The following is a 56,032-nucleotide window of genomic DNA, read 5'->3' as shown; positions in this document are numbered from 1 at the left end:
CCACCATGTCGTCCTCCACCGAGATGGGCTCCTGCTCCTCAGCCTCGCGGGCGCCGCGGGCGCGGTGTTCGATCAGGAAATAGAGGATCAGGCCAATGCCCAGGCCCCAGGCCGCACCGTGGGTGGCCAGCACCACCCCCATGATGCCCGCCACGCCCATGGCGGTGGCGTTCTTGATCTGCTCCACGGCCACGGCGATACACAGATAGCCGGTGATCAGCAACGTAATGGAGAGCGCGATCGGCAGCACCGGACGGAAGAAAGTCACCAGCGGCAGCAGGAACAGGGCGAAGAAGCCGACGATCCAGAACACGCCGGTACCGGAGTAGATGGTATCCATGGTCTTGCGCCCGTAGCGGTAGCGCTCGGTTACCGTTGCCATGCCACCGGTGAAGAGCGGCCCGGCCAGACCGGGATAGGGGGCCAGCAGCGAGTGCATCAGGTTGCGCAGGCCGGTGATCAGGTGTACCCGGTCGATATTCACCTCGATCTTCTCGTCCGGGCGCAGATGGTCGACCCGCTTGAGCAGCGTCTGGCCCACCACGATATCGCCGAAGGCGATAATGTAGGCAATGATCGCCGTGGGAATTGCCGCCACCATCAGCTCGATGGGCGGCGCACCGATGGAGAACGGCAGATAGGCCCAGATACCGGCGAAATCGGGCGCAGCAATACCCCACTCCACCGTGGGCATCGAGTACTCACCGACACCCCAGCCGATCGCCATGGTAATCAGCATGCCCGGCACCATGCCGAAGGCGACGATGTTGCGGGCCCAGCGATACTTCTCGGCCAGATCGCGGAAGGAGAGCGAGAACAGCACGTAGAGCGTGATCAGTCCGCCGATGCCCAGCGAAATCGGCGTGTTGTAGAGCCGGCCGCCTTCGACGATCTCCCCACTGATGGCCGCAATGCCCGCGCCGAGCAGGATACCGGCCTTGATCGAAGCCGGCACGTTGTTGACCAGCTTGCTGCCCAGCCGGGTAACGGCCATGAACAGGAAGATCGCCGTCACCATCAGCTGCAGCGCCACCATGGCACGAATCGCCTCGGGTCCTGGCTCAAACTGGCCGATGAACAGCAGCACGACGGGTATTGCCGGGGTAATCCAGCCGGCGATGAACGGTACCCCCAACAGCGGCGGAAGAATGAAGCCGATGCCGCAAACCACCACGAATGCCAGGCCGACCTCATAGGGCACGCCCAGGTACTGCTCCAGCAGCGGGATCATCCCCAGGGAGATGACGAACATCACCATGGCCTGGATGGTTTCGGGTATGGCCCACTTGAAGTGGATGAAGGGCAGGCGGACCTTGAAGGGTCCCAGTGGCCAATAGGGATGTTCCTGGCCGTATTCGCGTTTGAGCAGCACGTCGACACCTCAGCGGTTCTGTTTGTTGAGCGGTCCTCTTGGTCGGTTGTTGTTATTCTTGGCTGATCTCGGTTGTACGCATGTCTGACGCGGCGCAACATTCGACCATCTGACATATGGACAAGTGAAAAACTGATGAAACTTGTCGACAACATTACAGAATATAACGTGGTGATCTGGCACCAACGCCGCAGCTGCGGGCACTTACCGAGAAATATGAGGGGAGTTGTCGACAAGATTACAGCAAAATTAGGGAAGTTAACGTTAACGTCAAGCCACGACTCCGACGACTGAATCCGCCGAGAAGCTATGGTAACGCGACAGCAACAAAGCCGGCTGGAATGAGTGTAGAACTAAAGAATGAGAGGGCGACGTGGATTCAGCCCCCAAGCAGGCGCTCGATGGCCGCCATGTCCAACTGCGCTTCCAGGCAGTCGGCCAGCCGGTCAAGTTCACTTTCCCGATGGGCCTGGTGATCCACCGCCGCACCCTGGGCATCCAGCCCGCAGCGAGCCAGCAACGCCTCACACGCTGCCGGACAGTCGAACAGGCCGTGGAGATAAGTGCCCATGATCTGGCCGTCGTCGCTGACCGCGCCGTCGGGTCGGCCGTCCAGCTCACATAGCGGGCGCGCCAGGGCAGGTCCCTCGCTCATGCCATTGTGGATCTCGTAGCCGCTGATCGGCATGCCTTCGGGTAGCAAGCGCCCACTCACGTTGCGCAGCTGCTTGCCTGCCACCATGCGCGTCTCGACATCGAGCAGGCCGAGCCCGGGCGACGAGCCAGCTGGCCCTTCCAACCCGTCGGGGTCGTGAACCATCCGGCCCAGCATCTGGAAGCCGCCACAGATGCCCAGCACCTTGCCGCCATAGCGCAGATGGCGCTGAATCGCCGCCTCCCAGCCCTGGGCGCGCAGCCAGGCGAGGTCGGCTTGGGTGCTCTTGCTGCCGGGCAGGATGATCAGGTCTGCAGGGGGAAGGGACCGGCCCGTTCCGACCTGATTCGGCCCGATAAAGCTGAGTTCGACCTGTGGATGCAGGCGCAGCGGGTCGAAGTCGTTGTGATTGCTGATGCGCGGCAACGCCGGCACTAACACCTTGAGGATATACCCCTGCCCCACCCGGCCGCTGCGACCGATGCTGTCCTCGGCGTCGAGCAACAATCCCTGCAGATAGGGCAGCGTGCCATATACCGGCTTGCCGGTCCGCTCGGTGAGCCAGTCGAGGCCCGGCTCGAGCAGGGCGATATCGCCGCGGAAGCGGTTGACGATGAAGCCGCGGGTACGTGAGCGCTCGCTCTCGCTGAGGAGCTCCAGGGTGCCGACCAGCTGGGCGAAAACGCCGCCGCGGTCGATATCGCCCACCAGCACGACCGGGCAATCGACCATCTCGGCGAAGCCCATGTTGGCGATATCGTTGGCGCGCAGGTTGATCTCCGCCGGGCTGCCCGCACCCTCGGCGATGATAACGTCATATCGAGAAGAGAGCGCCTGCCAGGCCGCCAGCACGCTCTCCCGCGCCGTGCGCTTGTAGGCGTGGTAGTCCAGCGCATCCATGTGGCCGAGGACCCGGCCCCGCAGGATCACCTGGGCGCCGCGGTCGCTCTCGGGCTTGAGCAGCACCGGGTTCATGTCGCTGTGGGGCTCGACGCCTGCCGCCAGCGCCTGAAGCGCCGTGGAGCGGCCGATCTCGCCGCCGTCCACCGTTACCGCGCTGTTCAGCGCCATGTTCTGGGGCTTGAATGGCGCCACCGACACGCCCCGCCGCGCCAATACCCGGCACAGCCCCGCCACCACCGTGCTCTTGCCGGCATCCGAGGTGGTGCCCTGGATCATCAATGTCGCCATGGGATTAAAGCTCGATTCCCTTCTGGGCCTTGATTCCCTGCTCCTTGAAGGCGTGCTTGACCACCTTCATCTCGGTCACGGTATCGGCCAGCTCAATCAGCTCCTGGGGGGCATAGCGACCGGTAACCACGGCGTGCTGCATTTCCGGCCGTGCCTGCAGATCATCGAGAACTCGGTCAAGATCGAGGTACTCGTAGCGCAAGGCGATATTGAGCTCATCGAGGAGCACCAGGTCGAAGCTGGCATCAGACAGCATGCCGCGGGCCACCTCCCAAGCGGCCTCGGCGGCGCGGGTGTCTCGCTCACGGTCCTGGGTATCCCAGGTGAAACCCTCGCCCATCACGTGGTATTCGACGCCAGGCTGGCGGCGGAAGAAAGCCTCCTCGCCGGTCTCCCGCGTCCCCTTGATGAACTGCACCACGCCCACCTTCATGCCGTGGCCGAGCGCCCGGGCCAACATGCCAAAGCCTGAACTGCTCTTGCCCTTGCCGGAGCCGGTGAGCACCAGCAGCAGCCCCTGCTCCTTCTGGGCGCTGGCAATGCGCTCGTGCATGATCTTCTGCTTGGCAGCCATGCGCTGGGCGTGACGCTGGGGGTCCTTGGCATTCTCTCGCATGGGTCACTCCTTGGTGAAACGCAGCGGTTCGCCGCAAAAGATGGCAGCGGTCAATGCCGGCGCCGAAGGGAAATAGCCATGGAAATAGCTTGCTACCAGCCTGCCTTCGACATAGACCGGCTCGGCAGGGCTGCCGGCCAGGCGCCGGGCGTGGGCCGCCGGCTCGAGAGGTGTTTCCAGCAGCGAGTGGTGGTAGGTGTGGCCACGCAGCTCCCCGCTCTCGGTGGCCAGGCTTTGCAGACCCAGGGCCGTCAGCTTGCCGGCCATGCGTGCGGTGCCGGGCAACAGCCCCAGCATGGGATGCTTGCGCCCCTCACCATCCACCAGGGACTCCATACACGCCATCAGGCCACCGCACTCGGCGAGGATCGGCTTTCCTGCCTCTCGATGGGCGCGAATCGCGCCAAGCATCGGCGCATTGGCAGCAAGCTTTGCCGCGTGCAGCTCAGGGTAGCCACCAGGCAGCCAGAGGGCGTCGCATGCGGGTAGCTCGGACTCGACCAGCGGCGAGAAGAAATGCAGCTCGGCGCCCATCTGCGTCAGCAGATCGAGGTTGGCGCGATAGAGGAAGGCGAAGGTGTCGTCTCGAGCCACGGCGATCTGTACGCCATCGAGCAGGCGCGGCGGCGGCTCGGGGGCCTCGGCCTCGAGCGTCACCCGTGCCGGCAAGCGGTCGAGGCCCGCGTCCTTGAGTACTTCGGCGGCAGCGTCAAGTTGCGCATCCAAGCCAGCGAGTTCGCCGGCCTGCACCAGTCCCAGGTGGCGGTCGGGAATGGCCATCGCCTCATGTCGCGGAATGGCACCGAGCAGAGTGAGCCCTTCCGGCATGCTCTCCGCCAGCAACCTGCCGTGGCCCGGGCTGCCGACCCGGTTGGCGATCACCTCGTGAATGGCCAGGCCGGGATGATAGTTGGCCAACCCCTGGGCCACGGCACCGAAGGTCTGGGCCATGCCCCAGGCATCGATCACCGGCAGCGCCGGCAGCCCGGCGAGTATCGCCAGATCGGCGCTGGACGGGTCGCCGTCAAACAGCCCCATGGAGCCCTCGACCAAGATCAGGTCGGCTTCCCGGGCGGCCTCGGCCAGCCGCCAGCGACACTCGGCCTCGCCGGTCATCCAGGGATGCAGCTGATAGACCGGCTGGCCCGAGGCCACTTCCTGCACCATAGGGTCAAGATAATCCGGGCCATGCTTGAAGACACGCACCTTGCGGCCCGCATTGCGGTGCAGTCTCGCCAGCGCCGCGGTGACCATGGACTTGCCCTGGCCGGAGCCTGGGGCGGTGATCAAGGCGGCGTGGCACTCGCCGCGAATGGTTGTGGTTGTCATATCACCTCGCAGGAACGAAAACGGGGGAACCGTCGATCTCGGCGGTGGCCAGGGGCTGGTCATAGAGCCGCTCCAGGGCACTCGGCACCAGCATGGTCTCGCGAGGGCCCCAGCAGGCCTCGCCGCCGGGATAGAGCAGCAACAGATGGTCGCACCAGCGTGCCGCCAGGTTGAGGTCGTGGAGACACATCATTACCGCATGCCCTGAAGCGGCCTGCTCGGCGAGCAATGCCATGACAGCGGTCTGGTGGTGCAGGTCCAGATGGTTGGTGGGTTCGTCGGCAAGCCATATCTTCGGCCCCTGGGTCAGCACCGTGGCAATGGCCAAACGCTGACGCTCACCGCCGGAGAGGGTGTTCACCAGCCGGTCGGCCAGGTGTGCCACGTCCAGGCGGGCCAGGGCCGCCTCGGCCAGGCGCAGGTCTTCTCCTCTCTCCATCTGCCATGGTGACAGGAAAGGGTGACGGCCAATCAGAGCGGTCTCACGCACCGTGGCAGGGAAGCCATCCTGGCTATCCTGGAACACCAGGCCCAGCGACTGTGCTATCTCGCGGCGGCCCAGCCTGGAGAGCGGACGATCATCGAGGGACACCTGGCCGTCACGCGCCGCACGCAGACCGGCCAGTGTGTGTAGCAAGGTCGTCTTGCCGGCGCCATTGGGACCCAGCACCCCCCAGACCTGTCCTGGCTCGAGAGAGAGATCCAGCGGCTGCCCGTCGGCACGGCCCGGCACGTCGATGACCAGCTTTCTCGCCTCGAGACGGCTCATCAGCGGCTCCGGTAGAGCAGGTAGAGGAAGGTCGGAACGCCGAGCAACGCCGTGATGACGCCCACCGGCAGTTGCTCCGGGGCAATCATGGTGCGTGCCAGGGTATCCGCCAGCACCAGCAGGGTACCGCCAGCCAAAGCGCAGGCCGGCAGGATGAGGCGTTGATCGTTGCCTAGCACCAGGCGCAGCATATGCGGCACCACCAGGCCGACGAAGCCGATGCTACCGGCGGTGGTTACCGCCATGGCGGTGAGCAGGCTTGCCGCAATATAGATCAACCACTCCAGCGGGCGAACCGATACCCCCAGCGCCGCAGCTTGCAGCGGCCCACGCGCCAGTACGTTGAGGCTTCGCCCCAGCGGTATCACCAGCAGACAGACTGCCATGAGCAGCGTCATTGGCGGCCAGGGTGTGCGCGCGTAGGAGAGATCGCCCATCAGCCAGTAGAGCATTCCCGGGAGCCGTTCGGCGGGGCTGATCGCCAGCATGAGGGTGATGACCGCACCCCAGCCGGCGGCCACCACGACCCCGGTCAACAGCAGCCGCGAGGGGGTCCAGCTGCCGGTGCCATGGGCCAGGCCGAATACCAGCAGGGTGGATAGCAGGGCGCCGCCAAACGCCGAACCGGAGATCACCATGCCTCCCATGCCCCCCAACATCGCCGCCAGGGCGCCCACCGACGCGCCGCCGGATAGCCCCAGCACATACGGATCGGCCAATGGGTTGCGCAACAGCACCTGCATCAGCGCACCCGCCACCGCCAGCAGCCCGCCCACGGCGAAAGCCGACAGCGAGCGCGGCACCCGCAATTCGAGGACCAGCGTGCGCGACAGGGCCTCTCCCCCGCCACGCAGCACCGCCCATAGTTCGCCGGCCGCCACGTTGACGCTGCCGACGCTGACCGACAACGCCAGCGCCGCCAGCGATGCCGCCAGCAATATCCCCAGGGGCAAGCTCAACTGTCGCATCAGACTGGTCTACCGTCTGCCACGTGCCACCTCCAGCTTCTCACACAGGATCCGGCTGCCTTCCAGCAGACGCGGCGTCGGGCGCTGGATCAGCGATGGCGGCACGAAGAAGAGATTGTCCCGGGCCACCGCCGTCAGAGTCGGATACTGCTCCCAGTGTGTCAGCCAGTGGCGGTTCTCCTCACCCATGCCGCCAGCGACGATCGCCTCGGGATCAGCGGCCAGTACCGACTCGTCATCGATACGCGGCACCAGTCGCGACAGTGCGCCGAAGACGTTGATACCGCCGCACAGGGACACCACCTGGCCAATCAGGTGTTCATCATTGATGCTCATCAGCGGCTCATCCCACACCTGATAGAACACCCCCACCGGCTCCACATCGGCATATCGCTCGGCGAGCGCCGCCATGCCGTCGCGAAATACCGCGGCTGCCTGGTCGCCCGCCTCCCGGGTATCGGCCAAGATCGCCAGTCGCTCGATGGCGCTGGAAACGCCCTCGACATCACGAGGCTCGATGTAGAAAACCGGCATGCCGAGCGCCTCGATGGTCTCGAGCTGTTCGGGCGGGTTTCCGGTCATCCAGCCGATCACCAGGTCCGGGCGCAGGGTCACCAAGGCTTCCAGGTCCATCCGGGTGTGGCTACCCACCGACTGGACCTCTTGCGCTTCGGGCGGGTAGTCGCTGTAGGCCACCACCGCGACCACCTTCTTCCCCGCACCGGCGGCGTAGACCAGCTCGGTGGCGCCGGGCGAAAGCGCGGCAATGCGGGTGGCCGGCGCTTCCAGGCAGACCTCCCGGTCCCGGTCGTCGATGGCGCACAGCGACTCGGCGTGCGCCTCGCCGATGCCCAGCCATGGCAGGGCCAGGAGCAGCGAGGTAGCGGAAAATGCAGCGGGGCCAAAGGCCCCGCCGAACCGGCCGTTACTGACCAAAGTGAACACTGACGAAGGCCGCACGGCCGGAGCTGAGATAGTCACGAGCGGTTTCGTACTCCTTGTCCAGGGCATTCTCGACGGTGAGGCGAGCCGACCATAGCGGCGCGAACTGCCAGCCGGCACGCAGATTGACCAGCCCGAAGCCGCCAATCCGGTCCTCGTTGGCGGGGTCCTCATATCGGTGCCCTTGCAGGATCCAGGAGCCACCCAACGACCACTCCCCCAGCTCTCGGTCCAGATCGAGCCTCGCACTCTGGCTGGCACGGCGCTGGATGCGATTACCCGCATTGGCCTCGCTACGATTTTCAGGATCAATCCAGGTCAATGCCGCCGCCAGCGCCCATTCGCCGAGCTCGGCGCCCCCCGACAGCTCGATACCACGGATGCGTGCCTCGGCGATATTCTGAGGTGCCCATGGACCGCTCTCGGTCGGCGCCCAGGCGATCATGTCATCGAGATCGGTCTGGTAGGCCGCGAGGTCCCAGTACCAGCGCTGGTACTGTCCGCGCACGCCCACTTCAACGGTCTCGGATGTTTCCGGGTTGAGTTCGGGGTTGCCCGAGACTGGCCAGTACAGGTCATTGAAAGTCGGTGCGCGAAAGGCGGTACCATAGCTGGCTCGCAGCGTATGGAAGCTATCCAGATCATAGCCCAGCGCCAGGCTACCGGTGACTTCGTCGCCGTAGGCTTCATTGTCGTCATAGCGCAGGCCAGCCTGAAGCGCAAAGGGCGATAAGTCGACCAACCCCTGGGCGAAGACGGCTGCATTGTCACGGCTGGATACCTCAAAATCCGTTGTCCCGGAAACCCGATCTTCGCTGTACTCGGCACCGGCTACCAGCTCATGCAGACCGAGGCTCAGGGTGTTCTGCCAGCGGAGGGTTTGGGTACGTGTATCGATGACGGAAGTGCCGGCCGGCTCCCATTGAGTAGCTTCCGCATGGTTATCCAGCTCGTCCCGGGACTCACTTAACGTCAGGCGGCTACGCCAGCTCTCGGTCACCGGTAGCTCACCGTAGACTCCAGCGACCTGCTGGACGAAGTCCATCTCTCCACCGTCGTATTCGTTACTGCCGCGCGCCCGCAGCGCCAGCACTCCGACTTCACCACCGCCATCGAAGGTATGGGCGACACGCGCCAGTGCCGAGGTGTTGTCGTAGCCCTTGTCCTCTCCACCACGGCGCACCGGCGTGCCGTCGGTACTGAAATGGCTGCCAGCGAAACTGTAGCGGGTGCCACCCTCGCTGCCGGAGAAGCCGGCACTGTAGCGCTGGGTGTTGAAAGAGCCACCGCCCGCTGAAATTCGTGGGTGCGGGCCGCCCTCCTCGGCCTCAGGCGTGAACAGCTGTATCACCCCGCCCACGGCGTCGGCACCGTACAAACTGCCGCGAGGGCCGCGCACGATCTCGGCACGCTCGAACATCCGCGGCTCGAGATAGTGCCAAGCGGCGCCACCGGCCGTGGCCGAGCGCAACCGAATGCCGTCGATCATAAGCACCGCCGACTCGTTGCCGGTGCCACGTAGGTACACGCTACTTTCCTTGCCAAACGAGCCCCGTGTATTGACGTCCACACCTGGCTGTCCACGCAGCAGATCGGAAATGCTCACAGGATCCTGGCGGCGTAGGGTGGCCTCGTCGAGTAAGGTGACGGAGGAGAGCGTCTCGTCGGCGGTGCGCGGCGCCAGGGTGGCGGTGATTACCATCGGGTTGAGCGCGACGGTATCGTCGTGCTCGGCGGTGGTGGTCTGAGCCTGGACGGCCAGCGGAAGTGCAGCCAGGCTGAAGGCAGCCAGGCCAAGAGAGGCGTTGGTTCTGGTTTTCATGGTATTCCCTTGCTCGCCGTGCCTACCCGCACGGTCTTCTCTGTGAAGCCGGGGCGACGTGAAGGGACGAGGAGAGGGAAAACGTGAAAACCATGCCTGCCCTGCCCCTGGTCGCCCACCGCAACCCGGCATAAGGGAAACGCCGCAAGAATGACTGAACGGACGAAGCGCAGTGATACGCGTCATTCCGCTCATCGACAGATGTGCGTTTCCTGAGCTCTCAGGCCGGTCTCCGGGCTTACGAGCGAAGCGGCATGTAGAAAGGCCAGCTTCGGGACCATCGCCTTCCCATGCCAGGGCACAGTGGCGCAATGATGGACCCAGACTCGATCACCGTTGCGGGGGCAGCGTCGGATTGTTCTCCGTTCATCATGAAGAGCGGAGCGATCACCGACTTCCCGATTAACCTCAGATAACGTGATGAGGCACCTGAAAGGTGGACGTAAGCTAGCAATCGCTCCGAGGGGCGTCAATCTCAATCACCCGAGTATTGACCTGGCGCAGTGGTTGAACGAGCCCGTGGCGCACGAACCACACCTGTTCCGCCAGTGACGCTGCATCTTGGGCCAGCCAACCGGCGAGATCGCGCAGGCGCCTATCCCGATGCCCCATCGGCACGATTCCACGCCCTATTTCGACAAGAACCAGTATCATGGTCAGCCCGAGATCACGCTCGGCTTCAAGGATAACCGCCAAGGCTGCGGCCAGTTCATGCCGTAGTCGGTCATCATCGGGTTCCCGAACCAGGGCCGCCTCCAGCCAGGTGAGCCATCCCGTTACTACCAGGCTCCCTCCCGGCTCAAGTGCCGCCTGCCAGTCGAATAAGCCTGCCTGTGGATCGAGGCGATACCAGGCAGCCGTAGGAAAATGACGGACTACGGCCGCACGCTTGCCGGCGCAGGCACCGCCGATGAAGAGCTGCATGACCAGCCTCCCTGCCGATGGGTAAAGATCAGCCGGCGCCCCTGGGCCTGGCTGACGCTGCCCTCCCAGAAATCGATGGCCTCGAAGCGCCGGCGCAGTTCGCGAATCACCCCGCCATGGGTCACGGTCAGTATCCGGCGGTGCCCTTCGGCCTCGGCGGCCTGAAACAGCTCCGTCAGCCAGGCGCCAAGCCGCTGACGCAACTGTGCCGTGGATTCTCCACCGGGCGGGGCCTGCTCGCCACGGCTGTCGATCCACTCCCGATAGAGCGGCTCGTCCTTGAGGTCCGCATAGCGCATGCCTTCATAGTCACCGAAATCGAGCTCGCGCAGCCGGGCGTCGAAACGAGGCTCGCAGGACGCGTCACCGGCACTCCACACATGTGCCAGGGTCTGTCGGCACCGGGTAAGATCACTGCAGTACACCGCCTCGAAACGCTCACCGGCCAGCTGGCTCCGCAGCCGATCCATGGCATCGAGGGCATCGGGCAGCAGCAGTGGGATGTCGCGCTGTCCCTGGTAACGCTGCTCGCGGTTCCAGTCTGTGAGCCCATGCCGAACGATCACCAGTTCCAGTGTTGTCGATTCCATTATCCTTCCTCCTTTCCCGAGCAGTCAGCCCGTCACCCACCAGACCCAGACAATCAACAGCAGCCATAGCTCCGCTGCCTCGATGGCGGCACCGACGATATCGCCATTGACCCCGCCTAAGGCGCGGCTCATGAGCAGGCCATAGCCCAGCAGGAAAAGCAGCAGACAACCCAGCAGCAGCGCAGCCAGCCCGCTCGCCAGGAACAGCCCCCCCGGCAGCAGCCAGAACACCGCCACCAGGGGCACCAGCGAGAACGCAAGATCGCGGCGTTGCAGGTGCTGTCGCCAGGCCCAGGCCAGGCCCTCGCGCCGTGCACAGGGTGCAAGCAGCAGCAACGCGACACCACCCAGGCGACCCAGGGCTGGCACCACCACCAGCACGACCAGACTCACTCCCGCCTCCAGCAAGGTCCAGAGCAGCGTCACCTTCCAGGCCAGCAGGAAGACCAGCGCCAGGATGCCGAAACTGCCCACCTGGGGGTCCTTCATGATCTCCCAGCGCCGCTCCAGCGGCGCATTGCTGCCCAGGGCGTCGGCCACGTCCATCAGGCCATCCAGGTGCAACCCGCCGGAGAGCGCCACCCACAGGCTAAGCAGCAGCAGCGCCAGCATTGGCGTGGGTAGAACACTCTGCAGCAGCGCCCCGATGCTGGCAAGGATCGCCCCGAGCAGCAATCCGACAAGCGGGTAGCAGCGCAGCGCCCAGCGGCTGGTGGCAGGCGTCCAGGGGCATGCAACCGGCACCGGCAGCCGGGTCAGGAACTGGATCGCCAGCAGCAGGCCATAGCCGGCTTCTCTCATGGTGCGGGCTCCTCATCGGTTTTCCATTCGATGGCCATGCCCGCCACCACCTCGACCACGCGATCCGCCTCCATGGCCAGCTGACGGTGCAGCCGCTGCAGGAAGGCCAGATAGCGCCAGGTCTCGGCATCCCGGGGCGGCAGGTCCTCGTTGAGGTCGTTGGATACCACCACCAGGGCGATCTGTCTTTTCCCGGCCTCGAGTAGCAGCTCCGCCAGCTCTGCGCATCCCTCTTCTTCGTCGAAGCCGGCTTCATAGAGCGCTCGGCTGGCCCAGAGCGTCAGGCAGTCGAGCAGCACGGTGGCCCCGGCCGGCGCCTCCGCGAGCGCCTTACCGAGCGCCAGCGGAGCCTCCCAGGTGGTCCAGCCGCTGGCTCGTTCGCGTCGATGACGCTCGATGCGGGCCGCCATCTCGCTGTCCGAAGCCGTGGCGGTGGCCAGGTAGAAACGTGGCCCACCACGCCGCTGCTGCCAGTCGAGGGTCAGCCGCTCGGCCACTGCGCTCTTGCCCGATCGGGCCCCGCCGCTGACGAAGGCGATCATCGCGCCGCCTCCGCCGTCAGCGCCGCAAGCAGTCGATCGTTGTCGGCGCGTCCGCGCAGCGCCAACCGAACCCAGCCTCCGTCGAGGCCGGGGAAATTATGCGTATGGCGGGCCAGGATGCCGGCCTGCAACAGTCGCCGAAGCAATGCATCGCCTGTTGGCGAGCCACTGCCCTGGCGCACCAGAAAGAAATTGACCCGGCTCGGCACCACCTCGAGGCCCAGCGACAGCAGGCCCGACTGAAGGCGCGGACGCTCGTCACGCAGCCAGGCATGGGTGCGATCGAGGAAGTCGCTATCCGCCAACAGGGGCGCCACCAGGGCAGCGGAAAGGTGATTGACGCTCCAGGGGGGCTGGCCAGCCTGGAGCCGACGGATCGTCTGCGCGCCTGCCAATAGATAGCCCAGCCGCAGTCCCGGCAGGGTATACAGCTTGGTCAGGGAACGCAGCAGGATCAGGTTGTCGAAATGTGCCAGCAGCGGAGTCAGCGCTTCCCCTGGCTCGTCGACAAAATCGATGAAGGCCTCGTCCACCACCACCGTGACGCCCTGCTGCCGCGCCGAATCGAGCAGCCTCTCCATGGTATGCCATGACAGCAGGGTGCCGGTGGGGTTGTTGGGCCGGCAGAGAAACAGCACGTCGGCCTGGCGGAACGGGGAGGCGAGCCTGTCCGGGTCCAATGCGAAGGCCGGTGCCGCCAGGGGAAGCGAGGTGATCTGGAGACCATGTGCCGCGCAGGCCCGGGCATACTCCGAGAAGCTCGGCTCGACGATGACCGCCTGGCCACGGGCATGCAGCCCGGCGGCCAGAAAGATCGCCTCGGCACCGCCGTTGGTCAGCAGTACCTGATTCGGGTCAACGCCTTCGTGACGGGCGATCGCCTCGCGTGGCTCCGTGTAGCTCGGGTCGGGATAGCGGGCTAGTCCCGCCATCGCACCGGCAATGGCATCGGCCAGCCAGTCGGGTGGCCCCAGCGGATTGAGATTGGTACTGAAGTCCACCAGGGACTGGATCGCCGGAAGGCCGAAGCGTTCCAGCAGGGCTGACGCCTGTCCGCCGTGACTCGGCCAGGCACTGTGTGACGTCATGCCAGCCCCTCCTTTACCACTATCATGAGCGCCATCAGCAGAACGAAGAGCAGCCAGGTTCCATGCAGGTGGCGGATCGACAGCGCGATATGACGAACCTCCAGCGCCGCGAGCGGCCGCCCCAGCGTGGCACGATGGGAGGCAACCCCGGCATAGTGGTTGGTGCCGCCCACCTGAACGCCCATCAGGTTGGCCATCATCGCCTCCGGCCAGCCGCTGTTGGGACTGGCATGGCGTGGTGCCTCGCGCCAGGTGGACGCCAGGGCACCGCGGGTACCTGCGCCGGGAATCGTGAAGGCCGCCAGCCACATCGCCAGCGCGGTGAGCCGTGCCGGCACCCAGTTGGCCGTATCGTCGAGCCGGGCCGATGCCCAGCCGAAGTCACTGTAGCGCTCGTTGCGATAGCCGACCATGGAGTCCAGGGTATTGACCGCCTTGTAGGCCAGGGCCAGGGGAGCCCCGCCGAGCAGGGCCCAGAACAGCGGCGCGGTGACACCGTCGACGCTGTTCTCGGCCACCGTCTCCACTGCCCCCCGTGTGATCTCGCTCTCGTCGAGCGTTGCCGTATCGCGCCCAACGATCATCCCCAGGGCACGGCGCGCCCCCGCCAGGTCACCGGCGACCAGGGGCCGAGCCACGTCCCGTGCGGCATCCTGCAGTCCCTTGATGGCCAGCGTGGAGGCCAGCAGGCCGATCTCCGCGGCCAGCGTCAGCAGGGGGTGAAACCATGCCAGCCCCGTCAGCAGCCCCCAGGCCAGGAGATAGACGCCCATGACCACGAGAAGGGTCATGATGGCTCCCTTGCATTGGCGCGCCCGTGGCGAACCGCGGTTCCAGGCTCGCTCCAGCCGGGCGATCACCCGCCCCATGCCCACCACCGGGTGGGGCAGACAGCGTGGATCGCCAATCATCAGATCGAGCAGGATCGCCATCGCCACCAGGGCAAGCAGGGCCAGAGAGAACGGCTCTGCCGTCATGCGCCTTCGCTGCCCGCAACCCCGGCAGAGGCGAAGGTGGCCATATCAGCCAGTATGCGGGTCGCCGCTTCCAGCAGCGGAAACGCCAGCGCCGCTCCGGTGCCCTCTCCCAGGCGCAGCCCGAGCTCCAGCAGCGGGTCACCGCCCAGCGCCGTCAGGGCATGCACGTGGCCCGGCTCCCGGGAACGGTGGCCAAAGACAAGGTAGTCGCGCACCTTCGGGTCGATGCGACAGGCCAGCAACGCCGCCACGGTGGCAATGAAGCCATCCACCAGCAGTGGGACACGTCGAGACGCCCCGCCCAGGTAGGCGCCGGCCATGGCGGCGATCTCGAGCCCTCCCAGCTTGGACAGGATATCCAGCGGATCCTGAGGGTCCGGCGCCCGGGCCTCGATGGCGCGCTCGATGACGGCTTGCTTGTGTGCCAGCCGGCTCTCGGGAATGCCGGTGCCCTGCCCGGTCAGGTCGGCCACCGGCTCACCGGTCAGCACCGCCAGCATGGCGCTGCTTGCGGTGGTGTTGGCGATGCCCATCTCTCCCACGATCAGGCAGCGACACCCGGCGGCCACGGCCCGTTCGGCGGCCCGAATGCCCACCTCGATCGCCTGCACCGCCTCGCTTCTCTGCATGGCGTCCTGCTCGGCAAAATTGGCGGTGCCCCTGCGCACCTTGTCGTGCACCAACCCACTCTCGCCGCCCCGCGCGGCGCTGTCCCGGGAGAGTTCGCTGGCCACACCCACGTCGATGACCTCGAGCCGCGCACCGATCTGGCGGGCGAAGACATTGATGGCTGCCCCGCCGGCAACGAAATTTCCCACCATCTGGGCGGTCACCGCCTGGGGAAACGCCGAGACGCCCTCGGCGGCGACACCATGGTCGGCGGCGAATACCAGCACGCCGGGCGGGGTGATACGGGGCAGCTCCTCGCCCGTGATGGTGGCGAGGGTGATCGCCAGCGATTCCAGCCGGCCGAGACTGCCCGGCGGCTTGGTCAACTGATCGAGGTGATCGGCGACGCGGCCAGCGATGTCCCTGTCGGTGGACTGGAGGCGGGCAAGGGTATCGGCGAGCATCGTGGCATCCTGCGTGGGGGGTGGAAAGGAACATGGCAAGGGGCACCATATTAGCAAGGGCAGGGCATGGTGCGCATGCCGCTCAGGAGACCCGCTTGGTCTCTATCGCGAACTCGCCGCCCCCGGCCTTAACGGTTCCCCTGCCTCGCCCGGCTCGGCTGCCGGCTCCGCGCTGTCATGCCATGCCAGCCGAGCGGAGTTGCCCATGACGCTCAGCGAACTCGCCACCATGGCCAGCACGGCGATCAGGGGAGGAATCGCCATGCTCACCGCCAGCCCCAACGCCAGGGCATTGTAGAGCCCCGAGAGCACCAGGTTCTGGCGCATCACCCGACGGGTCCGACGGGCCAACCACCATGCCGAGGCCACGCCCTCGATGCCCGGGCGCATCAACACCACGCCGGCCCCTTCCCGGGCGGCCGAACTCGCACCCAGCGGTGCCATGCCCACCGTTGCGGTAGCCAGCCCCAGCACGTCATTGATGCCGTCCCCCACGTAGAGCGAGGGCTGGGGCAGTGCCCCGACGAGCCTTGCCTTGGCTTCGGGGCTCCGCTCCGGGTAGCACTCCTCGGCCGACAGGCCCACGGTCCTGCCAAGGCTTTCGACGGCACCTCGCCGATCGCCGCTGATCAGAGCCAGGGCCAGGCCGGCTTCACGCAGCCCTGCCAGCGTCTCGCCGGTGCCGGGTAACGGCTGCTCCCCCAGGGCAAAACTCCCCAGCCAGCGGCCATCGCAGGCCAGCAGTATCTCGCTGCTCGACGCCTCGCCGTATTCAGGCGCACAAATGCCCTGCTCCGCCAGCCACGAACGACTGCCCAGCAGCAGCTCGCATCCATCATCGAGCCGAACCCGTCGCCCACGTCCGGCCAGCTCCTCCGCCCGGGTGACGCCCTCCGTCTCTGCCTTTGTCACGGTCACGCCTTCATCACGCAGATGACGTCGCAACGCCCTTGCCAGCGGATGCGGGCTATCCAGGGCCGCCTTGGCCGCGAGAGACAGCAGCGTCGCCCGTGCGCCATCGGGTGCCACGTTGACGCCGAGCACCCTCGGCTCCCCGGGCGTCAGGGTGCCGGTCTTGTCGAACGCCGCAGCCCGGATGCCCGCCAGGCTCTCGAAGGTGCTCGGGTCGCGAAACACCACGCCCCGGGCGAGAGCCTGACCACTGCCCGCCAGCCCGGCCAGGGGCACCGCCAGGCCCACGGCGCAGGGGCAGGCCACGACCAGTACCGACAGCGCCCGCACCAGGGCTTCCTCACCCGGCACGCCCGCCAGCAGCGCCATGCCCCAGGTGAACAGGGCCAGCGCCACGGCCAGCGGGCTCAGCCAGGCGGCGAAGCGGTCGGCCAGGCGCTGTAGCTCCCCCTTGCGCGCCTGCTGCCACCACATCTGCTCACGCAGCTTGTCCAGTCGGCACTCGCCGGCGACGGCCGTCACCTCCAGTATCAATGGCCCACCCAGGTTGCGACAGCCAGCTGCCACGACGTCACCCGGCAGGCAGCGACGTGGCGCACTCTCCCCGGTCAGCGGCGCAAGGTCGAGCAACGCCTCCCCCTCCCTGAGCACCCCATCCAGGGGAAGCACCTCGTCTTGTTCCACACAGAGACAATCCCCCGGCGCTACGGTCTCCACCGGGCAGCTCCGCCAGCGGCCCCGGTCCCGTCGTCGCACCTCGCCGGGTGGCGTATGCAGGGCATGCAGTGCACGCAGGCCGCGATGACGACAGAGGGTCTCGACCAGCCGACCCGCCAGCAGCAGCAGGATCAGCATGACCGCCGTGTCGAAGTAGACCTCTGCCGAGCCTTGATAGAGCAACCACAGCGAAACCCCTACGGCCCCCAGGGTGCCCAGCGAGACCAGCGCGTCCATGCCGGGGCGCCTGGCGCGCAGGGTTCGCCAGGCGGCACGATAGAACGGTAGCCCGGCATAGACCACGACAGGCAGGGCAAAGGCTCCCGACACCCAGGCCAGTACCTGCTCCAGTCCGGCATCGGGCAGCGCCCCCGCATAGATCAGCAGCGATGCGATCATCGTCCACATGCCGAAGGAGGCGGCGATCAGCAGCCGCAGGATGAGGTAGCGGCTCTCCTTCTCGAGGCGTGCCTCGGCATCGCCGGCCGCCTCCGGTGGCCCAAGCCGATAGCCGATACGGCGTACCGCGCTGGCCAGGACACTCTCGTCGAGAGCCTCGGCATGGCCGCACACCAGCAGGGTCGCGCTGGGATAATGCAGGCTGGCGGACGTCACGCCGGGCAACCGTTTCAACTGCGCCTCCACTGCAAGGGCACAGCTGGTGCACCAGAGCCCCTGCACTGAAAAGAGCGCTTCGGCGAGGTCCCGGGATTCACTGTGGGTAGATGACGTCATGCCAACAAGCGTAATGGGCTGCCGTCATTTATCCAGCATTGGCACATCATAGGCTGGCCTCTATACTGTACATAAATACAGCTAACGGAGTCGTGACCATGCCGCCATCCGACCAGCAGCCGCCACGCAAGGGGCGCGGTGCCACCTTCAATCCGGATAACCGCTTCGCCCCCACTCACAGCGAAACCGAGGACGATGGCTGGTGGCAGGACGCGACGCCTCAACGTCTCGCCACACTGGTACGCGACGAAACCGCCCGCAGCGCCCTGTCATGGAACCGCTCCCCGGACCTGCCCTTCGACCGCTCGCTCAACCCCTACCGGGGCTGCGAGCATGGCTGCATCTACTGCTATGCCCGGCCCAGTCACGCCTACTGGGACCTCTCGCCCGGGCTCGACTTCGAAACCCGACTGATCGCCCGCAGCGGCCTGGTGGAGCGCCTGCGGGAGGAGCTATGCCAGCCGAGCTATGTCTGTCGGCCGATCAGCCTCTCCGGCAATACCGACTGCTACCAGCCACTCGAGGCCGAGCGCGGCACCACTCGCCGGCTGCTCGAATTCCTGCTCGAGTGCCGCCATCCGGTGGCAATCGTGACCAAGAGCGCCCTGATCCTGCGCGATCTCGACCTGCTGACCGCGCTGGCCGGCCACAACCTGGTTCGCGTCATGATCAGCCTGACAAGCCTGGACCGTGACCTCAAGCGCACCCTGGAGCCGCGAGCCGCCTCCCCCACCGCCCGGCTGCGAACCATCGAGGGACTCGCCCAGGCCGGCGTGCCGGTCGGCACCCTGATCGCCCCGGTGATTCCCGGGCTCACCGACCATGAAATGGAGCGACTGCTGGAGGCGGCCCGAAAGGCCGGCGCCGACTGCGCCGGATGGACCCTGCTGCGACTTCCCCACGAGGTTGCACCGCTGTTCGAGGAGTGGCTGCATGCCCACTACCCCGAGCGGGCCGGCAAGGTGATGAGCCTGATGCGCCAGTGTCGCGGCGGCATGACCTATGACGCCCGCTACGGCAAGCGCATGCGTGGCCAAGGGGTGTTTGCCGACCTGCTGGCCCAGCGCTTCGGTCATGCCTGCCGGCGACTGGGATTCAATGAACCGGCCGCACGCTCGGCGCAGCGGCTGGATGTCACGGCCTTCCGGCCGCCCCGCGACCAGGGCGACCTGTTCGAATAAAGTCAGTCGGCCTGTGGCGGCGATTCTTCCGTCACCTCGCGCCGATCCTCAAGCACGGTGCCGCTCCTGTGCAGCTCGGCTTCATGGTCCGCTTCGCGCCAGGGCTCGGCCAGTGCCTCGGTGTACCATTGCCGCATGGCCGGCAGTGCCAGCAGGCGCTCGGCATAGGCCAGTGATGGCTCGCTCAGCTCCAGGCCGAAGGTCTGCACGCGAAATGCCACCGGGGCGAAGAAGGCATCCACCGCCGTGAAAGCCTTCCCCGCCAGGAAGGGCCCGCCAAAGCGCTCGAGCCCCTGTTGCCAGAGCTCATCGAGCCGGGCCAGGTCGCGCGCCAGCTTCGGCGACACCTCATGCAGCCGCACCCGCACCCCGCAGTTCATGGCGCACTGCCCACGCAGCGCGGAGAAGCCGGCGTGCATTTCGCTACTGGCGCAGCAGGCCCAGGCCCGGGCATCGTCGTCGGCAGGCCATACGCCGGCATGCCGCTCCGCCAGGTACTCGATGATGGCCAGCGAGTCCCAGACCGGGCGGGTGCCATCTTCCAGGCAGGGCACCAGGCCCGATGGCGAGAAGCTCCGAAACGAGGCCCAGCTGGTGCCGGGGTCGAAGGGGGTCAGGCACTCCTCGAAGGGGATCTCGAGCTGGCGCATCAGCACCCAGGGGCGCAGCGACCACGAAGAGTAGTTCTTGTTGGCGATATGCAGGCGATACATGGTCCTTCCCTGAGCTATCGGTGTCGGAAGCACAAGCATAGCCTCTTGCCGCAACACTGCGACACCGTTTCAGGCCACCGCCACCTCGTAGCCGGTGAACTTGCGCAGGTTGATCACGCCACTGTCGAGGATCAGGTACTGCCCCTTCAGGCCCAGCAGGGTGCCGGCGACGACGGGGTTCTTGTCGAAGTTGTGGGAGACGATCTTGCGGGGAAATTCCAGGACCGGGTAATCGAATGCCATCGGCGAGGCCTCGAGCACCTGAATCGCCTCGGCCCCGAAGCGCTCGTGCAGGTTGGCGAGCCCCCCTTCCAGGCGCGCCAGCAGCCGATCCCGCTCGGCGCAAAGATCCAGCGGCTCGATCTCGCCCTTGAGCATGGCACGCCAGTTGGTGCGATCGGCCACCTCCTCCTTGAACAGCATCTCGACGAAGCCCGACTGCTGTCGCGTATCGACCTGCAATACCGGCAGGGCCTGGATCGCTCCCTGGTCCAGCCAGCGGGTCGGTACCTGGGTGCCGCGGGTGATGCCGACCTTGAGGCCGGAGGAGTTGGCCAGGTAGACCACATGGGGCTGGAAGCAGTGGCGCTCCCCCCACTCCGGCTCGCGGCAGGTGCCGGCGAAGAAATGACAGGTCTCCGGCTTCATGATGCAGGTATCGCACTGGGCCAGCTTCTTGAAGCAGGGATAGCAGTGACCCTGGGCAAAGCTCTTCTTCGTCGCACGACCGCAATGGGTGCAAGCGATGGCGCCCGTCCAGGTCAGCCGCAGCGGCTCGCCCAGGCGCGCATTAAGGTCGAGACGTTGCTCGCCGGCGCGCAGGGTATAGCGTACCGGTTCGCCCTGTTCACCGGGGACGATAGCCATCTTGCTCAGGCAGCCCTGACGCGTTGTCTCGGCCTCGATCAGGCGGGCCTCAGTCACGGGTGGCATCCCGGGCCAGTCCAGCCAGCTCCGGCGGCACATCGGCACCGGAGCTGGCGCTACCGCAGGTGCGCTGCTCCAGATAGCCGACCCGCTGCGCCTCGGGCACGTTGTTCTCCACCTCGTAGCGCATCACCGCCTCGAGACAGAGTTCGGTCTGGTCAGGGGTCAACATCCGGCCATCCGGCCATTTGCGCAGGGCCACCGCCTGCTTGAGGCTATCGTAGATGGCCGGGGTCATCTGCTGGATCATGCGCTCGAAGGTCATGTCGCTCATTGCAAACTCTCTTGATCAAAGGCGGCGGGCACGCCCGGAATAATACCACCCCATAGCCAGCCCCACGACCAGGCCGCCAAGATGCGCCTCGTTGGCCACATTGCCGAAGCCCACGGCGGCGGCGGCATCAGTCATGGTGAAAACCATCCAGCCCAGCATGAAGACCACCAGCATCTGGGGCACGAAGAAGCCGCTCTGGGGCGCTCGCCGTGACATCAGCCAGACGTAACCCAACAGGGCGAAGTCGACCCCGGACATGCCGCCGAACAGCACCGTGCCGGTGGCGTACTGCGCCAGGTTGGCGCCGATGCCGGCCACCAGCAGGATCGTCAGCATGCGCCAGGAGCCCTGCAGGGCCTCGACCTGGCGTCCGAAATACCACAGCCACAGCATGTTGAAGATCAAGTGCATCCAGCCGAAATGCAGGAAGGCTGGAGAGAGCAGCCGCCATACCTGTCCCGAGGCCATGGCATCGCCCAGACTGCCGAACATGACGCTACCGTTGACGATGCCCACAGGCACGATGGTCAATGCAGCCACCACGATATCGCCCATCACCGCCATCAGCGCGAACACCAGCAGGGAAAGAGCCAATGCGGTAGCCGTGACCGGTGCCTGGCGGAATGGCACCGCCAGCGAATTGCCGCCCGACGCCTTCCGACGCCGCTCGGTGGTGAGCCGCTCGCCCCGCTGCCAGCGCGACAACAGCTGCATCATGGCGTCGTGCTGATCGGGGTTGGCCAGCCACAATACCTGCCCCTCCTCCTCTTCGGTGAAGCGGTGGCCGATCCGGTGGGCCCAAAGCGCTCGGCGCAGCTCTCCGATCTCGGCATCATGGGGAAACAGCATGATGCGGTACATGAACACTCCCTGAAGTCATTACGGGTTCAATTCTGCTTCGCAACGGCGAGCGCCACAATGGCTTGTGCTGGAAATGATGGTTTGTACGGAAGAATCGTGCCGACGCAAAGAAAAAATCCGGCGGAGGGGGCCGCCGGATAAGAGCAAGGGATCATTCAAGGGAACACTTACTCTGATGGACATAGCAGCGGGAAGTTCAGGGCCGAGAGAAAAAATGTTGTTATTCTTTGTAATGGTATGGCCAGCCTTCCGAACGGCACCGCTCAGTCGAAATCGATCTCCCATGGCCTGGGCCTTGCCGCCTCCTCCTGAGGCACCCGAACCCAGACGAAATGGTTGGCGTCGAGCCGCGCCTCGCCGCTCCAGCGGTAGGCGACCAGCCGCCCGAACTTCACGGCACTGTAGTCAAGGCAGGCGATGTTGGCCGTCGGCAGGGCCGGAATTCCCTCGCACCAGTAGTGACCAATGAACAGCGGCCGCTCCTCCAGACCATAGTGACTGAGCAGGGCCTGGTCTTCTTTGGTCAGGGCGCGTGCCTCCAAATCCCCCGGCAGATTATCAGGCTGAAAGATGACGTCGCCCCAGGTTCGTGGCTCCCTTGCCCAGAAGTGAGCGCGAAAACTGCGCCGGGTAAAGCCATCCCCCGAATGAATTTCGACGCCTTGCGGCAGCGGCAGATGCGTCCCGCGGGTCAGCCTGTCCAGAATTCGGAACTCCCGGGTTCCCGGTATGACCGAGGCTTCAAGGAAGGCTTCGTCGATCTGTCCATGCGGGTGGCTCTGTCTCAGCGAATCGATCAGAGGCTGGTCCCAGCAGGCATGCACCACTCGCAGGCCGGGAAGCTCCAGGAACAACGGGATTTCCAGGAACCAGGCGAGCGCCTCCTCCCACTCGGCGGGGTGATCGCGGTACTGGTCCAGCGTCTCCTTGATGATGCGATTATGTCGCGGCGAATGCTCGCGCAGCCACTCCCGGCCCAGTCGGCGGGGGGCACGGTGGCAGTAGGCCAGGGCATTGTACTCGTGGTTGCCCATGACGATATGCGCCTCGCCCTCCTCCACCATGCGTCGAGCGATGCTCACCGCCAGGCGGATGCGGGGGCCTCGGTCGATCAGGTCACCCAGGAAGATCACTCGGCGTCGCGGGTGACGGTAGACGCCACCGCGCTGGTGATAGCCAAGCTTCTCCAGCAGGGCGCCCAGGGTGGCGCCGCAGCCATGCACGTCACCGATTAGATCGTAGCCTTCGATTGCTGCCTGTCTCGTCACATCAGTCCCCCAGCCGATTGCTCCAGCCCAGCTTGCTGCGCAGGACATCGTAGAAATTGTGGCCCGGGGGATGCACCAGGTGAACCCGCTGAGGCTTGCGCTTCACGACCAGGACATCGTCGGGCTTGGCCACAGCACGGGTCTGGCCATCGCAGCTGATATGGGGGTAGGTCTGATTGGTCTCGCCGATATGCACGCGAATTTCGCTGGCGGCATCGATCACGATCGGCCGGCTGGAAAGGGTATGGGGAAACATCGGCACCAGCTCGATCACGTCCAGCTTGGGATGCATGATCGAGCCACCCCCTGAAAGGGCATAAGCGGTAGACCCGGTCGGCGTGGCAATGATCAGGCCATCGCTGCGCTGGCTGTAGACGAACTGCCCGTCGATGAACAGCTCGAACTCGATCATCCGCACCGCCTTGCCCGGATGCAGCACGACCTCGTTGAGCGCATCGCCACTGCCGACCTGGATACCATCCCGGTAGAGTTCGGCGTCAAGCAGGAACCGCTCTTCCACCTCGTACTGCCCGGCCAGTACCTGACTGACGCGCTCCTCGAGCTCGTCCGGGGAGATATCGGTCAGGAACCCCAGGCGACCACGGTTGACGCCCAGCACCAGTGTGCCGCTATGGCAGAGCGTACGAGCCGCACCCAGGAGGCTCCCATCGCCGCCCACCACGATGACCAGATCGCAGAGTTCACCAAGGGTGCGGCGACTGGCTTCCGGATGCCCATGGTCGAGCAGCACGGTAGCGGTGCGATCCTCGATGATCACATGGTAATCCCGCTCGTCGAGAAAGTGCATCAGGCGCTTGAGTGTGTCGACCACCTTGGTGCTACCCAGGCGACCGATCAGACCGATGTTCTTGAAGGTTTGCATGCCCTGGCCTCTCGGATCACGGCCGGCCATTATGGAGGCTGACAGCAGGCCGGGCAAACTCAAGCCGCAACCGTGGCCCGCCGGCGCAGCCACCACTCGTTGAGAAACAGCGAGCCGACGATAATGGCTCCGCCGACAGCCAGGCGCGGCAGGTCGGCCTCACGATTCCAGATCACTAGGTTGACCAGCAGCCCCGCGGGGATCAAGGCGTTATTCATGATCGCCAGGGCGCCGGCATCCACCCGGGTTGCCCCCAGGTTCCACAGGAAGTAGCCAACGCCGGAGGCCACCAGGCCAAGCCAGGCAAGCACGCCCCACTGCAAGCTCGTGGTGGGCATGGCAGATGTATTGCCCATCAGGGCAAAGGCCGGCAGTGCAACCAGCAATGCACCGAGATAGAACCAGGCGAAGACACTATGCCGCGGCAGCGATGCCGGCAAGGTCACCGAGAGACGGCGATAACCCACCTGGCCCAGGGCGAAACAGAGATTGGCGCCCTGGACCACCAGGAATCCGAGCCAGAAACCGCTATCGAGACCCTGATAGCGAATCACCGCCGCACCCAGCACGGCAAGGGCCGCCGTCAGCAGGTAGAACGGTGTGAAGCGGCCGAACAGCGCATCGTCCAACAACGTGACATACAAGGGCGTGAAGATGGTGAAGAGCAGGACTTCCGGCACCGACAACAGCAGAAATGACTGGTAGAAGAAGATATACATTACGCCGAGCTGCACGGCTCCCAGCGCCATCAGCGTCATGCGCTGCCGCCCCTGCAGAAGCGACGGCCGCAGGAAGGGCAGGAAAATCAGGGCCGCCAGGGCAACCCGCACCAGCACGGCGAAATAGCTGTCCACCTGTCCGGCCAGGTAGACGCCGATCAGCGAGAACGAAAAGGCCCATAGTGCGGTAACGCCAATCAGATAGCCCACGGTAAACTCCATAGAGCGAAATAGTTGACAGCGATTATACGCACAACCGAACCCGCATCAATTCCCTGTCGCACTCTTTCCCCTCTGGCCGAGCCCCCTTTCCCCTGGCCGAGACCACCCGAGGCCTTTTCTTACTCACCGGTTGTCGGCAGGACTGCCTCTTCACCACGGCTGACGGCAAAATACTCCTCGAACCGGGCCTCGGCCTGATCACCGAACAGGATCGCACAGGCTTCTCTCAGCCCGGGCGAGTCACGTATCGCCGACTCATGCACGACGAGGGCGATCTTTGAGCGTCGACGCAGGAAATCCTCCAGACGGGTGACCATTTCGCGACGCTGCGCATGACGCAGTTCGCAACGCAGGTATTCGGTTCCCTCTATCAATACCTCAGCCTGTCGCGGGTCCTCGCGGATCTCCTCGAGCATCTCCAGGGCATGGGTGCCGTAGCGGCGCCACAGGCGGGTCGACAATGGCTCGGAGGCCTCCGGTGCCGTCATGGCATCGAGCCCCATCAGCGCGGCCTGATGCATGAACTCTTGCCGGACTTCTGCCGGCGGCTCGCCATACCAGCGGTAGCCCGGGTGAGGTATCGTCACGCCCATGTCACGAACGGCTTCGACCACTTCATCGCCGACATTGAGGCAGTCGGTGAGCTTGCCGCCGAAAATGCTCAGGTGGGCCTCCTCGGAATTGATGTCGATGGCATGCTTGCGGGAAAGCTGCAGAAAATCACGATCCCCGCCGCCGTTGGCCCGCACGGCCAGGGGGCGAACGCCGCAGCGGGTGGAGATGATATCGTCGGTGGTCAGGGGCCTATCCAGGGTAAGACGCTTGTTGATGTTGTCCAGGACGAAGCGGATGTCCTCCCCGGTGACACCGACTTCCGGCTTCTCGACCCGGGTGTCGGTGGTACCGATACAGGTTCTCGGCCCCATGGGGATGACGAAGAAGAGGCGGCCATCGTCGGCGAAGAAGGCCAGTACGCGCTGACTGTCGGTCAGTCGCGGCACGATCAGGTGAATGCCCTTGGAGTAGACGTGATGATAATCCGTCTGCTGCCCCGTCAGGGCGTTGTGCTTGTCTACCCAGGGTCCCGCCGCATTGATCATTACTCGCGAGCGCACTTCCAGCGTTCTGCCATCCATTACGTCGCGCAACTGGGTGACCCAAAGCCCGTCCTCCCGTTTTCCACCCAGTGACTCGACGTAATTGACCGCAACGCCACCATAATTGAGCGCCCCGCGCACGAAGTTGAAGACGAAGCGGGCATCGTTGTCATGCAGATAGGCATCCGAATACTCGAACCCACCGATGGCCTCTTCCACGTCAACGATCGATTCGCCCTGCTTGATTGCAGAGGGCGTCAGGAAACGGGGGATTCGGGTAAAGCCATTGCCAATCAGCCAGTAGAGCCAGCTGCCGGCCCAGAGATAGCGGGGGTGGTAGCGAAAGCCCCTGGAAATGGTGGTCAGGAAACGAATCTCCTGCACCGTCGACGGGTAGCTCTTGATCAGGTGATTACGACTCTTGCAAAGCTTGCGAACCAGGGCGAAATCACGGCTCTCCATGTATTTGATGCCGCCCCAGACCAGATTGGAGGAGTGCATGCTGGTGCTGCCGGCGAAGTCACCACGTTCGACCACTGCCACCCTGGCACCCTTTCCAGCCAGGGCCGCCGCGGCGGCTGCACCGTTGATGCCCCCACCGACGATCAGGACGTCGAAGACCTCGCCAGTCAGCTTGTTGATATTACTGCTGCGCAGTTGCATGTGCGGACCTATAGAAAAATCGGACCTTTTCGGAAACAAAACCCCGCTCGGCAAGCGCCGAACGGGGCAATAGTTGACCCGGTCAGGCTACCGGAAACACGAACAGCGGATGTCGGGCTCGGGCGCGGCAAGTCGGTACGGGCTTGCCGCGCCGGTAAAAGTGGTCTCGGTCAGGCACCACCGCCCGACAGGAGCCCTCAACGTGTACCGGCGGCCATCCACTCCTCCATCATCTGGTCATAGGGAACGGTGGTGCCCTGCGGCATCTCGTCGTCGAGCTTGGCCTTTGGCGCACCATCCTGCGACAGCCAGTACTCGGGGTCCTGCTCCTCGTTGAGCACCGGTGCATAGGCCTCGAACACATTGGCCCGGGCCAGGCGGGCCATGATGTTGTCCATCGCCTCGGCCAGATTGTCGAGACCTTCCTGGGGCGTAATCTCGCCGCTGATGACCGGCGCGAGGTTCTGCCACCAGAGCGGCGCCATGCGCGGATAGTCAGGCACGTTGGTGCCGGTCGGCGTCCAGTTGGACTCGTTGGGGCTGCGATAGAACTCCACCAGGCCGCCCAGCTTCGGTGCCATCTCGGTCATCTGGTCGGAGAAGATGTCGGATTCACGGATTGGTGTGAGGCCGGCAAGCAGCTTCTCCAGGGAAACCGACTTGGCCACGGTGAACTGCCCGAAAAGCCAGGCGGCGGTGCGGCGATCCTCCGGGGTGGAGTCGAAGAAGGTCCAGGAGCCCACGTCCTGATAACCCACCTTCATGCCCTCTTCCCAGTACGGACCCACCGGTGACGGCGCCATGCGCCACTTGGGATTACCTTCTTCATCGGTGACCGCAACGCTTGGGTCGGTCATGTCGGCGGTGAAGGCCGTGTACCAGAAGATCTGCTGGGCGATCTGGCCCTGGGCAGGCACCGGGCCGGCCTCGCCGAAGGTCATGCCCTGGGCTTCGGGCGGCGCGTAGTCGCGGAGCCAGTCCACTGCCTTCTGCATGGCAAATACCGAGGCAGGCGCGTTGGTGCCACCGCCGCGGGTCACGCTGGCACCCACCGGGCGGCTCTCTTCATCGACACGGATACCCCAGTCGTCCACCGGGTTGCCGAACGGTACGCCCGGGCTGCCCATGCCGGCCATGGAGAGCCAGGAGTCGTGGAAGCGCCAGCCAAGCGACGGGTCACGACGGCCGTAGTCCATGTGCCCATAGACCTGCACACCGTCGATCTCGCCAACGTGCTCGGTAAAGAACTCGGCGATGTTCTCGTAGGCCGTCCAGTTGGTCGGCACGCCCAGGTCATACCCGTAGATATCGCGGAACTGCTCCTGAAGATCCTCGCGCTGGAACCAGTCGTAGCGGAACCAGTAAAGGTTGGCGAACTGCTGCGCCGGCAACTGGTAGATGCTGCCATCGGGTCCGGTGGTGTACTGGATGCCGATGAAATCATCGAGGTCCAGGGTCGGCAACGTGAAATCCGCCCACTCGTTCTCCATCGCTTCGGAAAGATTGATGGTGGTGCCATAACGTATATGAGTACCGATGGCGTCCGAGTCATTGATGAAACCGTCGTAGATATTCCGGCCGGTCTGCATCTGGGTCTGCATGTTGTCGACCAGGTCACCCTCGCCGATGATGTTGTGCGTCACGCTGATGCCCGTGAGCTCCTCGAAGGCCGGTGCCAGCACGTCGCGCTCCCAGACGTGGGTGGTCAGACCCTCGGCGACGGTATTGATCTCCATGCCGCGGAACGGCTCTGCGGCCTGGGCAAACCACAGCAGCTCCTCGATCTGCTCCTCACGGGAGAGCGTGGAGTTCTGGAAGTGTTCATCGACCAGTCGTTCGGCGATGGCCCGTGCATCGTGGGAGTCGGCATGCAGCGCGGCAGACGCAAGCAGAATGCTGCCTGCAATTGCCGTCAATTGGATCCTTTTGTTCTTCATGTTGACCTCGTTGTGCGTGTTGTTAGTCATCCGTGACACGTTGATCGTCCGTACTGCCTTGGTTCAGCCCCAGCGCATCAGCACCAGCAACCATAGGACGGAAGCCCCCAGGGCAAACCAAATCGTGATATCGGTGAAGCCGACGACTGCCAGATGGATATAGGCAGCGGAAAGCAGGCCTATGAAAAGCCGGTCGCCGCGGGTGGTGGCGATCGGCAGGAAGCCACGCCGCTCCACCGTGGGCGACACCAGCTCCCAGGCCGTCATGCCAAGCAGTATCGCGGCGATGACGGAGAAGAAGATTGCCGTGGGTAACGTCCAGACCATCCATTCCATCGTGGTTTCCTCCCGTTCAGGTCCGGCCCAGGGCAAAGCCCTTGGCAATGTGATTACGCACGAAGTAGACCACCACGATGCCCGGGAGTATGGTCAGCACACCGGCCGCTGCCAGGGTTCCCCAGTCGATACCCGACGCCGTCGAGGTACGCGTCATTATCGAGGCAATAGGCTGAGCATTGGTGGCGGTGAGCGTACGAGAGAGCAACAGCTCGACCCACGAAAACATGAACAGAAAGAACAGTGTCACGCCGATACCCGAGCGAATCATCGGAATGAATATCGTGACGAAGAAGCGTGGAAAACTGTAGCCATCGATATAGGCCGTCTCGTCGACCTCCTTGGGCACACTGCTCATGAAACCTTCGAGAATCCATATCGCCAGCGGGATGTTGAACAGGCAGTGAGCCAGTGCAACGGCGATATGGGTATCGAAAAGGCCCACCGAGTAGTAGAGCTGGAAGTAAGGCAGCAGAAAGACCGCCGGTGGTGCCATCAGGTTGGTCAGCAGCCAGAAGAACAGGTGCTTGTCGCCGATGAAGCGGAAGCGGCTGAAGGCATAGGCGGCCGGCAGCGCCACCGCCATGCTGATCAGCATGTTCATCGACACGTAGGCCAGCGAGTTGACGTAGCCCATGTACCAGTTGGAGTCGGTGAAGATTCGCGCGTAGTTGGCAACGGTGAAATTTTGCGGCCAGAACGAGAAGCTGCCGAGTATCTCGCTGTTGGTCTGGAACGACAGGTTGAGCAGCCAGTAGATCGGCAGCATCACGAAGACGAGATAGAGCCCGAGCAACGTGCGCCGACGCCAACGAATGGGGGCCGAACGTGCCCGCTTGCGACGCTTGGCAGCGCTCTCGGCGGCCTGTTGGCGAACGGTTTCAGGCGTGGTCGGTACGGAGCGGGTCATGTCAGGCTCCTCCCTGATTGGCATTGTCTTTCTGCATATTCATGATGGCGGTATAGAAGACCCAGCAGACCAGCAGGATGATCAGGAAATAGATCAGGGAGAACGCCGCCGACGGGCCCAGGTCCTGCTGACCGATGGCCATGGTGGTCAACGACTGGCTGAGGAAGGTGGTGGAGCTGCCCGGTCCGCCGCCGGTGAGCACGAACGGCTCGGCATAGATCATGAAGGAGTGCATGAAGCGCAGCAGGATGCCGATGACCAGAACGTTAGTCAGCTTGGGGAGCTGGATGTAGCGGAACACCGCCCACTTCGATGCCCTGTCGATGCGCGCGGCCTGGTAGTAGGCATCGGGAATCGAGCGCAGGCCGCTGTAGCAGAGCAGCGCGATCAGCGGCGTCCAGTGCCACACGTCCATCAGGATGATGGTGGCCCAGGCATCGGCGGGGTTACGGGTGATATTGTAGGCGTAGCCCAGTTGGCGAATACCCACGCCCATCAGGCCGATGTCGCCGCGGGTGAAGAGCTGCCAGATGCTGCCCACCACGTTCCAGGGAATCAGCAGCGGCAGGGTTATGAGAATCAACACGGCAGAAGCCTGCCAACCCCGCTTTGGCATCAACAGGGCAATGCCGATGCCGAGCGGCACCTGAATGGCCAGAATGGTGAAGGAGAAAGCAAACTGACGCAGCAGAGCGGCCTGCAGCGTCGGATTGTTCAGCATCGTCTCGAACCACTCGGTTCCCGTGAAGAAACGCGTATTGGCATCGAAAACGTCCTGGACCGAGTAATTGACTACGGTCATCAGGGGTATGATGGCAGAGAACGCCACAAGCAGAAGCATGGGCAGGATGAGAAACCATGCCTTGTTATTGTATACCTTATTCATCACCTACCTCCACGCGATACTCATCGACGTAAAGGTTCAAATGTGCATCCGGAAAGCGCACATGAACCCGATCCCCTGACACGACCTGGCCCTCATCGATACGCGCCTTCAGATTCTGGCCAGCGAAATGGAAGGAGAGGATGCGGTAGGTGCCAAAGTCCTGGGTGTTCTTGACTTCCACCACACAGGTATCGTCGGATGGTTCCGGTAACACCTCCACGAACTCAGGGCGTATACCGATTTTCAGATTACGAGAGCCTGAACGTCGCATGGCCGCCTGGAAACGTTGGCTCAATGGAAACGAGACACCATTGACCAGCGCCCCCGTCTCCGTCAGTTCGACATCGAGAAAATTCATCCCCGGACTGCCGATGAAATAACCCACGAACGTGTGTGCCGGCACTTCGAACAGTTCCCGCGGAGTACCGAACTGCACAACCTGTCCGTCATACATCACCGCTATCTTGTCGGCGAAGGTGGAGGCTTCGAGCTGGTCGTGCGTCACATAGATCATGGTGATATTGAACTTCTCGTGGATCTCCTTGAGTTTGCGACGCAGCTTCCACTTGAGCTGAGGATCGATGACCGTCAGCGGCTCATCGAAGAGGATGGCGGAGACATCGTCACGTACCAACCCGCGCCCCATCGATACTTTCTGCTTTTCATCCGCAGTCAGGTTCTTTGCCTTGCGCTTGAGCAGCGAGGTGAGATCGAGAATATCCGCCACTTCTGCAACCCGCTGCTTGACCTTGTCTGCCGACGTGCCGATGTTGCGCAAAGGGAACGCCAGGTTGTCGAAAACCGTCATGGTGTCGTAAACCACCGGAAACTGGAAAACCTGCGCGATATTACGCTCCTCAGGAGGTAACTCGTTCATCACCTGGTCATCGAACAGCACCTGCCCGTCAGAGGGTGTCAGCAGGCCGGAGATGATATTGAGCAGGGTGGATTTACCGCAGCCCGAGGGTCCAAGAAGCGCATAGGCACCTCCCTGATGCCAAACGTGATCCATTTCACGTATGGCATAGTCTTGCGGCCCGTCTGGACTGGCCGAATAGCTGTGAGCCAGCGCCTTCAAAGTAATCTGAGCCATCTCACTGCACCCCTGGTCGTGCAGGAATGTGTACGACGCCACCACTCCTGTCGAAGGCATAAATCTTGTGTGTCGGAAAATAGACCTTGATCGTCTGGTCTACGTCGAAGTCATAAATCCCGGTGAGATGGAGAACCAACTTGAACAAATCGTTTCTCACATGCAGGTAGGTTTCAGAGCCGCTGATTTCCGCGATATCAACCGTTACCTCGAGTTCAAGGTCATCATCGGCCTGTGGTTGCAAACCGATATGAGATGCTCTGACGCCGAAGTGATACTGACCCGGGGCCAGCGCGCCCAGGTCCTGATTCAATGGGAAATGGATATTTCGATCGAACGTTACCTCTGAACCCGACACCATCGCCGGTACGATATTGATGGGTGGCTCGGAGAACATCTCGGCGGAAAGGATATCCTTCGGTCGATGGTAGACATCGTCGGTACGGCCATACTGCAACAACCTTCCCTCATGCAGTACCGCAGTATAGCCGCCCAGTGCCAGTGCCTCGTTGGGCTCCGTGGTCGCATAGACGGCAATGCAGTTACGTGTCTTGAAAAGCTCCCGAAGCTCCTCGCGAAACTCCTCGCGCAACTTGTAGTCCAGATTGACCAGCGGCTCGTCGAACAGGATCAGGTCGGCATCCTTTACCAAGGCACGCCCCATGGCAGTACGCTGCTGCTGCCCTCCCGACAGCTCCTGAGGAAATCGATCAAGCAGATGCTCGATATGCAGCATCTCCGCGGTTTCATGAACCCGCCTGTTGATCTCTGCCTTGGGAACGCGAGCCAGCCTCAGTGGCGAGGCAATGTTGTCGAAGACGGAAAGGCTTGGATAGTTGATGAACTGCTGGTAGACCATCGAGACATTGCGCCGACGTACCGAGGTTCGGGTAACGTCCTCCCCGTTCATCAGTATTCTTCCTCGGGTCGGCGTATCCAGCCCGGCCATGATTCGCATCAGTGTCGTCTTGCCGGCCAGGGTTCTTCCCAGCAGGACATTGAACGAACCCGGCGCCAGCTCCAGATTGACGCCTTCGATATGCGTGGCCCCGTTGACCACGTGATCGACGTTTTCCAGGATCAGTGACATGCTGAACTCGCTGTCATCGTTGTTATGTCGGATTGTTAGTCACCGCATGCCGCGCGATGACCGCCATGGATCTGGCCTGCCGGGGCAGGCACACAGCTCCGGCCGGCACGGCCTCGCCGAGATCGCTCCTCACACGCCGCACGGCACTCTGCCAACCGTCGTAGAGCGATTCCCGCTCGGCAGAAGTCATGCTCGGTGTGAAGGTTCGCTCGCATTGCCAAAGTGCGGCCAGCTCATCCAGTGAGCGATACCACCCCACCCCCAGCGCGGCCAGATACGCCGCGCCCAGGGCCGTTGTCTCGAGAACCGCCGGCCTGTCCACCTCCTGGCCGAGCATGTCGGCCAGAAACTGCATCAGCCAGCTGTTGCACACCATGCCGCCATCGACTCTCAACCGCCCCTGCCCCAGCGCCATGTCCTGCCCCATGCAGACATGCAGGTCACGGGACTGGAAGCAGACCGATTGCAGGCCGGCCGCGACGATCTCGGCAATGCCGGTATCCCGGGTCAGGCCAAAAATGGCGCCTCGTGCTCGCGGATCCCAATGCGGTGCCCCCAGACCGGTAAAGGCGGGAACCAGATAGACGCTGTGACCCGCGCGGGTCTGGTGGGCGAGGCGCTCTGTGTCGGCGGCATCGGTGAATAGCTGCAAGCCATCCCTGAGCCACTGCACGGTTGCACCGGCCACGAAGATACTGCCCTCGATGGCATAGGTAGGACGACCATTGAGTCGATAGGCAAGCGTGGTCAATAAACGGTTATTTGAAACGACCGCTTTCTCGCCGGTGTTAAGCATCATGAAACAACCGGTACCGTAGGTACTCTTGGCCATTCCTGGCTCGAAACAAGCCTGGCCGACCAGAGCAGCATGCTGGTCGCCCGCCACGCCGGCTATCGGCACTTCGCAGCCAAACATGGAGGCTTCGACCAGGCCAAAGTCATCACTGGAGTCCTTGACTTCAGGTAGCAATGCGGCGGGAATATCAAACAGTTCGAGCAGCCTTTCGTCCCACGCCTGGGTATGGATATTGAAGAGCAGAGTGCGTGACGCATTGGTCGCATCGGTGAGATGCTGCCTGCCACCGGTCAACCGCCAGATCAGGAAGGTATCGATGGTGCCGAAGGCCAGCTCACCGCGCTCTGCGCGCTCACGTGCGCCGGGGACTTCGTCGAGAATCCAGGCCAGCTTGGTGGCGGAAAAATAGGGATCGATCAATAGCCCGGTACGTGCCTGAACATTCTCGGCGTGGCCGGCAGCGTCCAGGCTCTCGCACTGCTGCACCGTCCGCCGGTCCTGCCAGACAATTACCGGGTAGATTGGCTCACCAGTGGCGCGATCCCAGACCAGCGTGGATTCGCGTTGATTGGTAATACCAACGCCAGCGAGATCACCAGCCCTGACATTGCCTTTTCTAAGCACATCACGGCAGATGAAAAGCACCGACTCCCAGATCGATGACGGGTCGTGCTCAACCCATCCATCTGCAGGAAACGACTGGGCGAGTTCCTGCTGGGAGGTAGCGACAGGACGTAGCTCACGATCGAAAAGAATCGCCCTGGAGCTGGTGGTGCCCTGATCGATGGAGAGAAGATAGGAAGACATACACTTCGCCCTGTTATTGTTCTGGGTCGGTTAAGCGTAAGAGGCAGCGTTCATTGCGACCAATGTTCGTTTTCAATCATTCTTGACCGAAAATGTTCGATTTCGATACCGAGACTAGCGCAGGACCCCGTCATGGGCAACGATTACGATCATCACCTGCCTTATACCTTCGTCTATATTCGAGACACTGACTGGAAAGCAACCTGACAACCAACTGATGTTAATAAAGAAATTAGCTGTCAACGCTATTGGTTTCGCACACAACCTTTCGCTTACGAACATTTCTGGCGCTTTTTTCACCGGAAATGCACATGCGTGGGCAAATATCAGAATGAGGAGGGAGCTGGGGCAAGGTTTATGACCAGAGGTTCAGCCAAGGGGGCGCCTCAGCCAAATAAAGGCATGGACCACTCCGGGGACCCAGCCCAGAAGGGTCAACGCCAGACTCACCGCAACACGCCGCCCGCCACCGTGGGAGAGCCCCACAGCCAGCGGCGGCATCAATATCGCCAACACCTTGAGGGCAACGCGAAGTTCCGCGGTGTCGGCCAAGGTCGCACCTTCAGGCCGAGGCGCGCTATCGCCGTGGGGATGATCGTGAACCTGCGGGGTAAAAGTGCGAACCGCATCGCGTGATTCCCGCTCGGATGCATGGAGGTGGGCATCATGATCGATCTTCTGTTCGATGGACTCGGCCCCTTCGGCCAAGGCGTCGTGGAAGCGCTCCCAATCCTCCCAATCATGAGGCGTTCCGGCATGCGGCTGACGATGGCCAGCGCCGCGGGCTCTCTCCCAAGCCTTCTCTTCCAGCGTAATGGGGCGCTCTTCCTCTCGCCCCTGGCCTATGCCTTTTCTGGCCAGATATTCACGGGCATCCATCGCATTCTCCTCTGGTAAGGCGACTCATCCGCAAGGCAAGCCGACCTTGAAGGTAGCGTACAGGTTTGGAGTCATGGCATGGGCACCATGTTCCCGGACAAGATCACATCAGCGTTGGAAAAAGTGTTTATGACCTCTGGCCAGACCCGGGCTCCTCTCGGCTATGATGGTTACATAACCTGCCACGTGCCACCGGCCAAGGAGATGCCAATGCCCAACAAGGCTCCCACCATCGTTCGCGATATCATGTCTCGGGACTGCTACCGGGTCACCGCCACCACCTCCGTTAGCACCCTGGCCGAAGGGTTGGCCTTGCATCGACTGCCGGGTGTCCCCGTGGTCGACAAGAGCGACCGCCTGATCGGCTTCATATCCGAACAGGACGTGCTGGGAAAGATTCTCGAGAGCGCCTACCTCAACGATGAACCGCCGCTGGTCGGGGATCTGATGCGGAATGAGGTTCTTTCGGTTTCACCCAACAAGAGCATCACCGATCTTGCCCAGGAGATGCTTGGGCACAAGCCCAAGGTCTTTCCCGTCGTGGAGCAGGAGCGACTGGTAGGCATCGTTACTCGTCGCGACGTCCTGACGGCCGTTGTACGTATGCGGCACAAATAGGTCTGCGCCCATTTCCCCATCAAGCCAGACAAGGCACCCGGCAATTGGCGGGTGCCTTTTTACTCTCCTTCGGCCATGGGCCAGCAGCCTCCTGGCTCGAAGGCACAGAAACGTAGTGCCGGAACAAAAGAAAGCCGCCACATGTGAACATGGGCGGCAAGATCGAAACTGCGAGCCAGAGCAACAGTGTTAGCGACTGCCATCGCGCTGCTGTCTGTACTAGATCAGACAGCGCAATCGAAAAAAGTTCTCTCCCCAAGAGATTTTTCTTGCCAACCGCTGCTTTTTTGCACTCTGCCCCAGAAGCTGCTCGCATCAACCACTGCTCGACGCTCACGCCCACAACGATAAAACAACCACTTAGGCAAGCCGTGTCGACAAAGAAGATGGAGAACTTGCTTAACATAAGGCATTGAGTTTACTATCGAATCCGGACAGCGGGTGTAGCTCAATGGCAGAGCAGAAGCTTCCCAAGCTTAAGACGAGGGTTCGATTCCCTTCACCCGCTCCAGTTCGCCGCAGGTATACTGCCAATCGTCACCCGGCAACATCGGCCCTGCCGATGAGCCCTCTTCTGCTACGACCCTGACGTCTACCGGTGCGAGCAACTGCATGGCCCTTTTCCTTCTCATCTTCGCCGTCTGCACGCTGATCATTGGCGGCATGCTACTGATTCTGCTGTTTTCGCGGACTGCGCGCTATCGCACCGAGCCTGAGCACCTGCTGGAGCTCTTCGACAAGGCACTGGAAAACCGCCTCAGCCAGCACGAGTGGGATACCATCATCAACTACCCGATTCGTCATGACGACTATCTGGACGGAGTGAGGCGCCGGGCGCACCGCCTGATGGAGGCCCACGGTCGAGCCTGGCGCATCCCCCAGGGCAAGCCGTTGCTGGACACTACCGGACAGGAGGAGCTGGCCGCACTGCGTGACCATCTTGCCGCCCACACCCGACTCAGAAACCAGCGGCGTGACCAGGACGAAAGCTGACAGCTTTTCGAGTATGGTATGCTTTGAAATAATGCCAGTCAGGCCGGGAGGTTCCCATGCCCAGCGCCATACGTCAGATTCCGCTCGATACCGCCACTCAGCACCACGCCCACGACTTCCACCAGATCGTGATTGGCCTGCAGGGCAAGGCCGAGTTCGAGATCGAAGGTCTCGGCGGTGCCATCTCGGCCCTGTCCGGCTGTATCGTGCCGGCGAACCACGTGCATTACTATGTCGGCCAGGGTGAGAACCGCCAGTTGATCCTCGATCTGCCTGCCGATGCACCGTCGCTGACCGGGTATCATCATGAGCTCTCGCGCCTGTTCGATGCCCCGCGCTTCTTCTCCCTGGACGACCCACTGAAGCGCTACCTCGATTTCCTGCTCCAGGAGTTGGCGATTACCCAGGCAAGCAATAGTGTCGCTGCGCAGAGCGACCGCCTGTCGGCCACCCTACTCGGCTGTCTTCATGCCCGCCTGGGTAGCGACACGACTCCGCCAGCCGGTGGGCGCCGTCTGGATCTGCAGAAGCTCGACCAATATATCGACCAAAACCTGGCCCGCTCCCTGACGGTGGGCGCTCTGGCCAGACAAGCCTGCCTGAGCGAAGCACATTTTCGCAGCTGCTTTCGTGAGCAAACCGGTCTGTCCCCCTGGCAGTATGTTCGCCGACGTCGGCTGGAAGCAGCCCGGAGGCTGCTGGAAGAGAGTCGCCTTCCACTCTCGGAGATCGCAGCCAATACCGGCTTTGCCCATCAGAGCGCACTATCCCATGCTTTCCGAAGCACGTTTGGCTGCCCCCCAAGTCAGCTGCGACGAGCAAATAGCGAGCGAGCCAATACCGCGCTTATTGCCCAGCCTCAGCATACGACTTAAGTCGAAAATCCAGCCTTGTAACTGCGATTAGCCACGGAATCTATAAAGAAACCCGGGAAATTGGCAAGCGCCCTCTACCCTGGCCCCCTACAGTCAAAGCTATCTATCGGTACCAGGCAAGATCGCCTGGTGAAGCCGTGGATTTGCCGTTTGATGGCGGACGACACCCGGGGGACCTCTGATGCTCAATGCCAATAACATGCTGGATTCTGCCACCTGGCAGCAGGAACTCGACGCCTTGTTCACTCGGATCAGTGAGCACTATGCGGTCGATGAAGATGCTTTTGTACACGAACTCGTCCGCGTGCTGAGTGCCGATACTGATGACTTCCGGCGCATTGCTGGCAAGACCGCCGACCTCGTGCGCGAGGTGCGCGAGATGGACACCGCCGTGGATACTATCGATGAGCTGCTGCAGCAGTACAGTCTCGATACCCACGAGGGCCTGATGCTGATGTGCCTGGCTGAGGCCATGCTGCGCATTCCCGACAAGGCTACCGCCGATGCCCTGATCGAAGACAAGCTGGGCCCCGCCGACTGGCAGGCGCATATGGGACAGAGTGAGTCCTGGCTGGTCAACGCCTCAACCTGGGGTCTGTTGATGACAGGCCGCGTGGTCTCTCTAGACAAGCCACGCGAAGGCAAACCATCGAGCTTCATCAACAAGTTGGTCAATCGCATGGGCGAGCCGGTCATCCGACGCGCCATGGTTGAAGCCATGAAGATCATGGGCAAGCAGTTCGTTCTCGGCCGTGACATCGACGAAGCCCTGAAGCGCTCCAAGCCGCTGTTCAACAAGGGCTACACCTACTCCTACGACATGCTCGGCGAAGCGGCACGCACCCGGGCCGATGCCAAGCGCTACTACGCCGACTACGCCCGTGCCATCGAGCGAGTCGGCAAGACCTGTCAGTCGCTGCCCGCCGGCACTCCCTCTCCCTCGGTGTCCATCAAGCTTTCGGCACTTCACCCACGCTACGAATTCGGCCGGCGCGATCAGGTGTTGGTCGAACTGGTGGACACCGTGCGGGCACTTGCTGCCATGGCCCGGGAACGGGACGTGGCCCTGACCATTGATGCCGAAGAAGTGGATCGCCTGGAAATCTCGCTGGAGGTCTTCCGCGCCATCTACGAAAGCGACACATGCAAGGGCTGGGGACATTTTGGCCTGGTGGTGCAGGCCTATTCCAAGCGCGCCCTGCCGGTATTGCACTACCTTAATCGCCTGGCCGAGGGTCAGGGAGACGAGATTCCGCTGCGCCTGGTCAAGGGCGCCTACTGGGACAGCGAGATCAAGGAGTCACAGCAGCTCGGCGTCGAGGGCTATCCGGTCTTCACCCGCAAGGCAAGCACCGATGTGGCCTACCTGGTCTGTGCACGCTTCCTGCTCTCGAACCAGACCCGCGGACGAATCTTTCCCCAGTTTGCCACCCATAACGCCCACACCATCAGCACCATTCTCGAACTCTCGAACGAGGCTGGGCGCTCGTTCGAGTTCCAGCGCCTGCATGGCATGGGCGAGGCACTCTACGATGCCGCCCTGAAGCGCGCACCCGAAGGCACCTACTGCCGAATCTATGCCCCGGTTGGGGCCCATAAGGACCTTCTCCCCTATCTGGTGCGTCGACTGCTCGAGAACGGCGCCAACTCCTCCTTCGTACATCAACTGGTCGACCCCAAGGTTCCGGTGGAGTCACTTTGCGTACACCCGGTGGAAAGCCTGCGTCAGTACGCCAGCTATGCCAATCCTCGCATTCCGCTTCCCAAGGACATCTTCGGCGAAAAACGCCGCAACTCAAAAGGGGTCAACCTTAACGTGCGCAGCCATTATCAGCCCCTGATGGACGCCATGGCCGGTTTCATGGACAAGACCTACGAGGCGGTACCGCTACTTGCCTTCGAAGTACCCAGGGATGCTGCCAATACCCAAGTAGTGAATAGTCCCTATGACCGCAACCGCCAAGTCGGTAGCGTTCAGTGGACCAACAAGGAACAGGCATCACGAGCGGTGGATGCCGCCTGGGCCGCCTTTCCACGCTGGGACGCTACGCCGGTCACCGAGCGGGCCGCGATCATCCGTCGCCTGGGCGACCTCATGGAGGAGAACCTGGCCGAGCTGATGACGCTCTGCTCCCGCGAAGGTGGCAAACTGCTCACCGACGGCGTCGACGAGATACGAGAAGCCGTCGACTTCTGCCACTACTATGCCATGCGAGCGGAAGAGCTGTTCGAAGCGCCAACCGTGCTGCCAGGACCCACCGGCGAATCCAACGAGCTGATGCTCAGCGGCAAGGGCGTCTTCGCCGCGATCAGCCCCTGGAATTTTCCGGTGGCAATCTTCTGCGGCCAGGTCGTTGCCGCCGCGGTGTCGGGCAACACCGTACTGGCCAAGCCTGCCGAGCAGACCTCCATCGTGGCCCATCGTGTGATAGAGCTGCTGTACCAGGCCGGCATGCCCCGTGACGTGGTGCAGCTGCTGCCCGGCGACGGCCCCACCGTGGGTAGCGTCCTGAGTGCCGACACACGAATCACCGGCGTTGTCTTCACCGGCGGCACCGATACCGCTCAGATCATAAACCGTGCCCTGGCGGCCCGAGAAAATGCACCGCTGCCCACCCTGATCGCCGAGACCGGGGGCATGAACGCCCTCATTGTCGACTCCACCGCCCTGCCCGAGCAGGTCGTGAGCGACGTGATTCAGTCAGCGTTCCAGAGTGCCGGCCAACGCTGCTCCGCTCTGCGCGTACTCTACTTGCAAGACGACGTGGCCGACCGGGTGATCGAGATACTCAAGGGCGCCATGGACGAGCTCCATGTCGGCGATCCCCGGGACCTCGGCACCGATGTCGGGCCCGTTATCGACGAAGATGCCCGCAAGGGGCTAATGGCTCACATCGATCGGCTCAAGGGCGAGGGCCGGCTGCTGGCAGAGACTCGGCTTGACCCGGCGTTCACCGCACTTGGCACCTTCGTGCCGCCGGTGGCCTTCCGCATTGACAGCATCGACGCCCTGGACCGGGAACAGTTCGGCCCGGTACTGCATATCGTGCGCTACAAGGCCAATGAAATCGATCGGGTCATTGACTCCATCAACAAACGGGGATATGGCCTGACATTTGGCGTCCACAGCCGCAATGAATCCTTTGCTAATGCCATTGCAGAGAAAATTCGCGTTGGCAATGTGTACATCAACCGCAATATCATCGGCGCCGTCGTAGGGGTACAGCCCTTCGGTGGTCAGGGGCTTTCCGGCACCGGCCCCAAGGCGGGCGGGCCACACTACCTGCTGCGCTTCGCCACGGAAAAGACCGTGACCGTCAATACCGCCGCGCTGGGCGGCAATGCGTCATTGCTCGCGCTTGGAGACGAGTGAATCGCCCACTCGTCTCCACGACAACAACACTGAAGGAACCTTCAAATGGTTGACAACAATATGGCCATCGGCTTCACCTTCCTGGCGTACCTGCTGCTGATGCTCGGCGTCGGCATCGTCGCCTATCAACGAACCACGAACCTCTCCGACTATATCCTCGGCGGACGTTCACTGGGTCCTTGGACCTCGGCCATCTCCGCCGGCGCCTCCGACATGTCGGGCTGGTTGCTGCTTGGCCTGCCGGGTGCCGCCTACGTCAGCGGCATCTCGGCCAGCTGGATCGCCGTGGGCCTGCTGATCGGCACCTGGCTAAACTGGCTGGTCGTGGCGCGCCGGCTGCGCCTCTACAGCTTCAAGGTCAGCGATGCCCTGACCCTACCGGAGTATTTCGCAAACCGCTTCCAGGACAAGACGCAGCTCTTGAGGGTGATCTCTGCCATTTTCATCCTCATGTTCTTCCTGTTTTATACCAGCTCCGGGCTGGTGGCAGGTGGCCGGCTGTTCGAGACGGTCTTTGGCTACGACTACACCGTTGCCGTAACCATCGGCACCATTGCGGTCATTTCCTACACCTTCTTCGGCGGCTTCCTGGCGGTTTCCTGGACTGACCTGATCCAAGGCCTGATGATGGCAGCAGCACTTGCCATCGTGCCGGTTATCGCCTTCAGCGACCTGGGCGGTGCCAGCGGCGCAGGCGCCGCACTGGCGGCTGAGAGCGAGTACATGCTTTCCTGGTTCCGTGACGCTTCCACCGGCGAGGCGCTAACCACCATTGGCATCATCAGCTCGCTGGCCTGGGGCCTGGGCTACTTCGGCCAACCCCATATCCTGGCTCGCTTTGCCGCGATTCGCAGCGATCGCGACATCCCAGCGGCCCGTCGCATCGCCGTTTCCTGGACTGCCATCGCCCTGGTCAGCTCCATCGCCGTGGGCCTTCTCGGGGTGGGGTTCGTGCAACGCGACCTGGCAGACGGCGAAACCGTCTTCATGGTAATGGTCAACATCATCTTCCACCCGGTGATCGCCGGTATCCTGCTGGCCGCCATCCTGGCCGCCATCATGTCCACCGCCGACTCCCAGCTGCTGGTCTCTTCCTCGGCACTGACCGACGACTTCTACAAGGCAATCTTTCGCAAGGATGCCAGCCAGACAGAACTCGTCTGGGTCGGTCGCTTTGCCGTCATTGGAATCGCGGTACTCGCCTATCTGCTGGCGCTCAATCCCGATGCCACTGTTCTAGACCTGGTCGCCTATGCCTGGGCCGGCTTCGGCGCTGCGTTCGGCCCGGCCCTGATCATGTCGCTCTACTGGCGCCGTATGAACAAGTGGGGCGCGCTAGCCGGCATCGTGGTTGGCGGTGTGACCGTAGTGGTGTGGGCGGAAATTTCCGGCGGCATCTTCGATGTGTATGAGATCGTGCCGGGCGTGATCCTGGCTTATATCGCCATCGTGGTGGCAAGCCTGGCCACCGAAGAACCCAATCTGCGGGTCACCGCCGATTTCGATACCTTCGAAGAGGCCTGACGGCCTGTATCGGTGGAAGCACACCCGTCAATGACCGCAACAGGCCGCCCTTGGGCGGCCTGTTCGTTACTACGCCAGAAAATCATGCCAGCCATTTCATGCTGGCTTTTTCATTCCAACCACATCATGCCAACCACAGGGCACGCACCAACACGATCATCGTGAAAACACCCAAGGCCACCAGGCTCCAGGGCGGCGTAGTGGCACGCCTCTGCCAGTGGCGCCTCAGCTCCAGCCCCATGGGCTGCATGAAGGCAGCGCCAAGCGCCCAGACTCCCAGGCCAATGACCGGGAGACGCAGGGGCATGGGCAGGCCGCTGATCAGTTCAGGATGCAGCAACAGCCAGAGAGCAAGAACTGCGGCAAGCAGCATGGCTCCCATCGCCAACCAGACAGGCCGCTCTTTCGCCAAACTCTTCATCACCCTCTCCTTCCGATCGACTATAGACAAGGCTTAGCCCCTCACGCTCCTTCACGCCAATATTGCGCCACAGCAATACTTATACACACTATTGCCTTGAGCGTTCCATCCCAGAAGGAAAAGAGGCGCTTAATTTAGGAGAATGTCACTATGCATCCGGCCTATCGCGCTAATAACAAAATTAAACAAGACTTTTAGAAACAGTGTTTCTATACTTGACACAGTTCAATAGCCGGCCTCTTCCGGCCAGCGTCGACCAGGAGAACGCACTGATGAAAACGACTCGCTTGATTCCCGTGGCCGTGATTGCCGCCAGTTGCGCCTTCGTCAGCCAGGCGGCCCTGGCGTACAGCGCCGGCGACACCTTCGTCCGCGGTGGCTTCGCCAAGTCCGATACCCGCTCCGACAGTGGCAACATCGGTGATGCCGACCTGGGCATCAGCAGCGGAGAAACCGGCTTCACCTTTGGCGCAGGCTACCTGTTCCACGACCAGATCGGCATCGAGCTCAATAGCTCCGAGAAGATCGAGCACAGCCTCAGCGCCGACGGAGCCGATGCCGGGACCATCGATCGCATGCCGGTCAACCTGCTGGTGAACTACTATCCGCTGGGCGGGCTTGATTCCCGCGTGCAGCCCTATGCCGGTGCCGGCCTCAACTACACTCGTTTCTCCGGCGAGCCCGAGGGGATCAACGCTCGCCGCTCCTACGGCGCTGTGGGCCAAGTAGGTGTGGACCTGGCGGTCACCGACAACGTCATGCTCAACGGCTTCGCCAACTATGCCGACGTCGACTCCCGCCTCTCCAGCGAAGGCGAGCGTATCGGCACGGCCAAGGTGGACCCGGTGACCATCGGCGGCGGCGTAACCTTCCGCTTCTAACGCTGAGCAAACCGATAGCAATACAACGCCGGGCCATGTGCCCGGCGTTTTGCATCATGCGCGCGCGTATCAAGGCCGTGCATATAAGGAGTATTTTAAATACCTTTTAGTTGTCGGGGTCAACTATTGTCATGGGTCAATAATCCACTCCCAGCCACTGAGTAGACTGGCTTCGTTCATGGCAGCCCGAGGCTGCCTCTTTGCAACGACAGGAGTCGACCCATGCGCAAGCACGCACTTCCCACCCTGCTGACCGCCGGCCTGGCCGCCACTGCCTTCTTTGCCAGCAGCCAGGCGCTCGCCTACAGCGAAGGCGATTTCATCACCCGCGTGGGCGTTGCCCATGTCGACCCCAAGAGCAACAACGGCAGCCTGGCGAATGGCACCATCGATGTGGATGTGCGTAGCGACACCAACCTCGGTTTCACCCTGGGCTACCTGTTTCACGACAATTTTGGCGTGGAACTGCTTGCGGCCCTGCCCTTCAAGCATGATATCCACCTCGATGGTGCCGATATTGCCTCCACCAAGCATCTCCCGCCGACCCTGACCGTACAGTACTACCCGCTGGGCGGTACCGGTTCGCAGGTCCAGCCCTACGCCGGCGTTGGCCTCAATTACACCAACTTCTTCAGCGAAGAGATCGAGGGCGATGCCGCTCTTGACCTGAGCAGCTCCTGGGGGCTGGCCGGCCAGCTTGGGCTCGACGTGCGTCTCGACGATAGCTGGGCTCTAAACGCCGCCGCCTGGTATATCGATATCGATACCGACGCCAGCCTCGATGGCACTGACATCGGCAAGGTAAGTATCGACCCTTGGGTGTTCATGGCCGGCATCAGCTATCGCTTCTGAGTCAGGCATGACAAATGCGTGAGGCCCGCCTGAGAGGCGAGCCTCACGCCGTTCTGCCCAGCCGTTTAACGCGGGCTGTGACGCGACAGCCCCAGAAGGTGAAGCGTAGCATCGTCAAGGCCGGAAACGACCTCCACGCGGGACAGCTGCCGGTAGTACTTGACGCTGAGAAAGGCCTCGCCAGCGAGCAGATGCGCCAGGTACTCACGGGCCGGCTTGAGTGAAGGAGAGGTGGTGCCGGGCGCAGCGATATAGACCCACGACGGAATGGCGCCCTCCTCGGTGACGACTGGTAGCCGATGGCGCTCATACTCATGTGGATAACCTTCGTAGGGATCCATCAGCTCGATCTGCTCGGGCTCTGTGAGCTCGAACAGCGCTCCCTCGACCCGCCCACCGATCGAAGGGACAACATTGGCATGGGCGATGCCGGCCACCCGCGACGCCTTGTCGAAGCGCAGGTCGTACTGATGAAGCACACCGGGCAATGACCGTCGAGTAGCCCCGATGCGCGCTGCGACCCGGGCCATATTCATATTGCTGCCATAGGCAAAATAGTAAGGCATTAGCGTCTCGCTATCCTGCGTCAGTTGTCCGTCACCAGTTGATCGATCTCTTCCACCGCCTTGCAGAGCAGCAGCCGGTCGGGAGCTCGGGTCCCCTGCTGAGTCAGGTAGGCCTCCACCGCCGGGGCCACGTCACATTTCGCCGGCATCGGGCCACCCGCCTCCACCAGGGCATCCAGCCGCGCAATAAAGACAAAACGCAGCCACTGGGGCAACGCCATGGTGTCGATGCAGAACGGCTGCTGACTGTCGAAGGCCTCGGCCTCGGGTCGCTCCAGCCGCCACATGTTGGTGGCCTTCATGGTGGCCTCCAGCCGGCGCAGAGCAACATCCAGCTCCTCATGAACGGTCATGTCGGTTACCTCGCTTGCGTTAGGTTCCATTATCTCGCTCCTGTTCCGGCCTGGCCACCCCGTCTGCGCCGCACTATGCACAGATATCCTGCAAGAGCCTGTGGATAAACTATGGAAAGCTGCTCTCGCCCCTGATGGCCAGGGAGCAGGGCACATGTGGTCAATTTTTGATCAACCTCTCTCCTGCCTGCCCGCTGCCAATGGCTGACAAGCCCCCGGGGGGCAAGGTAGAGTGCATGCTTCAAGAAGGGAGCCGACATGCAGCCGATCCATACGCTTCACGACTTTTTCGTGCGCACCGGCGCCGAAGTGCGAGCCTATCATCTTGGGCGACGGGCCGAGTCCTGTAGCCTGGAGACCCTGGCAGAATTCGAAGCCGGCGAACTCCCGTGGCCCTACCCATGGCAGAGCCAAGCCAGGATAAGTCTGGTGTTTCGCCTGGGCGACGTAAGCGACCCTTTGATCTGGTTCCTCGCCTTGCCACTGGACGAGCAGGGGCAACTTGTCCCGGCCTCTCGTGACGCTTTCCTTCAGCGGTTGCTTGAGACCCTGGGACGTAGCGTGCAGCAGGTAGGCCGCAGCGAGCCAGATGAGTCGATCGAAAACCGGATGAAAGATAATCCGCTGGCCTTCACACCTTCGCTGCACTTCCAGGCCATGCTGCATGCCAGAGCCAGCCATGATATGGGCAAGCCCGCGAGCCCTCACCTGGAGCCTGTAGAAGCGTATCTCAGCGGTCAACAGGTTCTGGACTGGCGAGCCTTGGGCCTGCAGGGGCTCGCCGACTTTGCAGTACGCCTGGATGAAGAGGCGAGTCGGGAGCTCGCCGGGCAACTATCCGCGCTGCCCAACGAGGTGTTCACATCGCTATGCTACTGTCTGGAACATGTCGATATTCCCGACACCTTGGCATTGGCAATACAAGATCGGGGGGAGAGCGCCGCTGCCGATGGCAAGATCGAAGCATTCTGTGCCTGTGTTCGCGCGATAAGCGGTGCCGCCATGGCCGGGGAGTGGTTCGATACCCTGCTGGAGGACTCCAACGCCTGTGGCCCGGACCTGCTCGCGGCCATGGCCGGCCGCGGCTGGCGACATCTGGAGCATGCCGAGCGCCTGCCACGCTTTCTGACCCGATTGGCAGAGACTCCCCAGGCCGATTTTGCCGCCGTGGCTCGGGATCTCGCAGTAATACCACGCCTGCGGCTGCCAGTGCTGATGGCATTGCGCGAAGCCGCGCCCGACTCGGCGATCGGCCGGCGACTGGCGGGACTTGGCCACTGAGCATGGAAACCAGGAAGTGAAACGATGAAGGAACTCCCTTATACCCCCAAGGCCGTGATCGGTCGGCGTGAGATGGTAACGCTACCGGAGATGGGCATGACGGTTTGCGCCAAGATCGACACCGGCGCTCGCACGTCAGCCCTGCATGCCGAGGATATCGAGATCGACGAGGAAGAGGGTCATCTGTGGGTCAGCTTTATCACTCGCAGCGGGGGCCAGGAGACGCCGCCCCATCACTTTCGCACACACCTGCATGACCGCCGCCGCGTGACCAGTTCCAATGGTCACAAGGAGTGGCGCTATGTGATACGCACCCCCCTGCAACTCGGCAAGCTCGAGATGATGGTGGAATTGACCCTGACCGATCGCCGTAATATGCGCCACCCAATGCTGCTGGGCCGCCGCGCCCTACGCCGCCTGCTGGTAGCGCCCGGTGTCACTTTTCTGCACGGCGAACCTTGACCCTACCCGCCAACTCGACTTCGGAGTCTTCGATGCATATCGCAATATTGTCACGCAATCGTAATCTCTACTCCACACGTCGCCTGGTGGAGGCCGCCGAACAACGTGGCCACAGCATCCGGGTCGTCGATACCCTGCGCTGCTACATGAGCATCGCTGCACACCACCCCTCGATCCACCTCAAGGGGCAGGAACTCGAACATTTCGATGCCGTGATTCCGCGTATCGGTGCGTCGGTGACCTTCTACGGCTGCGCCGTGCTGCGCCAATTCGAGATGATGGGCACCTATGTAGTCAACGACTCGGTTGGCATCACCCGCTCACGGGACAAGCTCCGCTCGCTCCAACTGCTCTCGCGCAAGGGCCTGGGGCTGCCGATCACCGGCTTTGCCCACTCGCCCGATGACATCCCCGACCTGATCACCATGGTCAAGGGCGCCCCGCTGGTGATCAAGTTGCTCGAAGGAACCCAGGGCATCGGCGTGGTACTCGCCGAGACCAATCAGGCCGCCGAGTCGGTGATCCAGGCCTTCATGGGGATGAAGGCCAACATCATGGTGCAGGAGTATATCAAGGAGGCGAAAGGCGCCGACATTCGCTGCTTCGTGATCGGCGACAAGGTGGTGGCCTCCATGAAGCGTCAGGCCGCCGAGGGTGAGTTTCGTTCCAACCTCCATCGCGGGGGCAGCGCCAGCGTGATTCGGATCACCCCCGAGGAGCGCTCCACGGCCATCCGTGCCGCCAAGGCAATGGGGTTGAGAGTTGCCGGTGTCGATCTGTTGCGTGCCAACCATGGGCCTGTGATCATGGAGGTCAATTCCTCGCCCGGATTGCAGGGCATTGAAACCGCAACCGGCAAGGACATCGCAGGCCTGATCATCGAGCATCTGGAAAAGCATGCCAGCACGCCCCGCAAGACCCCGGCCAAGCCAAAGGGTTGAATAGACAATTAATTAACCGGTGGGGGTGGCAAAAGGACGGCGAGACCCCCACAATCTGCGTCACCGGAGGAGGTGACCGCTCATGTTTCTCGACAATCGCCAAGTGGCGATGGACAGCGTTCTGGAAGCGCTGGCCGACAGCATCGATTATTTTCAGGACAACCTGGAGCGCCTGCGCCCGTCGCTGCGCGAAACCCTGAAGCCGCATTACGAGGCCAGGGTCAAGGCAATGCGCCAACTCCAGGAGCTTGCACGGCATCATCTGAAGATGTTGCCTCGAGATGCGGATGTCGAGCGCGACGACTACATGTGGCTATGGAGCCGGCTGAAAAGCTTCGTCGGTAACGAGAGTCAGGTCGTGATCGGCGAACTGCTGGAACAGGAGCGCGTGCTGATGCAGGCGCTTTCCACCCTCTTCACCCACCCCCTTCCCGATCCCCTCGAACCCATCGTCGAAGAGTGTTGGCAGCAATGCCGCGCCCTGATCCGCGAGCTCTACCGACTCCAGAAGCAGCGCCAACGCTAACGGCAAGTCGCCTGCGCTACTCCCCCGGCTCGTCACCGTCAGACCCGACCCCGTTGAGTGTCCCGTCAATCATGATGGCATTCCATATCTGCGGTGCGATCTCCAATGGCTCGACGGGACCCAGAAAATAGGGTTCCCGGCCCCAAAGATAGAGATCCCCCACGGTCGACGCCCTGGCCAGCCACTCCCTGACCTGCAGCCGCCACAATCCGGCCACCGGTCGTTCCGGGGCTGCACAGCCAACCGCTTCAACGCCCAGCGCATCGGCAATGAACAGCGCCCGGGGAAGATGCCAGGACTGGGTTACCAGCAGGGCCTGTTCGACGCCGAAAACATCCCGCGCCCGAGCCAGGGTGTCGAAGGTGCTGAAGCCCGCATAGTCGAGCGTCATGTCCTCATGACGCACGTGCTGCCCACGTAGATCGCGCCACATGGTAACGGGCTCATTGTAGTAGCGGGTCCGGTTGTCACCGGATAACAGAAGATGCTCTACCCTGCCCAGCCGTATCAGGCGGGAAGCGGCATTGATGCGCGCATCGAAGTGGGGATTGCGCACGCCGCTACGGGTCCAGTGCGACGTGCCGAAGACGATGCCGACCTGCTCGGGCCCGCAGAGTGGCAGGGAGTGCTGTATACGGGCCTGGGTCTGAGCCAGCACCCAGGCGTTGGCTCCCAGGAACAGCAGCGACGCCAGGAGCAACGCAGCCCCCAGCGCCATCAGCAGTATCTTGAAGACCTTCCACAACAGCGCAACCATCGATATCCCCGGGACGAAAATGGGGAAGCAGAAGTATCGAACAATTTAAGCGCATGAGTACCGCAACTTTGAGTCGCGCGGTGGCTAGAACATGCCCAGCTCGAGCTTCGCCTCGTCACTCATCATCTCACGGCTCCAGGGTGGATCGAAGACGATTTCGGTATGTACCTTGCTTATCTGCGGTGCGCCGAGGATCTTGTTGCGTGCATCGGCAGCGATGACGTCACCCATGCCGCAGCCCGGTGCGGTGAGGGTCATGCGAATGGTGACGAGCCTCTCGCCGGTGATCAAGCGCTCGATGCGACAGCCGTAGACCAGCCCCAGATCGACAATATTGACCGGGATCTCCGGGTCGAAGCAGGTGCGCAATTGATCCCAGACGAACTGTTCGATCTCTTCTTCCGTGGCATCCTCATGCAGTGTGGGTCGCGGCAGTGCCTCCAGCCCCAGCGCATCGAGGTTGGCCCCTTCGATCAGGTAGAGGCGGCCCTCATAGCCGACGCTGACTGAGCTGCCCTTGGCTTGCATTACGCTGACGACGCTGTCCTCGGGCAGGGTGATGGTCTTGCCGAAGGGAATGGAAATCGCCGCCACGTCACGCTGCAAGGGCAGCGTCTGCCCCCGCTCCAACCTTGCAATCTGTTCGATATCGCTCATGCTCAGCGCACCATCCCGATGACCCGCTCCAGGGCAGCCACGAAGGCGTCAACCTCTTCCAGGGTGTTGTACACCGCAAAGGAGGCCCGGCAGGTGGCATCGACACCGAAGCGTGCCAGCAGCGGCTGGGCACAGTGGTTACCGGTGCGGATTGCCACGCCCAATTGATCGATCAGCAGCGCAATATCCTGGGAGTGGGCACCATCGACGACGAAGGAGAGCACGCCGGCCTTGTCGGGGGCGGTGCCGAGCAGGCGCAGCCCATCGATACGCGAAACCCCCGCCGTGGCGCGTGCCAGCAGCTCTGCCTCCCAGGCACCGATACGGGCTAGCCCCACGTCGCTGACCCAGTCGAGGGCCACGCCAAGCGCGATGACTTCGGCAATGGCCGGGGTACCCGCCTCGAACTTGTGGGGAATCTCGGCGAAGGTAGTCGGCACATCGAAGGAGACGCTCTTGATCATCTCGCCGCCGCCCTGCCAGGGTGGCATCGCCTCCAGTAGCTCAGCCTTGCCGTAGAGTACGCCTGCACCGGTGGGGCCGTAGACCTTGTGGCCCGAAAAGGCGTAGAAGTCGGCATCGATCTCGCGCACGTCCACCGTCTGATGCGGCGTCGCCTGGGCACCGTCGATGAGAATCCTGGCGCCATGTTCATGGGCGATGGTTGCCATTTCACGCACCGGGTTGATGGTGCCGAAGGCATTGGAAACGTGGTTGACCGCCACCAGCCGGGTACGCTCGGAAAATAGCGCCCGGTAGGCGTCGATATCAAGCACGCCACGCTCGTCCACCGGGATAACCTTGACAACGATCCCTAGCTGGCTGGCCAGAAGCTGCCAGGGCACGATGTTGGAGTGATGCTCGAGCAGCGACACCAGCACCTCGTCACCCGGCTTGAAGTTGGCCCGGCCCCAGCTGTTGGCCACCAGGTTGATCGCTTCGGTGGTTCCGCGGGTGAAGATGATCTCGCGCCGATCGGCCGCATTGAGAAAGGCCCGCACCGTTTCGCGGGTGCCCTCGTAGGCCGCCGTGGCCTCGTCGGCCAGGGTATGCAGCCCGCGGTGGATATTGGCGTTGTAGCGGCTGTAGTAGTCGCGGAAGGTATCGATGACGCACAAGGGCGTCTGGCTGGTGGCGGCGTTGTCGAAGTAGATCAGCGGCTTGCCATGCACCTGTCGCTCGAGAATCGGAAATTGCGCACGGATCCCGGCCACATCCAGGGACGGGGTCTCGAGCACGCGATCGGTGGCCAGGTGGTTCATCATTGACTCCTCGACTCAGTCGTCATGCAGCGATATGGCGGCTTCCACCAGACCGGAAAGGTTGAAGCGCTCCGGAAGCTTGCCGGCTACCGCCAGTTCGACTCGCTCGGCAACGGCCGCCAACTCCACCAGATCCATCACTTCGCCGGCGAAGGCGAGGGTCAGCAAGCCCCGGGCCGTCTGCTCGTCAATGCCACGGGTACGCAGAGCAAACACGGCCTCTTCGTCGAGCTGGCCGGTGGTGGAACCGTGTGAACACTTGACGTCGTCGGCGTAGATCTCGAGCTCGGGCTTGGTATCGATCTCAGCCCGATCGGAGAGCAGCAGATTGGCGTTGCTCTGGAAACCCTCGATCTTCTGGCTGTCGCGCTTGACCACCACCTTGCCGTTGAACACACCGCGGGCACGATCGTCCAGAATCCCCTTGTAGTTCTCGTTGGAGAAGGTGCGCGGGGCATTGTGGTTGGCCAGGGTGTGATTGTCGATGTGCTGGCGACCCTGACCGTAGAACAGCCCGTAGAAGTTGGCCTCGGCCCCTTCGCCGTTGAGTTCGCTGATCAGGTCGTTGCGCACCAGCCCACCGCCCAGGTTCAGGTTGAACGAGGTGTAGCGGCTGTCGCGGTTCTGTTCGACGTGGATGCTGGCCACGTGGAGATCGGAAAGCGGCGCCTCCTGAAGCTTGTAGTGAGTCAGGATCGCCCCGCGGTCGAGCATCAGCTCGGCCACCAGATTGGTGAAGTTGGCCGCCTCGCTCTCACCGACGTGATGCTCGATTACCGTGGCCTGGCTTCGGGCTCCGGCCTCGACCAAGACCCGCGGATGGCTCATTACCGGCTGCGCATTGGCGCGGGACAGAAACTGCAGAAGGATCGGCTTTTCCACCACGCTGCCCGGGGCCAGGCGCACCACGGCGCCCTCCTCCATGAAGGCGGTATTGAGGGCCGAGAAAGGCGAGAACTCCACCCCGGTCAAGCGCCCCAGGGGACCGCCCACGGCTTCGTGATTCTCGGCCAGCGCCCGGGACAGCGGCAGCACAGCGACCCCGGCCGGCAGCTCGCCAAGATCGGAGAGTGCCGCGGAGAATACGCCATCGACGAAGGTGAGCCGGTGCGCCGAGATGGGCAGCGTCAGCGCTGCCGCCGAGGCAGGCGAGAAATCGGCACTGTCGGTCAGGGCAAAGTCGCCCCGGGCGATGGCACGCACATCGGTATACTTCCACGCCTCGACACGACGATGGGGAAAGCCCATCGCCTCGAAGCGCGCGGCACCCGCCTGGCGCCGAGCGGCGATCCAGGTCGGCTCCGGCCCATGTACCTGGCGCCGGGCTTCGGTGCGCTCGGCCAGGCGATCGAGAAAGGTCTGAACATCGCTCATGCAGCGGACTCCTCCACCACCCAGTCATAGCCACGCGACTCGAGCTCATGGGCCAGTTCCTTGCCGCCGCTCTTGGCGATGCGGCCATCGACCAGCACATGGACATGATCGGGAATGATGTAGTCGAGCAGGCGCTGGTAGTGGGTCACCAGCAGGATACCGCGGTCGGCGGCGCGAAGGCTGTTGACCCCATCGGCGACGATCCGCATGGCATCGATATCGAGGCCGGAGTCGATCTCGTCGAGCATGGCCAGCTTGGGCTGCAAGACCAGCATCTGCAGGATCTCGTTACGCTTCTTCTCCCCGCCGGAGAAGCCCTCGTTGACGGCACGCTGCAGGAAGCTGGCGTCCATCTTCATCTCGGCGATCTTCTCCTTGATCAGCTTCATGAACTCCGGTGCCGGCATGTCGCCCAGCCCGTTTGCCGCCCGCTGGGCATTGAGCGCCGCCTTGAGCAGATAGATGTTCTTGACGCCGGGGATCTCCACCGGGTACTGGAAGCCGAGCAGCATGCCGGCCAGGGCCCGCTCCTCGATCTCCATCTCGAGCACGTCCTGGCCTTCGAAGGTGATGGTACCACTGGTCACCTCATAGCCATCCTTGCCGGCTATCACTGCCGACAGGGTCGACTTGCCGGCCCCGTTGGGGCCCATGATGGCGTGAACCTCACCGGCATTGACGGTCAGGCTGAGGCCCTTGAGGATTTCCTTCCCTTCCACCGTGACGTGCAGATCCTTGACTTCGAGCATCTTGATACCTTTTCGATTCTGGCGAGCCGCCGCGGCGACCCGATAAAAGTGTCTTTCCATCGCCCTTGAAGCGCATCATGAGCGAGCGCAATAGCGCCTAGCCCACGGCGCCTTCGAGGGTCACGTTCAGCAGCGCCTCGGCCTCCACCGCGAATTCCATCGGCAGCTCCTGGAAGACGTCCTTGCAGAAGCCGTTGACGATCATGCTCACCGCATCCTCCTCGGAGATGCCCCGGCTCTGGCAGTAGAACAGCTGGTCCTCGCCGATCTTAGAGGTGGTCGCCTCGTGCTCGACGGTCGCGCTGCTGTTGCCGATCTCCTGGTAGGGGAAGGTGTGCGCCCCGCACTGGTCGCCGATCAGCAGCGAGTCGCACTGGGTGAAGTTGCGCGCACCCTTGGCCCTGGGGCCGATCTTGACCAGCCCACGGTAGGACTGGTTGCTGCGGCCGGCGGAGATGCCCTTGGAGACGATGTAGGAGCGGGTCCCCTCGCCGATATGGATCATCTTGGTGCCGGTGTCGGCCTGCTGCCGGCCATTGGTCACTGCCACCGAGTAGAACTCGCCGATGCTGTCCTTTCCACGCAGCACGCAGGAGGGATACTTCCAGGTGATGGCGGAGCCGGTCTCGACCTGGGTCCAGCTGATGCGCGAACGGTCGCCGCGGCAGTCGCCGCGCTTGGTCACGAAGTTGTAGATGCCACCCTTGCCGTCCTCGTCGCCCGGGTACCAGTTCTGCACCGTGGAGTACTTGATGTAGGCGTCCTCGAGGGCCACCAGCTCGACCACGGCGGCGTGGAGCTGGTTCTCGTCACGCTGCGGCGCGGTACAGCCTTCCAGGTAGGAGACCTGGGCGCGGCTCTCGCAGATGATCAACGTGCGCTCGAACTGGCCGGTATTGGCGGCATTGATGCGGAAATAGGTGGAGAGCTCCATCGGGCAGGTCACTCCTTCCGGCACGAAGACGAAGGAGCCGTCGGTGAAGACTGCCGAGTTGAGCGCGGCGAAGTAGTTGTCGGCCACCGGCACTACCGTGCCCAGGTACTGCTTGATCAGCTCCGGGTAGTCGCGGATCGCCTCCGAGATGGAGCAGAAGATCACGCCCGCCTCGCCCAGCTTCTCCTTGAAGGTGGTAGTCACCGACACCGAGTCGAATACCGCATCCACCGCCACGCCGGCCAGCGCCGCACGCTCGTGCAGCGGAATGCCCAGCTTCTCGTAGGTCTCCAGCAGCTTGGGGTCGACCTCATCAAGGCTCTGCGGACGGTCTTCCGGGCGCTTCGGCGCACTGAAGTAGGAGATCGCCTGGTAGTCAATGGCCGGATAGTCGAGGTGTGCCCAGGAGGGCGGCGTCATCTTCAGCCATTGATGGTAGGCCTTGAGGCGCCACTCCAGCATCCACTCCGGCTCCCCCTTCTTCTGGGAAATGAAGGCGATGGTGCCTTCATCGAGCCCCGGCGGGATAGTGTCGCTCTCGATATCCGTGACGAAGCCTTCCTTGTATTCGCGACGGACAAGCTGTTCCATTTCCTGACTTGCCATGATGGTTCCCCTCCCGGGCGGTTGGGTCGGCGAGCAGCGAGCCCGCACGGGTAAATGTTGGCTTGCGCGTCTCAGGCCGAGTCGGCGGCCAGACTGATGCTCTGTATGGGCAGCTGTACCGGCAGCTTGATTGGCGAAGAGTCGGCAAGGTGCGCGAGTGTCACGCTGTCGAGCAGGGTGCGTACCGCCAGCGAGACCCGCTGCCAGTTGTCGGACACACCACAGGTGGCGAGCAGTTCGCAGTCGCCATCCACATGGCTGCATTCGGTCATCGCCACCGGCCCCTCGATGGCAGTGATGATGTCGCGGGCAGTGATACGCGACGCCGGCCGCGCCAGGGAATAGCCGCCCTGCGCGCCGCGGCGGGATTCCAGCAACCCGGCCCGGACCAGCATCTTCAATGTCTTGCTCACGGTCGGATGAGGCAGTTGCACCGCCTCGGCCAGCTCAGCCGCTGCGTGG

55 protein-coding genes, 1 tRNA gene and 1 riboswitch (2 of these 57 only partly in view) are annotated in these 56,032 nt (G+C 62.9%); of the genes, 13 read left to right on the top strand and 43 right to left on the bottom strand.

Annotated elements, in window-relative coordinates:
- From KZO25_RS01515 to KZO25_RS01440, 16 genes are all read right to left on the bottom strand, one after another.
- Positions 1-1,372, bottom strand: partial view of a xanthine/uracil/vitamin C permease gene (locus KZO25_RS01515; protein ID WP_066451151.1) — the 5' portion only. Its footprint begins 50 nt before the window's first position; the window shows 1,372 of its 1,422 coding nt (coding positions 1-1,372); its start codon is at positions 1,370-1,372; its stop codon lies beyond the left edge, outside the window.
- 379 nt (positions 1,373-1,751) lie between these two features.
- Positions 1,752-3,218, bottom strand: a complete 1,467-nt coding sequence (locus KZO25_RS01510) for a cobyric acid synthase (RefSeq protein WP_223135612.1) — start codon at positions 3,216-3,218, stop codon at positions 1,752-1,754.
- A gap of 4 nt (positions 3,219-3,222) precedes the next feature.
- Positions 3,223-3,834, bottom strand: a complete 612-nt coding sequence (gene cobO, locus KZO25_RS01505; RefSeq protein WP_223135611.1) for a cob(I)yrinic acid a,c-diamide adenosyltransferase — start codon at positions 3,832-3,834, stop codon at positions 3,223-3,225.
- 3 nt (positions 3,835-3,837) lie between these two features.
- On the bottom strand, positions 3,838-5,163 hold the full coding sequence (locus tag KZO25_RS01500) for a cobyrinate a,c-diamide synthase (RefSeq protein ID WP_223135610.1): 1,326 nt from the start codon (positions 5,161-5,163) through the stop codon (positions 3,838-3,840).
- Position 5,164: 1 nt separating this feature from the next.
- On the bottom strand, positions 5,165-5,932 hold the full coding sequence (locus KZO25_RS01495; RefSeq protein WP_223135609.1) for an ABC transporter ATP-binding protein: 768 nt from the start codon (positions 5,930-5,932) through the stop codon (positions 5,165-5,167).
- Positions 5,932-6,900 carry a FecCD family ABC transporter permease gene (locus tag KZO25_RS01490; RefSeq protein ID WP_223135608.1) on the bottom strand — a complete coding sequence of 323 codons (969 nt, stop codon included), beginning with the start codon at positions 6,898-6,900 and terminating at the stop codon, positions 5,932-5,934. The genes KZO25_RS01495 and KZO25_RS01490 overlap by 1 nt, the downstream gene beginning before the upstream one ends.
- Positions 6,901-6,909: 9 nt before the next feature.
- Positions 6,910-7,776, bottom strand: coding sequence for a cobalamin-binding protein (locus KZO25_RS01485; RefSeq protein ID WP_262488810.1), 867 nt, complete (start codon positions 7,774-7,776; stop codon positions 6,910-6,912).
- Positions 7,777-7,825: 49 nt separating this feature from the next.
- Positions 7,826-9,664: a TonB-dependent receptor domain-containing protein gene (locus KZO25_RS01480; protein ID WP_223135606.1), complete on the bottom strand. Its 1,839-nt coding sequence runs from the start codon at positions 9,662-9,664 to the stop codon at positions 7,826-7,828.
- Positions 9,665-9,869: 205 nt separating this feature from the next.
- Positions 9,870-10,112: riboswitch (cobalamin riboswitch) on the bottom strand.
- Positions 10,112-10,588, bottom strand: a complete 477-nt coding sequence (locus tag KZO25_RS01475; RefSeq protein ID WP_223135605.1) for a bifunctional adenosylcobinamide kinase/adenosylcobinamide-phosphate guanylyltransferase — start codon at positions 10,586-10,588, stop codon at positions 10,112-10,114. (Overlaps the previous riboswitch by 1 nt.)
- Positions 10,540-11,178, bottom strand: coding sequence for a histidine phosphatase family protein (locus KZO25_RS01470; protein WP_223135604.1), 639 nt, complete (start codon positions 11,176-11,178; stop codon positions 10,540-10,542). Before KZO25_RS01470 ends, KZO25_RS01475 begins: the two co-directional genes overlap by 49 nt.
- A 24-nt stretch (positions 11,179-11,202) precedes the next feature.
- Positions 11,203-11,979 carry an adenosylcobinamide-GDP ribazoletransferase gene (gene cobS / locus KZO25_RS01465; protein WP_223135603.1) on the bottom strand — a complete coding sequence of 259 codons (777 nt, stop codon included), beginning with the start codon at positions 11,977-11,979 and terminating at the stop codon, positions 11,203-11,205.
- Positions 11,976-12,521 carry a bifunctional adenosylcobinamide kinase/adenosylcobinamide-phosphate guanylyltransferase gene (locus tag KZO25_RS01460; RefSeq protein ID WP_223135602.1) on the bottom strand — a complete coding sequence of 182 codons (546 nt, stop codon included), beginning with the start codon at positions 12,519-12,521 and terminating at the stop codon, positions 11,976-11,978. The genes cobS and KZO25_RS01460 overlap by 4 nt, the downstream gene beginning before the upstream one ends.
- Entirely contained in the window at positions 12,518-13,609 is a 1,092-nt protein-coding gene (gene cobD / locus KZO25_RS01455; RefSeq protein WP_223135601.1) for a threonine-phosphate decarboxylase CobD, read from the bottom strand. The genes KZO25_RS01460 and cobD overlap by 4 nt, the downstream gene beginning before the upstream one ends.
- Positions 13,606-14,586: an adenosylcobinamide-phosphate synthase CbiB gene (gene cbiB / locus KZO25_RS01450; protein WP_223135600.1), complete on the bottom strand. Its 981-nt coding sequence runs from the start codon at positions 14,584-14,586 to the stop codon at positions 13,606-13,608. Before cbiB ends, cobD begins: the two co-directional genes overlap by 4 nt.
- Positions 14,583-15,659 carry a nicotinate-nucleotide--dimethylbenzimidazole phosphoribosyltransferase gene (cobT, locus tag KZO25_RS01445; protein WP_223135599.1) on the bottom strand — a complete coding sequence of 359 codons (1,077 nt, stop codon included), beginning with the start codon at positions 15,657-15,659 and terminating at the stop codon, positions 14,583-14,585. The genes cbiB and cobT overlap by 4 nt, the downstream gene beginning before the upstream one ends.
- A gap of 102 nt (positions 15,660-15,761) precedes the next feature.
- Complete coding sequence (locus tag KZO25_RS01440; protein WP_223135598.1) at positions 15,762-18,023, bottom strand: heavy metal translocating P-type ATPase; 2,262 nt, start codon at positions 18,021-18,023, stop codon at positions 15,762-15,764.
- Positions 18,024-18,121: 98 nt separating this feature from the next.
- Here KZO25_RS01440 and KZO25_RS01435 point away from each other — a divergent pair, with 98 nt between their 5' ends.
- Positions 18,122-19,204, top strand: coding sequence for a PA0069 family radical SAM protein (locus KZO25_RS01435; RefSeq protein ID WP_223135597.1), 1,083 nt, complete (start codon positions 18,122-18,124; stop codon positions 19,202-19,204).
- A 2-nt stretch (positions 19,205-19,206) separates the two neighbouring features.
- Here KZO25_RS01435 and KZO25_RS01430 read toward each other — a convergent pair whose 3' ends face one another.
- The 16 genes from KZO25_RS01430 to KZO25_RS01355 all read right to left on the bottom strand — a co-directional run bounded on the left by KZO25_RS01430 (position 19,207) and on the right by KZO25_RS01355 (position 35,565).
- Positions 19,207-19,917, bottom strand: coding sequence for a glutathione S-transferase family protein (locus tag KZO25_RS01430; protein ID WP_223135596.1), 711 nt, complete (start codon positions 19,915-19,917; stop codon positions 19,207-19,209).
- 69 nt (positions 19,918-19,986) lie between these two features.
- The gene (locus KZO25_RS01425) at positions 19,987-20,850 is read right to left on the bottom strand and encodes a DUF2797 domain-containing protein (RefSeq protein WP_223135595.1); all 864 of its coding nucleotides are present in this window, start codon (positions 20,848-20,850) and stop codon (positions 19,987-19,989) included.
- On the bottom strand, positions 20,834-21,118 hold the full coding sequence (locus tag KZO25_RS01420; RefSeq protein WP_114477861.1) for a YeaC family protein: 285 nt from the start codon (positions 21,116-21,118) through the stop codon (positions 20,834-20,836). The genes KZO25_RS01425 and KZO25_RS01420 overlap by 17 nt, the downstream gene beginning before the upstream one ends.
- A gap of 15 nt (positions 21,119-21,133) precedes the next feature.
- Entirely contained in the window at positions 21,134-21,979 is an 846-nt protein-coding gene (locus KZO25_RS01415) for a rhomboid family intramembrane serine protease (protein WP_066451374.1), read from the bottom strand.
- Positions 21,980-22,242: 263 nt separating this feature from the next.
- Positions 22,243-23,229, bottom strand: a complete 987-nt coding sequence (locus tag KZO25_RS01410) for a metallophosphoesterase (protein WP_223135816.1) — start codon at positions 23,227-23,229, stop codon at positions 22,243-22,245.
- 19 nt (positions 23,230-23,248) lie between these two features.
- The gene (locus KZO25_RS01405) at positions 23,249-24,130 is read right to left on the bottom strand and encodes an NAD(+) kinase (protein WP_144439680.1); all 882 of its coding nucleotides are present in this window, start codon (positions 24,128-24,130) and stop codon (positions 23,249-23,251) included.
- Between the two features lie 59 nt (positions 24,131-24,189).
- Positions 24,190-25,059, bottom strand: coding sequence for a carboxylate/amino acid/amine transporter (locus KZO25_RS01400; protein WP_066451368.1), 870 nt, complete (start codon positions 25,057-25,059; stop codon positions 24,190-24,192).
- 131 nt (positions 25,060-25,190) lie between these two features.
- A complete protein-coding gene (locus tag KZO25_RS01395; protein ID WP_223135594.1) occupies positions 25,191-26,831 on the bottom strand; it encodes a glycerol-3-phosphate dehydrogenase/oxidase in 1,641 nt (546 codons plus the stop codon).
- A gap of 197 nt (positions 26,832-27,028) precedes the next feature.
- Entirely contained in the window at positions 27,029-28,768 is a 1,740-nt protein-coding gene (locus KZO25_RS01390) for an ABC transporter substrate-binding protein (protein ID WP_223135593.1), read from the bottom strand.
- 63 nt (positions 28,769-28,831) lie between these two features.
- Positions 28,832-29,104 carry a DUF2160 domain-containing protein gene (locus tag KZO25_RS01385; RefSeq protein ID WP_114477867.1) on the bottom strand — a complete coding sequence of 91 codons (273 nt, stop codon included), beginning with the start codon at positions 29,102-29,104 and terminating at the stop codon, positions 28,832-28,834.
- Between the two features lie 16 nt (positions 29,105-29,120).
- On the bottom strand, positions 29,121-30,014 hold the full coding sequence (locus tag KZO25_RS01380; protein ID WP_223135592.1) for a carbohydrate ABC transporter permease: 894 nt from the start codon (positions 30,012-30,014) through the stop codon (positions 29,121-29,123).
- Position 30,015: 1 nt separating this feature from the next.
- Positions 30,016-30,900: a carbohydrate ABC transporter permease gene (locus KZO25_RS01375; protein WP_181872729.1), complete on the bottom strand. Its 885-nt coding sequence runs from the start codon at positions 30,898-30,900 to the stop codon at positions 30,016-30,018.
- Complete coding sequence (locus tag KZO25_RS01370) at positions 30,893-31,993, bottom strand: ABC transporter ATP-binding protein (protein ID WP_223135591.1); 1,101 nt, start codon at positions 31,991-31,993, stop codon at positions 30,893-30,895. Before KZO25_RS01370 ends, KZO25_RS01375 begins: the two co-directional genes overlap by 8 nt.
- Before the next feature lies 1 nt (position 31,994).
- The gene (locus tag KZO25_RS01365; protein ID WP_223135590.1) at positions 31,995-33,083 is read right to left on the bottom strand and encodes an ABC transporter ATP-binding protein; all 1,089 of its coding nucleotides are present in this window, start codon (positions 33,081-33,083) and stop codon (positions 31,995-31,997) included.
- 22 nt (positions 33,084-33,105) lie between these two features.
- On the bottom strand, positions 33,106-34,686 hold the full coding sequence (gene glpK / locus KZO25_RS01360) for a glycerol kinase GlpK (RefSeq protein WP_223135589.1): 1,581 nt from the start codon (positions 34,684-34,686) through the stop codon (positions 33,106-33,108).
- 369 nt (positions 34,687-35,055) lie between these two features.
- Entirely contained in the window at positions 35,056-35,565 is a 510-nt protein-coding gene (locus tag KZO25_RS01355) for a YqaE/Pmp3 family membrane protein (protein WP_223135588.1), read from the bottom strand.
- Between the two features lie 210 nt (positions 35,566-35,775).
- On the opposite strand from KZO25_RS01355, the gene KZO25_RS01350 reads away from it, so the two are divergent.
- A complete protein-coding gene (locus tag KZO25_RS01350; RefSeq protein ID WP_066451362.1) occupies positions 35,776-36,183 on the top strand; it encodes a CBS domain-containing protein in 408 nt (135 codons plus the stop codon).
- 437 nt (positions 36,184-36,620) lie between these two features.
- Positions 36,621-36,694: transfer RNA gene (locus KZO25_RS01345), tRNA-Gly, on the top strand.
- Here the strand turns inward: KZO25_RS01345 and KZO25_RS01340 are convergent.
- Positions 36,660-36,797 (bottom strand): hypothetical protein, encoded by a 138-nt coding sequence (locus KZO25_RS01340; RefSeq protein WP_158509952.1) that lies wholly within the window; start codon positions 36,795-36,797, stop codon positions 36,660-36,662. The genes KZO25_RS01345 and KZO25_RS01340 overlap by 35 nt on opposite strands.
- Between KZO25_RS01340 and KZO25_RS01335 the strand changes: the two genes are divergently transcribed.
- The 4 genes from KZO25_RS01335 to putP all read left to right on the top strand — a co-directional run bounded on the left by KZO25_RS01335 (position 36,796) and on the right by putP (position 42,948).
- Positions 36,796-37,176: a hypothetical protein gene (locus KZO25_RS01335; protein ID WP_223135587.1), complete on the top strand. Its 381-nt coding sequence runs from the start codon at positions 36,796-36,798 to the stop codon at positions 37,174-37,176. The genes KZO25_RS01340 and KZO25_RS01335 overlap by 2 nt on opposite strands.
- A gap of 56 nt (positions 37,177-37,232) precedes the next feature.
- Positions 37,233-38,051 (top strand): helix-turn-helix transcriptional regulator, encoded by an 819-nt coding sequence (locus KZO25_RS01330; protein ID WP_066451356.1) that lies wholly within the window; start codon positions 37,233-37,235, stop codon positions 38,049-38,051.
- Positions 38,052-38,232: 181 nt separating this feature from the next.
- Complete coding sequence (gene putA / locus KZO25_RS01325; RefSeq protein ID WP_223135586.1) at positions 38,233-41,424, top strand: bifunctional proline dehydrogenase/L-glutamate gamma-semialdehyde dehydrogenase PutA; 3,192 nt, start codon at positions 38,233-38,235, stop codon at positions 41,422-41,424.
- Positions 41,425-41,469: 45 nt separating this feature from the next.
- Positions 41,470-42,948, top strand: coding sequence for a sodium/proline symporter PutP (putP, locus tag KZO25_RS01320; protein ID WP_066451352.1), 1,479 nt, complete (start codon positions 41,470-41,472; stop codon positions 42,946-42,948).
- Positions 42,949-43,072: 124 nt separating this feature from the next.
- Here the strand turns inward: putP and KZO25_RS01315 are convergent, their stop codons facing one another.
- Positions 43,073-43,369, bottom strand: coding sequence for a hypothetical protein (locus KZO25_RS01315; RefSeq protein ID WP_066451349.1), 297 nt, complete (start codon positions 43,367-43,369; stop codon positions 43,073-43,075).
- A gap of 272 nt (positions 43,370-43,641) precedes the next feature.
- Between KZO25_RS01315 and KZO25_RS01310 the strand changes: the two genes are divergently transcribed.
- Both KZO25_RS01310 and KZO25_RS01305 read left to right on the top strand, forming a co-directional pair.
- Positions 43,642-44,250 (top strand): OmpW/AlkL family protein, encoded by a 609-nt coding sequence (locus KZO25_RS01310; protein WP_066451347.1) that lies wholly within the window; start codon positions 43,642-43,644, stop codon positions 44,248-44,250.
- Positions 44,251-44,472: 222 nt separating this feature from the next.
- Positions 44,473-45,102, top strand: a complete 630-nt coding sequence (locus KZO25_RS01305) for an OmpW/AlkL family protein (protein ID WP_066451337.1) — start codon at positions 44,473-44,475, stop codon at positions 45,100-45,102.
- A gap of 65 nt (positions 45,103-45,167) precedes the next feature.
- Here KZO25_RS01305 and KZO25_RS01300 read toward each other — a convergent pair whose 3' ends face one another.
- Together KZO25_RS01300 and KZO25_RS01295 are read right to left on the bottom strand one after the other, a co-directional pair.
- On the bottom strand, positions 45,168-45,668 hold the full coding sequence (locus KZO25_RS01300) for a gamma-glutamylcyclotransferase family protein (RefSeq protein ID WP_066451335.1): 501 nt from the start codon (positions 45,666-45,668) through the stop codon (positions 45,168-45,170).
- A 20-nt stretch (positions 45,669-45,688) separates the two neighbouring features.
- Positions 45,689-46,021 (bottom strand): YqcC family protein, encoded by a 333-nt coding sequence (locus KZO25_RS01295; protein ID WP_066452398.1) that lies wholly within the window; start codon positions 46,019-46,021, stop codon positions 45,689-45,691.
- A gap of 258 nt (positions 46,022-46,279) precedes the next feature.
- Here KZO25_RS01295 and KZO25_RS01290 point away from each other — a divergent pair, with 258 nt between their 5' ends.
- From KZO25_RS01290 to KZO25_RS01275, 4 genes are all read left to right on the top strand, one after another.
- The gene (locus KZO25_RS01290) at positions 46,280-47,302 is read left to right on the top strand and encodes a DUF3549 family protein (protein WP_223135585.1); all 1,023 of its coding nucleotides are present in this window, start codon (positions 46,280-46,282) and stop codon (positions 47,300-47,302) included.
- Between the two features lie 24 nt (positions 47,303-47,326).
- Positions 47,327-47,764 carry an ATP-dependent zinc protease gene (locus KZO25_RS01285; RefSeq protein ID WP_223135584.1) on the top strand — a complete coding sequence of 146 codons (438 nt, stop codon included), beginning with the start codon at positions 47,327-47,329 and terminating at the stop codon, positions 47,762-47,764.
- Between the two features lie 32 nt (positions 47,765-47,796).
- Positions 47,797-48,705, top strand: a complete 909-nt coding sequence (rimK, locus tag KZO25_RS01280) for a 30S ribosomal protein S6--L-glutamate ligase (protein ID WP_066451324.1) — start codon at positions 47,797-47,799, stop codon at positions 48,703-48,705.
- A gap of 82 nt (positions 48,706-48,787) precedes the next feature.
- Entirely contained in the window at positions 48,788-49,231 is a 444-nt protein-coding gene (locus KZO25_RS01275) for a hypothetical protein (RefSeq protein ID WP_066451320.1), read from the top strand.
- 16 nt (positions 49,232-49,247) lie between these two features.
- On the opposite strand, the gene KZO25_RS01270 is transcribed toward KZO25_RS01275, so the two are convergent.
- The 7 genes from KZO25_RS01270 to KZO25_RS01240 all read right to left on the bottom strand — a co-directional run.
- The gene (locus KZO25_RS01270) at positions 49,248-49,988 is read right to left on the bottom strand and encodes a vancomycin high temperature exclusion protein (RefSeq protein ID WP_066451317.1); all 741 of its coding nucleotides are present in this window, start codon (positions 49,986-49,988) and stop codon (positions 49,248-49,250) included.
- Positions 49,989-50,072: 84 nt separating this feature from the next.
- Positions 50,073-50,645: a putative Fe-S cluster assembly protein SufT gene (gene sufT / locus KZO25_RS01265; protein WP_066451314.1), complete on the bottom strand. Its 573-nt coding sequence runs from the start codon at positions 50,643-50,645 to the stop codon at positions 50,073-50,075.
- A 2-nt stretch (positions 50,646-50,647) separates the two neighbouring features.
- Positions 50,648-51,907, bottom strand: a complete 1,260-nt coding sequence (locus KZO25_RS01260; protein WP_066451312.1) for an aminotransferase class V-fold PLP-dependent enzyme — start codon at positions 51,905-51,907, stop codon at positions 50,648-50,650.
- Between the two features lie 15 nt (positions 51,908-51,922).
- A complete protein-coding gene (sufD, locus tag KZO25_RS01255) occupies positions 51,923-53,281 on the bottom strand; it encodes a Fe-S cluster assembly protein SufD (protein WP_066451310.1) in 1,359 nt (452 codons plus the stop codon).
- Positions 53,278-54,030 carry a Fe-S cluster assembly ATPase SufC gene (gene sufC, locus KZO25_RS01250; RefSeq protein ID WP_066452397.1) on the bottom strand — a complete coding sequence of 251 codons (753 nt, stop codon included), beginning with the start codon at positions 54,028-54,030 and terminating at the stop codon, positions 53,278-53,280. Before sufC ends, sufD begins: the two co-directional genes overlap by 4 nt.
- Before the next feature lie 97 nt (positions 54,031-54,127).
- The gene (sufB, locus tag KZO25_RS01245) at positions 54,128-55,570 is read right to left on the bottom strand and encodes a Fe-S cluster assembly protein SufB (protein WP_043512194.1); all 1,443 of its coding nucleotides are present in this window, start codon (positions 55,568-55,570) and stop codon (positions 54,128-54,130) included.
- 71 nt (positions 55,571-55,641) lie between these two features.
- Positions 55,642-56,032, bottom strand: the 3' portion of a protein-coding gene (locus KZO25_RS01240; RefSeq protein WP_066451309.1) for an SUF system Fe-S cluster assembly regulator. The gene runs 74 nt beyond the window's last position; 391 of the gene's 465 nt are visible here — the last part of the coding sequence; its start codon lies beyond the right edge, outside the window — the gene reads right to left on this strand; it ends in the stop codon at positions 55,642-55,644.

Source organism: Halomonas sp. ANAO-440 (assembly GCF_019915905.1).
Taxonomy (GTDB): Bacteria; Pseudomonadota; Gammaproteobacteria; order Pseudomonadales; family Halomonadaceae; genus Halomonas; species Halomonas chromatireducens.
This window is presented reverse-complemented; position numbering and strand designations above follow the sequence as displayed.

What these genes read in the sequence shown, in the direction of transcription:
- KZO25_RS01510 (WP_223135612.1), bottom strand. Translation starts at nt 3,218, where the DNA reads ATGGCGACATTGATGATCCAGGGCACCACCTCGGATGCCGGCAAGAGC.
- cobO (WP_223135611.1), bottom strand. Translation starts at nt 3,834, where the DNA reads ATGCGAGAGAATGCCAAGGACCCCCAGCGTCACGCCCAGCGCATGGCT.
- KZO25_RS01500 (WP_223135610.1), bottom strand. Translation starts at nt 5,163, where the DNA reads ATGACAACCACAACCATTCGCGGCGAGTGCCACGCCGCCTTGATCACC.
- KZO25_RS01495 (WP_223135609.1), bottom strand. Translation starts at nt 5,932, where the DNA reads ATGAGCCGTCTCGAGGCGAGAAAGCTGGTCATCGACGTGCCGGGCCGT.
- KZO25_RS01490 (WP_223135608.1), bottom strand. Translation starts at nt 6,900, where the DNA reads ATGCGACAGTTGAGCTTGCCCCTGGGGATATTGCTGGCGGCATCGCTG.
- KZO25_RS01480 (WP_223135606.1), bottom strand. Translation starts at nt 9,664, where the DNA reads ATGAAAACCAGAACCAACGCCTCTCTTGGCCTGGCTGCCTTCAGCCTG.
- KZO25_RS01475 (WP_223135605.1), bottom strand. Translation starts at nt 10,588, where the DNA reads ATGCAGCTCTTCATCGGCGGTGCCTGCGCCGGCAAGCGTGCGGCCGTA.
- KZO25_RS01470 (WP_223135604.1), bottom strand. Translation starts at nt 11,178, where the DNA reads ATGGAATCGACAACACTGGAACTGGTGATCGTTCGGCATGGGCTCACA.
- cobS (WP_223135603.1), bottom strand. Translation starts at nt 11,979, where the DNA reads ATGAGAGAAGCCGGCTATGGCCTGCTGCTGGCGATCCAGTTCCTGACC.
- KZO25_RS01460 (WP_223135602.1), bottom strand. Translation starts at nt 12,521, where the DNA reads ATGATCGCCTTCGTCAGCGGCGGGGCCCGATCGGGCAAGAGCGCAGTG.
- cobD (WP_223135601.1), bottom strand. Translation starts at nt 13,609, where the DNA reads ATGACGTCACACAGTGCCTGGCCGAGTCACGGCGGACAGGCGTCAGCC.
- cbiB (WP_223135600.1), bottom strand. Translation starts at nt 14,586, where the DNA reads ATGACGGCAGAGCCGTTCTCTCTGGCCCTGCTTGCCCTGGTGGCGATG.
- cobT (WP_223135599.1), bottom strand. Translation starts at nt 15,659, where the DNA reads ATGCTCGCCGATACCCTTGCCCGCCTCCAGTCCACCGACAGGGACATC.
- KZO25_RS01440 (WP_223135598.1), bottom strand. Translation starts at nt 18,023, where the DNA reads ATGACGTCATCTACCCACAGTGAATCCCGGGACCTCGCCGAAGCGCTC.
- KZO25_RS01435 (WP_223135597.1), top strand. Translation starts at nt 18,122, where the DNA reads ATGCCGCCATCCGACCAGCAGCCGCCACGCAAGGGGCGCGGTGCCACC.
- KZO25_RS01430 (WP_223135596.1), bottom strand. Translation starts at nt 19,917, where the DNA reads ATGTATCGCCTGCATATCGCCAACAAGAACTACTCTTCGTGGTCGCTG.
- KZO25_RS01425 (WP_223135595.1), bottom strand. Translation starts at nt 20,850, where the DNA reads ATGCCACCCGTGACTGAGGCCCGCCTGATCGAGGCCGAGACAACGCGT.
- KZO25_RS01420 (WP_114477861.1), bottom strand. Translation starts at nt 21,118, where the DNA reads ATGAGCGACATGACCTTCGAGCGCATGATCCAGCAGATGACCCCGGCC.
- KZO25_RS01415 (WP_066451374.1), bottom strand. Translation starts at nt 21,979, where the DNA reads ATGTACCGCATCATGCTGTTTCCCCATGATGCCGAGATCGGAGAGCTG.
- KZO25_RS01405 (WP_144439680.1), bottom strand. Translation starts at nt 24,130, where the DNA reads ATGCAAACCTTCAAGAACATCGGTCTGATCGGTCGCCTGGGTAGCACC.
- KZO25_RS01395 (WP_223135594.1), bottom strand. Translation starts at nt 26,831, where the DNA reads ATGCAACTGCGCAGCAGTAATATCAACAAGCTGACTGGCGAGGTCTTC.
- KZO25_RS01390 (WP_223135593.1), bottom strand. Translation starts at nt 28,768, where the DNA reads ATGAAGAACAAAAGGATCCAATTGACGGCAATTGCAGGCAGCATTCTG.
- KZO25_RS01385 (WP_114477867.1), bottom strand. Translation starts at nt 29,104, where the DNA reads ATGGAATGGATGGTCTGGACGTTACCCACGGCAATCTTCTTCTCCGTC.
- KZO25_RS01380 (WP_223135592.1), bottom strand. Translation starts at nt 30,014, where the DNA reads ATGACCCGCTCCGTACCGACCACGCCTGAAACCGTTCGCCAACAGGCC.
- KZO25_RS01375 (WP_181872729.1), bottom strand. Translation starts at nt 30,900, where the DNA reads ATGAATAAGGTATACAATAACAAGGCATGGTTTCTCATCCTGCCCATG.
- KZO25_RS01370 (WP_223135591.1), bottom strand. Translation starts at nt 31,993, where the DNA reads ATGGCTCAGATTACTTTGAAGGCGCTGGCTCACAGCTATTCGGCCAGT.
- KZO25_RS01365 (WP_223135590.1), bottom strand. Translation starts at nt 33,083, where the DNA reads ATGTCACTGATCCTGGAAAACGTCGATCACGTGGTCAACGGGGCCACG.
- glpK (WP_223135589.1), bottom strand. Translation starts at nt 34,686, where the DNA reads ATGTCTTCCTATCTTCTCTCCATCGATCAGGGCACCACCAGCTCCAGG.
- KZO25_RS01355 (WP_223135588.1), bottom strand. Translation starts at nt 35,565, where the DNA reads ATGGATGCCCGTGAATATCTGGCCAGAAAAGGCATAGGCCAGGGGCGA.
- KZO25_RS01350 (WP_066451362.1), top strand. Translation starts at nt 35,776, where the DNA reads ATGCCCAACAAGGCTCCCACCATCGTTCGCGATATCATGTCTCGGGAC.
- KZO25_RS01335 (WP_223135587.1), top strand. Translation starts at nt 36,796, where the DNA reads ATGGCCCTTTTCCTTCTCATCTTCGCCGTCTGCACGCTGATCATTGGC.
- KZO25_RS01340 (WP_158509952.1), bottom strand. Translation starts at nt 36,797, where the DNA reads ATGCAGTTGCTCGCACCGGTAGACGTCAGGGTCGTAGCAGAAGAGGGC.
- KZO25_RS01330 (WP_066451356.1), top strand. Translation starts at nt 37,233, where the DNA reads ATGCCCAGCGCCATACGTCAGATTCCGCTCGATACCGCCACTCAGCAC.
- putA (WP_223135586.1), top strand. Translation starts at nt 38,233, where the DNA reads ATGCTCAATGCCAATAACATGCTGGATTCTGCCACCTGGCAGCAGGAA.
- putP (WP_066451352.1), top strand. Translation starts at nt 41,470, where the DNA reads ATGGTTGACAACAATATGGCCATCGGCTTCACCTTCCTGGCGTACCTG.
- KZO25_RS01315 (WP_066451349.1), bottom strand. Translation starts at nt 43,369, where the DNA reads ATGAAGAGTTTGGCGAAAGAGCGGCCTGTCTGGTTGGCGATGGGAGCC.
- KZO25_RS01310 (WP_066451347.1), top strand. Translation starts at nt 43,642, where the DNA reads ATGAAAACGACTCGCTTGATTCCCGTGGCCGTGATTGCCGCCAGTTGC.
- KZO25_RS01305 (WP_066451337.1), top strand. Translation starts at nt 44,473, where the DNA reads ATGCGCAAGCACGCACTTCCCACCCTGCTGACCGCCGGCCTGGCCGCC.
- KZO25_RS01300 (WP_066451335.1), bottom strand. Translation starts at nt 45,668, where the DNA reads ATGCCTTACTATTTTGCCTATGGCAGCAATATGAATATGGCCCGGGTC.
- KZO25_RS01295 (WP_066452398.1), bottom strand. Translation starts at nt 46,021, where the DNA reads ATGACCGTTCATGAGGAGCTGGATGTTGCTCTGCGCCGGCTGGAGGCC.
- KZO25_RS01290 (WP_223135585.1), top strand. Translation starts at nt 46,280, where the DNA reads ATGCAGCCGATCCATACGCTTCACGACTTTTTCGTGCGCACCGGCGCC.
- KZO25_RS01285 (WP_223135584.1), top strand. Translation starts at nt 47,327, where the DNA reads ATGAAGGAACTCCCTTATACCCCCAAGGCCGTGATCGGTCGGCGTGAG.
- rimK (WP_066451324.1), top strand. Translation starts at nt 47,797, where the DNA reads ATGCATATCGCAATATTGTCACGCAATCGTAATCTCTACTCCACACGT.
- KZO25_RS01275 (WP_066451320.1), top strand. Translation starts at nt 48,788, where the DNA reads ATGTTTCTCGACAATCGCCAAGTGGCGATGGACAGCGTTCTGGAAGCG.
- KZO25_RS01270 (WP_066451317.1), bottom strand. Translation starts at nt 49,988, where the DNA reads ATGGTTGCGCTGTTGTGGAAGGTCTTCAAGATACTGCTGATGGCGCTG.
- sufT (WP_066451314.1), bottom strand. Translation starts at nt 50,645, where the DNA reads ATGAGCGATATCGAACAGATTGCAAGGTTGGAGCGGGGGCAGACGCTG.
- KZO25_RS01260 (WP_066451312.1), bottom strand. Translation starts at nt 51,907, where the DNA reads ATGAACCACCTGGCCACCGATCGCGTGCTCGAGACCCCGTCCCTGGAT.
- sufD (WP_066451310.1), bottom strand. Translation starts at nt 53,281, where the DNA reads ATGAGCGATGTTCAGACCTTTCTCGATCGCCTGGCCGAGCGCACCGAA.
- sufC (WP_066452397.1), bottom strand. Translation starts at nt 54,030, where the DNA reads ATGCTCGAAGTCAAGGATCTGCACGTCACGGTGGAAGGGAAGGAAATC.
- sufB (WP_043512194.1), bottom strand. Translation starts at nt 55,570, where the DNA reads ATGGCAAGTCAGGAAATGGAACAGCTTGTCCGTCGCGAATACAAGGAA.